The sequence below is a fragment of the Companilactobacillus huachuanensis genome, from assembly GCF_005404815.1.
Lineage (GTDB): Bacteria > Bacillota > Bacilli > Lactobacillales > Lactobacillaceae > Companilactobacillus > Companilactobacillus huachuanensis.
Genome location: NZ_BJDF01000019.1, coordinates 1 through 57,671, shown reverse-complemented (window position 1 = coordinate 57,671; position 57,671 = coordinate 1). Strand labels below are relative to the sequence as shown.

General features: G+C 37.3%; 51 protein-coding genes and 1 tRNA gene (1 of these 52 running past the window's edge). 47 read left to right on the top strand and 5 right to left on the bottom strand.

From position 1 onward, the window contains the following. Window positions 1-174: the end of a 3-phosphoserine/phosphohydroxythreonine transaminase gene (gene serC / locus FFM71_RS10730; RefSeq protein ID WP_137612172.1), read on the top strand. Its footprint begins 912 nt before the window's first position; the window shows 174 of its 1,086 coding nt (coding positions 913-1,086); its start codon lies off the left edge, out of view; its stop codon occupies window positions 172-174. Next, window positions 174-1,343 carry a phosphoglycerate dehydrogenase gene (locus tag FFM71_RS10725; RefSeq protein WP_137612171.1) on the top strand — a complete coding sequence of 390 codons (1,170 nt, stop codon included), beginning with the start codon at window positions 174-176 and terminating at the stop codon, window positions 1,341-1,343. Before serC ends, FFM71_RS10725 begins: the two co-directional genes overlap by 1 nt. Before the next feature lie 434 nt (window positions 1,344-1,777). On the opposite strand, the gene lexA is transcribed toward FFM71_RS10725, so the two are convergent. Then, complete coding sequence (gene lexA / locus FFM71_RS10720) at window positions 1,778-2,401, bottom strand: transcriptional repressor LexA (RefSeq protein WP_137612170.1); 624 nt, start codon at window positions 2,399-2,401, stop codon at window positions 1,778-1,780. A gap of 95 nt (window positions 2,402-2,496) precedes the next feature. Here lexA and FFM71_RS10715 point away from each other — a divergent pair, with 95 nt between their 5' ends. The 13 genes from FFM71_RS10715 to purD all read left to right on the top strand — a co-directional run bounded on the left by FFM71_RS10715 (window position 2,497) and on the right by purD (window position 14,537). Continuing rightward, complete coding sequence (locus FFM71_RS10715) at window positions 2,497-2,739, top strand: DUF896 domain-containing protein (protein ID WP_137612169.1); 243 nt, start codon at window positions 2,497-2,499, stop codon at window positions 2,737-2,739. Window positions 2,740-2,801: 62 nt separating this feature from the next. Further along, window positions 2,802-3,023 carry a YneF family protein gene (locus FFM71_RS10710; RefSeq protein ID WP_137612168.1) on the top strand — a complete coding sequence of 74 codons (222 nt, stop codon included), beginning with the start codon at window positions 2,802-2,804 and terminating at the stop codon, window positions 3,021-3,023. 239 nt (window positions 3,024-3,262) lie between these two features. Continuing rightward, complete coding sequence (purE, locus tag FFM71_RS10705; protein ID WP_137612167.1) at window positions 3,263-3,745, top strand: 5-(carboxyamino)imidazole ribonucleotide mutase; 483 nt, start codon at window positions 3,263-3,265, stop codon at window positions 3,743-3,745. Next, window positions 3,738-4,868, top strand: a complete 1,131-nt coding sequence (purK, locus tag FFM71_RS10700; RefSeq protein WP_137612166.1) for a 5-(carboxyamino)imidazole ribonucleotide synthase — start codon at window positions 3,738-3,740, stop codon at window positions 4,866-4,868. The genes purE and purK overlap by 8 nt, the downstream gene beginning before the upstream one ends. A 4-nt stretch (window positions 4,869-4,872) precedes the next feature. After that, on the top strand, window positions 4,873-5,580 hold the full coding sequence (purC, locus tag FFM71_RS10695; protein ID WP_137612165.1) for a phosphoribosylaminoimidazolesuccinocarboxamide synthase: 708 nt from the start codon (window positions 4,873-4,875) through the stop codon (window positions 5,578-5,580). A gap of 9 nt (window positions 5,581-5,589) precedes the next feature. Further along, on the top strand, window positions 5,590-5,838 hold the full coding sequence (gene purS / locus FFM71_RS10690; RefSeq protein ID WP_137612164.1) for a phosphoribosylformylglycinamidine synthase subunit PurS: 249 nt from the start codon (window positions 5,590-5,592) through the stop codon (window positions 5,836-5,838). After that, window positions 5,839-6,513 (top strand): phosphoribosylformylglycinamidine synthase subunit PurQ, encoded by a 675-nt coding sequence (gene purQ / locus FFM71_RS10685; RefSeq protein WP_137612163.1) that lies wholly within the window; start codon window positions 5,839-5,841, stop codon window positions 6,511-6,513. Further along, window positions 6,513-8,723 carry a phosphoribosylformylglycinamidine synthase subunit PurL gene (purL, locus tag FFM71_RS10680; RefSeq protein WP_137612162.1) on the top strand — a complete coding sequence of 737 codons (2,211 nt, stop codon included), beginning with the start codon at window positions 6,513-6,515 and terminating at the stop codon, window positions 8,721-8,723. The genes purQ and purL overlap by 1 nt, the downstream gene beginning before the upstream one ends. Beyond that, window positions 8,708-10,114, top strand: a complete 1,407-nt coding sequence (purF, locus tag FFM71_RS10675; RefSeq protein WP_137612161.1) for an amidophosphoribosyltransferase — start codon at window positions 8,708-8,710, stop codon at window positions 10,112-10,114. Before purL ends, purF begins: the two co-directional genes overlap by 16 nt. 11 nt (window positions 10,115-10,125) lie before the next feature. Further along, window positions 10,126-11,145 carry a phosphoribosylformylglycinamidine cyclo-ligase gene (gene purM / locus FFM71_RS10670; protein ID WP_137612160.1) on the top strand — a complete coding sequence of 340 codons (1,020 nt, stop codon included), beginning with the start codon at window positions 10,126-10,128 and terminating at the stop codon, window positions 11,143-11,145. Continuing rightward, the gene (gene purN / locus FFM71_RS10665) at window positions 11,142-11,726 is read left to right on the top strand and encodes a phosphoribosylglycinamide formyltransferase (RefSeq protein ID WP_137612159.1); all 585 of its coding nucleotides are present in this window, start codon (window positions 11,142-11,144) and stop codon (window positions 11,724-11,726) included. Before purM ends, purN begins: the two co-directional genes overlap by 4 nt. Continuing rightward, on the top strand, window positions 11,723-13,264 hold the full coding sequence (gene purH / locus FFM71_RS10660) for a bifunctional phosphoribosylaminoimidazolecarboxamide formyltransferase/IMP cyclohydrolase (protein WP_137612158.1): 1,542 nt from the start codon (window positions 11,723-11,725) through the stop codon (window positions 13,262-13,264). Before purN ends, purH begins: the two co-directional genes overlap by 4 nt. Window positions 13,265-13,280: 16 nt before the next feature. Then, on the top strand, window positions 13,281-14,537 hold the full coding sequence (gene purD, locus FFM71_RS10655; RefSeq protein WP_137612157.1) for a phosphoribosylamine--glycine ligase: 1,257 nt from the start codon (window positions 13,281-13,283) through the stop codon (window positions 14,535-14,537). Between the two features lie 172 nt (window positions 14,538-14,709). Here the strand turns inward: purD and FFM71_RS10650 are convergent, their stop codons facing one another. Further along, window positions 14,710-15,333 carry a lysophospholipid acyltransferase family protein gene (locus FFM71_RS10650; RefSeq protein ID WP_137612156.1) on the bottom strand — a complete coding sequence of 208 codons (624 nt, stop codon included), beginning with the start codon at window positions 15,331-15,333 and terminating at the stop codon, window positions 14,710-14,712. A 62-nt stretch (window positions 15,334-15,395) separates the two neighbouring features. On the opposite strand from FFM71_RS10650, the gene FFM71_RS10645 reads away from it, so the two are divergent. From FFM71_RS10645 to ribF, 19 genes are all read left to right on the top strand, one after another. Further along, window positions 15,396-16,124, top strand: coding sequence for a tRNA1(Val) (adenine(37)-N6)-methyltransferase (locus tag FFM71_RS10645; protein ID WP_137612155.1), 729 nt, complete (start codon window positions 15,396-15,398; stop codon window positions 16,122-16,124). Further along, complete coding sequence (locus FFM71_RS10640; RefSeq protein ID WP_137612154.1) at window positions 16,114-16,395, top strand: GIY-YIG nuclease family protein; 282 nt, start codon at window positions 16,114-16,116, stop codon at window positions 16,393-16,395. Before FFM71_RS10645 ends, FFM71_RS10640 begins: the two co-directional genes overlap by 11 nt. A 126-nt stretch (window positions 16,396-16,521) precedes the next feature. Next, window positions 16,522-17,322 carry a 30S ribosomal protein S2 gene (rpsB, locus tag FFM71_RS10635; RefSeq protein WP_137612153.1) on the top strand — a complete coding sequence of 267 codons (801 nt, stop codon included), beginning with the start codon at window positions 16,522-16,524 and terminating at the stop codon, window positions 17,320-17,322. Window positions 17,323-17,393: 71 nt separating this feature from the next. Next, on the top strand, window positions 17,394-18,272 hold the full coding sequence (gene tsf, locus FFM71_RS10630; RefSeq protein WP_137612152.1) for a translation elongation factor Ts: 879 nt from the start codon (window positions 17,394-17,396) through the stop codon (window positions 18,270-18,272). A gap of 173 nt (window positions 18,273-18,445) precedes the next feature. Next, window positions 18,446-19,180, top strand: a complete 735-nt coding sequence (pyrH, locus tag FFM71_RS10625) for a UMP kinase (RefSeq protein WP_137612151.1) — start codon at window positions 18,446-18,448, stop codon at window positions 19,178-19,180. Continuing rightward, window positions 19,170-19,727 (top strand): ribosome recycling factor, encoded by a 558-nt coding sequence (gene frr, locus FFM71_RS10620; RefSeq protein ID WP_137612181.1) that lies wholly within the window; start codon window positions 19,170-19,172, stop codon window positions 19,725-19,727. The genes pyrH and frr overlap by 11 nt, the downstream gene beginning before the upstream one ends. Further along, window positions 19,727-20,476: an undecaprenyl pyrophosphate synthase gene (uppS, locus tag FFM71_RS13665; protein WP_223876529.1), complete on the top strand. Its 750-nt coding sequence runs from the start codon at window positions 19,727-19,729 to the stop codon at window positions 20,474-20,476. Before frr ends, uppS begins: the two co-directional genes overlap by 1 nt. A gap of 18 nt (window positions 20,477-20,494) precedes the next feature. Continuing rightward, window positions 20,495-21,289 carry a phosphatidate cytidylyltransferase gene (locus tag FFM71_RS13660; protein ID WP_223876528.1) on the top strand — a complete coding sequence of 265 codons (795 nt, stop codon included), beginning with the start codon at window positions 20,495-20,497 and terminating at the stop codon, window positions 21,287-21,289. Window positions 21,290-21,311: 22 nt separating this feature from the next. Then, window positions 21,312-22,580 carry an RIP metalloprotease RseP gene (rseP, locus tag FFM71_RS10610; RefSeq protein WP_137612150.1) on the top strand — a complete coding sequence of 423 codons (1,269 nt, stop codon included), beginning with the start codon at window positions 21,312-21,314 and terminating at the stop codon, window positions 22,578-22,580. A 14-nt stretch (window positions 22,581-22,594) separates the two neighbouring features. Further along, on the top strand, window positions 22,595-24,301 hold the full coding sequence (locus FFM71_RS10605; protein ID WP_137612149.1) for a proline--tRNA ligase: 1,707 nt from the start codon (window positions 22,595-22,597) through the stop codon (window positions 24,299-24,301). A 38-nt stretch (window positions 24,302-24,339) separates the two neighbouring features. Then, window positions 24,340-28,641, top strand: coding sequence for a PolC-type DNA polymerase III (locus FFM71_RS10600; RefSeq protein ID WP_137612148.1), 4,302 nt, complete (start codon window positions 24,340-24,342; stop codon window positions 28,639-28,641). Window positions 28,642-28,760: 119 nt separating this feature from the next. Then, a complete protein-coding gene (gene rimP, locus FFM71_RS10595) occupies window positions 28,761-29,234 on the top strand; it encodes a ribosome maturation factor RimP (protein ID WP_171000548.1) in 474 nt (157 codons plus the stop codon). 10 nt (window positions 29,235-29,244) lie between these two features. Beyond that, complete coding sequence (nusA, locus tag FFM71_RS10590; RefSeq protein WP_137612146.1) at window positions 29,245-30,471, top strand: transcription termination factor NusA; 1,227 nt, start codon at window positions 29,245-29,247, stop codon at window positions 30,469-30,471. A 15-nt stretch (window positions 30,472-30,486) separates the two neighbouring features. Then, entirely contained in the window at window positions 30,487-30,795 is a 309-nt protein-coding gene (gene rnpM / locus FFM71_RS10585) for an RNase P modulator RnpM (protein ID WP_171000547.1), read from the top strand. After that, window positions 30,795-31,091, top strand: a complete 297-nt coding sequence (locus FFM71_RS10580) for a L7Ae/L30e/S12e/Gadd45 family ribosomal protein (protein ID WP_137612144.1) — start codon at window positions 30,795-30,797, stop codon at window positions 31,089-31,091. Before rnpM ends, FFM71_RS10580 begins: the two co-directional genes overlap by 1 nt. 13 nt (window positions 31,092-31,104) lie before the next feature. Then, window positions 31,105-34,053, top strand: coding sequence for a translation initiation factor IF-2 (gene infB / locus FFM71_RS10575; protein ID WP_137612143.1), 2,949 nt, complete (start codon window positions 31,105-31,107; stop codon window positions 34,051-34,053). Window positions 34,054-34,536: 483 nt separating this feature from the next. Further along, window positions 34,537-34,896 (top strand): 30S ribosome-binding factor RbfA, encoded by a 360-nt coding sequence (rbfA, locus tag FFM71_RS10570; RefSeq protein WP_137612142.1) that lies wholly within the window; start codon window positions 34,537-34,539, stop codon window positions 34,894-34,896. Between the two features lie 563 nt (window positions 34,897-35,459). Then, window positions 35,460-36,368, top strand: a complete 909-nt coding sequence (truB, locus tag FFM71_RS10565; RefSeq protein WP_137612141.1) for a tRNA pseudouridine(55) synthase TruB — start codon at window positions 35,460-35,462, stop codon at window positions 36,366-36,368. A gap of 65 nt (window positions 36,369-36,433) precedes the next feature. After that, window positions 36,434-37,372: a riboflavin biosynthesis protein RibF gene (gene ribF, locus FFM71_RS10560; RefSeq protein ID WP_137612140.1), complete on the top strand. Its 939-nt coding sequence runs from the start codon at window positions 36,434-36,436 to the stop codon at window positions 37,370-37,372. Between the two features lie 560 nt (window positions 37,373-37,932). Here the strand turns inward: ribF and FFM71_RS10555 are convergent. Continuing rightward, a complete protein-coding gene (locus FFM71_RS10555) occupies window positions 37,933-38,448 on the bottom strand; it encodes a hypothetical protein (protein WP_137612139.1) in 516 nt (171 codons plus the stop codon). Between the two features lie 177 nt (window positions 38,449-38,625). Between FFM71_RS10555 and hrcA the strand changes: the two genes are divergently transcribed. From hrcA to FFM71_RS10510, 9 genes are all read left to right on the top strand, one after another. After that, window positions 38,626-39,672 carry a heat-inducible transcriptional repressor HrcA gene (hrcA, locus tag FFM71_RS10550; protein WP_137612138.1) on the top strand — a complete coding sequence of 349 codons (1,047 nt, stop codon included), beginning with the start codon at window positions 38,626-38,628 and terminating at the stop codon, window positions 39,670-39,672. Between the two features lie 18 nt (window positions 39,673-39,690). After that, window positions 39,691-40,254 carry a nucleotide exchange factor GrpE gene (gene grpE / locus FFM71_RS10545; protein ID WP_137612137.1) on the top strand — a complete coding sequence of 188 codons (564 nt, stop codon included), beginning with the start codon at window positions 39,691-39,693 and terminating at the stop codon, window positions 40,252-40,254. A gap of 44 nt (window positions 40,255-40,298) precedes the next feature. Next, window positions 40,299-42,158, top strand: coding sequence for a molecular chaperone DnaK (gene dnaK, locus FFM71_RS10540; protein WP_137612136.1), 1,860 nt, complete (start codon window positions 40,299-40,301; stop codon window positions 42,156-42,158). A 124-nt stretch (window positions 42,159-42,282) separates the two neighbouring features. Further along, window positions 42,283-43,419 carry a molecular chaperone DnaJ gene (gene dnaJ, locus FFM71_RS10535; protein ID WP_137612135.1) on the top strand — a complete coding sequence of 379 codons (1,137 nt, stop codon included), beginning with the start codon at window positions 42,283-42,285 and terminating at the stop codon, window positions 43,417-43,419. Between the two features lie 188 nt (window positions 43,420-43,607). Beyond that, window positions 43,608-45,452, top strand: a complete 1,845-nt coding sequence (gene lepA, locus FFM71_RS10530) for a translation elongation factor 4 (protein ID WP_137612134.1) — start codon at window positions 43,608-43,610, stop codon at window positions 45,450-45,452. Window positions 45,453-45,547: 95 nt separating this feature from the next. Beyond that, a complete protein-coding gene (locus FFM71_RS10525; RefSeq protein WP_137612133.1) occupies window positions 45,548-46,858 on the top strand; it encodes a dihydrolipoyl dehydrogenase family protein in 1,311 nt (436 codons plus the stop codon). Window positions 46,859-47,265: 407 nt separating this feature from the next. Continuing rightward, the gene (locus FFM71_RS10520) at window positions 47,266-48,111 is read left to right on the top strand and encodes an AraC family transcriptional regulator (protein WP_137612132.1); all 846 of its coding nucleotides are present in this window, start codon (window positions 47,266-47,268) and stop codon (window positions 48,109-48,111) included. A 418-nt stretch (window positions 48,112-48,529) separates the two neighbouring features. Further along, window positions 48,530-49,720: an MFS transporter gene (locus tag FFM71_RS10515; RefSeq protein WP_171000546.1), complete on the top strand. Its 1,191-nt coding sequence runs from the start codon at window positions 48,530-48,532 to the stop codon at window positions 49,718-49,720. Further along, window positions 49,710-50,762 carry an alpha/beta hydrolase gene (locus FFM71_RS10510; RefSeq protein WP_137612130.1) on the top strand — a complete coding sequence of 351 codons (1,053 nt, stop codon included), beginning with the start codon at window positions 49,710-49,712 and terminating at the stop codon, window positions 50,760-50,762. Before FFM71_RS10515 ends, FFM71_RS10510 begins: the two co-directional genes overlap by 11 nt. Window positions 50,763-51,587: 825 nt before the next feature. Here the strand turns inward: FFM71_RS10510 and galE are convergent. After that, a complete protein-coding gene (gene galE / locus FFM71_RS10505; RefSeq protein WP_137612129.1) occupies window positions 51,588-52,580 on the bottom strand; it encodes a UDP-glucose 4-epimerase GalE in 993 nt (330 codons plus the stop codon). A gap of 402 nt (window positions 52,581-52,982) precedes the next feature. Here galE and FFM71_RS10500 point away from each other — a divergent pair, with 402 nt between their 5' ends. From FFM71_RS10500 to FFM71_RS10485, 4 genes are all read left to right on the top strand, one after another. Further along, window positions 52,983-53,642 (top strand): class A sortase, encoded by a 660-nt coding sequence (locus tag FFM71_RS10500; RefSeq protein WP_137612128.1) that lies wholly within the window; start codon window positions 52,983-52,985, stop codon window positions 53,640-53,642. 121 nt (window positions 53,643-53,763) lie between these two features. After that, window positions 53,764-56,073: a single-stranded-DNA-specific exonuclease RecJ gene (recJ, locus tag FFM71_RS10495; protein WP_137612127.1), complete on the top strand. Its 2,310-nt coding sequence runs from the start codon at window positions 53,764-53,766 to the stop codon at window positions 56,071-56,073. 22 nt (window positions 56,074-56,095) lie between these two features. Then, window positions 56,096-56,614, top strand: a complete 519-nt coding sequence (locus FFM71_RS10490) for an adenine phosphoribosyltransferase (protein ID WP_137612126.1) — start codon at window positions 56,096-56,098, stop codon at window positions 56,612-56,614. A gap of 38 nt (window positions 56,615-56,652) precedes the next feature. After that, window positions 56,653-56,742 (top strand) — tRNA-Ser (locus tag FFM71_RS10485). 197 nt (window positions 56,743-56,939) lie between these two features. On the opposite strand, the gene FFM71_RS10480 is transcribed toward FFM71_RS10485, so the two are convergent. Beyond that, on the bottom strand, window positions 56,940-57,254 hold the full coding sequence (locus FFM71_RS10480) for an Ltp family lipoprotein (RefSeq protein ID WP_137612125.1): 315 nt from the start codon (window positions 57,252-57,254) through the stop codon (window positions 56,940-56,942). Window positions 57,255-57,671: the final 417 nt, after the last annotated feature.

Below are 57,671 nucleotides of genomic sequence, written 5' to 3'. Positions count from 1 at the left end.
ATTGATCAACAGGTGGTAACAGATGCGGCAGATAATGGTTTAGTAAATATTAAGGGACATCGTTCTGTTGGCGGCATGCGCGCTAGTTTGTACAATGCAATGCCATATGAGGGAGTTGAGAAATTAGTCGACTTTCTAACTAAATTTGAAAATGATTATAGGGGGCTACACTAATGTATGAAGTAAAAACTTTTAATGCAATCACACAGGCAGGATTAGATACCTTTACTGATGATTTTGAAATCAATCAAACCGACCAACCAGATGCCTATCTGATTCGATCAGTCAATTTATTACAAGCAGAATTACCTGATAGTTTACAGACAATTGTGCGAGCAGGAGCTGGTGTCAATAATGTACCTTTGGGACGCGCAACTACTAAGGGCATTGCCGTTTTTAATACTCCTGGTAGCAACGCCAATGCCGTTAAAGAACTAGTAATTTCATTGATGATTGCGACTGCCAGAAATTTATTTGAAGCCCACAATTATTCAGATGAACACACTGAAGCTGACGTTTCACAGCGAACTGAAAAGGATAAGACCAAGTTCAATGGGACCGAATTAGCTGGTAAACGTTTAGCTGTTATTGGTTTAGGAAATGTCGGTTCATTGGTTGCGAATGCAGCTCTATCATTGGGCATGAAAGTTATCGGCTATGATCCATATTTGTCAGCCAATGCAGCTTGGAGAATCAATAATCGTGTGAAACGAGTAGACTCAATTAAAAATGCAGTTAAGAATGCTGATTTTGTTACCGTTCATGTGCCCAAGAATAACGAAACAATCGGTTTATTAAGTACGAAAGAAATTACTGAGATGAAAGATGGTGCAGTGTTATTTAACTATTCAAGAATCGGTATTGTTGATAATAAAGCAGCCGTTAAAGCTATCCGAAATCAAAAAATCAGTCACTATTGTACAGATTTTGGTGAACCAATTATTGCTGACCAAGAAAAAATTACTATCACACCCCATATCGGAGGCTCAACATTGGAAGCTGAAACAAACGGGGCGGTTCAAGGGGCTAATACAGTAATGAATTATCTTGAAGAAGGGGATACAACACACTGTGTCAATTTGCCAAATATGCAAGTTCCGTTTGAAACAGCGTATCGAGTCACAGTGATCCATCAAAATGTACCTAATATGGTCGGACAAATTAGTACACAAATAGCCAACAGAGGCATCAATATTGAAAATATGGCTAATGCGGCTAAGGAAAAAGTGGCATATACAATCATCGACGTAGATGACTTGCAGGAAAAGGACCAGAGTGCTTTAATAGCTGCGTTAGATGGAATCAAGGAAGTTTATCGAGTACGTGTCATTAAACATAGATAAGATGAAGTACGTGAGGTACATCCTGTCTATAGAGCTGAAAAATATTCAATAGTTTTTATATTCAGCTTGTTTCATCCTGTTTTGAATTCTGAAATGTAATTGATGCGAATATTTGTGATAAATTGTCAATTGGCAACATTAAATTGTATTTTTTTATTGATTGATTTAAGAATCAAAAATTTATCGCTAATTTATCTGCATATAAGAAAAGAAATGAGTCGGAAGAGCTGAGAGTATTAACCGGCTGTGGATGTGGCGTTACGGCTTCAGCCGTTACACCACCGGGCGAGTTTGGATACTTGCGGTTTGTGCAAGGATTCAAACCGAGGTCCGAGACCGCTCCCCAGGCTCGGACCGGTCCGCATAGCAGGTTAATACTCTCAGCTCTGGAGACGGCAAACAAAAAAACCACCCAAAATTCAGATGGTTTAATTCTAAAATATTTGTGAACGATATAGTCCAACAACTTTACCAATAATTTCAACTGTATCTAAAATAATTGGATCCATTGTATCGTTTTCAGGTTGCAGGCGGTAATGTCCGTTTTCTTGATAGAATCTCTTACATGTAGACTCAATATCTTCGGTCATGGCAATGATGATTTCACCATTATTAGCAAAGTTTTGCTCATGTACGATGACGTGGTCACCATCAAAGATTCCAGCATTGATCATACTTTCACCGTGAATTTCCAACATGAATAATTCACCAGAGTCACGAGTAAGATCAGGTGGAATTGGGAAATATCCATCAGGGTTTCTTTCGGCAGTAATAGGTTGACCAGCAGCAACGGCACCTAAAATAGGAATTTGTTTGGATTTGATACCAATTGAATTAAGACCTGCACCTGTAAGCTCAATGGCACGGGGCTTTGTGGGGTCACGTTGGATGAATCCTTTTTTCTCCAGACGAGATAGGTGACCATGAACCGTTGACGTTGAAGAGAGATCTACAGCTTCGCAAATTTCTCTAACAGTTGGCGGATATCCATGTTCATCTAAATAATCATAAATACATTGTAAAATTTGTGACTGTTTAGAGCCTTCAGCTTTTGACATTAGAACACCTCATTGTTAATATCTTAAATAGATTGTATCAAAATTTGAATACAACTTCAAACAAGTGTTCGATTGTATCGAGGGGAATTGAAATAATGAACGAACAAGACGAATTGCTCAAAAAAATTAATGCATTGGCTCACAAGGCTAAAGACGGTACCATCACTAAGGAAGAGGAAGATCAACAAGCACAATTGCGCAAAGAATACTTGAAGAACTTTCGGGCTGCTTTTAAGTCACAATTAGAGATGACACAGGTTTATGATAAAGAAGGAAAAGAAGTTACTCCCGAAAAAGTTCGCGAAATTCAGCGGAAAAAAGGATTACGTGACGATTAGACTTTCAATTGTCTAACTTTTTTTGTAATATTAGTAAGTGTATGGAAAGGGTGAGAACATAAATGGGAATTACAATAGTTGTTGGCGTTATAGCTTTACTAGTTGGCTTGGTCGGTGGTTTCTTCGCTGCCAGATGGTACATGAAGAAATACTTCCAGGACAATCCACCAATCAGTGCTGATATGATCAGACAAATGATGGCTCAAATGGGCCAAAAGCCTTCACAAAAGAAGCTTAATCAATTAATGAATACTATGAAGAATTCACAAAAGAATGACAAATAGTTAAGTCATTTAAGCGATATACATATTTTTATATGTATATCGCTTATTTTTTTGTCCTCAAAAATAAATTGATAGCTATATCCGAACTATTAATATTTTTATAAATATTAAAGACAATATGTAAACGGTAAATACGAACGATATACTCAAATAAATGAATAAAATGCGTATTTAGCATTGAAAGTATTTTCAATCCCTGATAAACTTTGGATACCAAAGCAAGAAAGGTGGAAAAAGTAATGCACAACGTAGCAATAGTTATGGGTTCAATTTCTGATTTGAAGATCATGCAGAATACAGTCGATGTTTTGAATGAACTGGGAGTTAGCTTTGAAACAAAAGTAATTTCGGCACATCGAATGCCACATGAGATGTTGGATTTTGCCAATCATGCTCATGAAAATTATCAGGTCATCATAGCTGGAGCTGGGGGTGCGGCCCATTTGCCGGGAATGATTGCAGCTTCAACAAGTTTGCCAGTAATTGGTGTTCCAGTTCCTTCAAAGTATCTTAAAGGAATGGATTCGCTACTATCAATTGTTCAAATGCCGGCTGGTGTTCCAGTTGCAACAGTTTCCATCGGTGAGGCTGGTGCAAAAAATGCCGCTATTCTTGCTACAAAGATTTGTGCATTAAATAACCCGACTTATCAAAATAATTTAGCAAGTTATGTTCAAGCAATGCACGATAAGTCAGTAGAAAGTGGGAAAGACATTGGATAATACATTACTGCCAGGGGCAACAATTGGCATTATCGGTGGTGGTCAATTAGGCCAGATGATGTCATTTTCAGCTAAAGAAATGGGCTATAAGGTTATCATTTTGGATCCACAGGAAAATTGTTCGGCGGCTCAAGTGTCGGATAGTCAAATAGTTGCTGAATATGACGATCTTGATAAATTGATCGAATTGGCAAAGCAATGTGATGTTTTAACATACGAGTTCGAAAATGTTGATGCTAATGCCATTAATGAAGTTAAAAAATATACTCAAGTTCCACAAGGTACGAAAGCTTTGAAAGAAACACAAAACCGGGTCTCTGAAAAGAATTTTATCGAAGCTAGTGGTTTTAAAGTTGTTCCTCACGTTGAAATTACCAATATTTTTGAATATCATCGCGGTGTTGAAAAATTGGGTGCTCCAGTAATCTTGAAGACCATTCGAGGCGGATATGACGGTAAAGGTCAAATATTAATTGAGGATCCTGAGCAGGCCTGTTATGCCGACATCGAGAAGCTGTTAATGGATGGCCCTTGTATGTTGGAAAAGAAAATTAACTTAAAAAAAGAAGTTTCGGTAATCGTATCAGCTAATAGTCAGGGCGAAACATCGATTTTTCCAGTTATTGAAAATATTCATCGTCACAATATTTTGCATCTCAGTACGTGTCCAGCAAATATTAGTGAAAAATCTGAACAACATATTTATCAAGTTGGTGAGACGTTAGCTAAAAAACTTGAGTTGGTCGGAACGATGTGTATTGAATTTTTCATTTCAGAGACGGATGAAGTTTTCGTCAACGAAATTGCTCCTCGTCCACATAACTCCGGACATTTAACAATTGAGGCATGTAATATTTCACAATTTGATGCTCATATCCGTGGTATTTGTAATCTGGCCATGCCAAAGATCGAGTTGCTGAAACCTGCTGCAATGGTTAATTTACTCGGACAACACTTAGAAAATGCCAAGAATGAATTATCTGGACATCCAGAATGGCATTTCCACGATTATGGCAAAGATAGTGTTAAGAATAATCGCAAAATGGGTCATATCACGATTTTGAGTGATGATTTACAAGATACAAAACAAGATATTGAAAATAATTCAATTTGGGATGTGTAAATTTATGACAGAAGATAATTTGCTCTATACAGGTAAGGCCAAGAATGTGTACCAAGCAGAGAATGACGATGAGGTTTTGATTGTTTACAAAGATCAAGCTACAGCATTGAATGGCAAGAAAAAGGAAATCTTACCGGGAAAAGGTGTTCTAGATTGTCAGATTTCACAAATTGTTTTTAATTATTTGATTGAAAATGGTATTAAAACTCACTTGGTCAAAAACCTTTCAGATCATGAACAATTGGTTAAGAAAACTCAAGTATTTCCATTAGAAGTTGTTTTAAGAAATATTACTTCTGGATCTTTGGTACGCAAGTTTCAAATCGAAGAAGGTCAAAGGCTGGTAGAACCAATCATCGAATTTTATTACAAGAGTGATGCTTTGGATGATCCTGTTATCAATGAATCCCAAATTCATGCTTTAGGAATTGCTGATAAAAATGATATTGAATATATCAAACAAGAGACCTTAAAAATCAATCAATTGTTAATTCCGTTTTTTGACAATGCCGGTTTTGACCTCGTAGATTTCAAATTGGAATTTGGTAAATACAACGGGAAAATTATTCTGGTTGATGAATTTTCACCGGATAATTGTCGAATTTGGAACAAGAATGATCATCATTCTATGGACAAAGATGTTTTTCGCAAGCACGAAGGCGACTTAGTAGAAACTTATCAAACAGTCTTACAACGACTACAAGACAAATAGGAGAAAATTATGAAATTAGTTAAAGTGTATGTCACTCTAAAAGATTCCGTATTAGACGCTCAAGGTGAAGCAATTAAATCGGCTATCCATTCTATGGGTTACAACAAAGTTGAAAATGTTGGCATGGGTAAATATTTTGAATTGCGTTTTGCCGATGATTATTCTGACTTTGAGAAAGACGTTGACGCTATCTGTGATGATCTTTTAGCCAATCCCAATATTGAAACTTATCGCTATGAAATTATGGAGGCCGAATAAATGAAATTTGCCGTCATCAATTTTCCCGGTTCTAATTGTGATATGGACCTGTATTATGCTGTTCGTGATGGTATCGAACAACAGGTCGAACTCGTTGACTATCGTGCTCAAAGTCTAGAGGGCTTTGATGGTGTGTTGATTCCTGGTGGCTTTTCTTACGGCGATTATTTGCGCAGTGGTGCGATTGCTGTTCACGCTCCAATTGTAAAAGAAATTATTCGGTTTGCTAACGAAGGCAAGATTGTCCTCGGCATTTGTAATGGATTCCAAATTTTGACTGAATTAGGCCTATTACCAGGGGCTTTGATTCAAAACGGACAGAGTCGCTTTATCTGTGAAACAGTGGCCTTAAGAGTTGTCAATAATGAAACAGCTTTTACTAATGGATATTCAAAAAATGAAATTATCAATATTCCAATTGCTCACGGAGAAGGTCGCTACTACTGTGATGACAAAACTTTATCTGAATTGGAAGCTAATAATCAAATAGTTTTCAAGTATCTTGAAAATGTTAACGGCAGTGTGGAACATATTGCCGGCGTAACTAATAAACAAAAGAATGTCCTAGGCATGATGCCCCATCCAGAGCGTGCGATTGAAAAAATTCTTGGATCTGATGATGGACTGAAACTATTTCAATCAATAATCAATTATCAAGTAAAGGTGAATAATTAATGACTGAACCTACGGCAAAACAAATCAAAGATGAAAAGCTTTATCAACAATGGGGTCTAACTGATTCCGAATATGAATTGATCAGTACAAAAATTCTTAAGCGTTTGCCTAACTACACTGAAACAGGGCTCTACTCAGTTATGTGGAGTGAACATTGTTCGTATAAGAACTCCAAAAAAGTTCTTCGGAAAATGCCCAATAAGAGCGAACGAGTGATCGCAGGTCCTGGTGAAGACGCCGGAATCTTGGATATCGGTGACAATCAAGCAGTTGTTTTCAAGGCAGAAAGTCATAATCATCCTTCAGCAGTTGAACCTTATCAAGGTGCAGCAACTGGTGTTGGTGGAATTATTAGAGATATTTTTTCTATGGGTGCTCAACCGATTGCACTTTTGAACAGTTTAAAATTTGGACCCTTAAAAGACGGACAAACCAAACATTTGGTTAATGAAGTTGTCGCTGGTATCGGTGGTTATGGTAACTGTATTGGTTTGCCGACTGTTGGTGGTGAAATTGCTTTTGAAGATTGTTATGAACATAATCCGCTCGTCAATGCAATGTGTGTTGGGTTATTGAATAATACTGATTTCAAACATGGTACTGCTAGTGGTGATAAGAATTTAATCGTCTACGTCGGTGCTAAAACTGGCCGTGACGGAATCCATGGGGCTACCTTTGCTTCTGATGAATTTACTGATAAGAAGAATAAACAACGTTCGGCGGTTCAAGTTGGTAATCCATTTATCGAAAAACTATTGATGGATGCTTGCGTAGAAATCATCGAGAAACACCCTGAATGGATTTTAGGTATTCAAGATATGGGAGCCGCAGGATTAGTATCATCAACCGCTGAGATGGCTTCTAAGGCTGGTTCGGGTCTGATCTTAAACTTAGATAAAGTTCCTCAACGTGAAACTGAGATGAATGCTTACGAGATGATGCTTTCAGAATCTCAAGAACGAATGGTTCTCTGTGTTAAACCAGAATTTGTGGATAATGTCTTGGAATTCTTCAAACATTTTGAACTTGATGCGGTTGTAATCGGCCAAGTGACAACTGATAAACAATATAAAATTTATCATCAATATCAGTTGGTAACCGATATTCCAGTCGACAGTTTAACTGAAGACGTTCCAGAGTATGACCGTGAAGAAATTCAACCACAGCGCATGATTGAAGATAAAGATTATCAGTTTGTTCCCGATATCGACTCTTTGGAAGAAACGTGGAATGAAATGTTACAGCGCCCTAACATTGCTAGCAAAAAACATTTTTACCAAACTTACGATTCACAAGTTAAAGCTAATACCTTAGTTCGTCCCGGAAGTGACAGTGGCGTAGTTAGAATCCGTGGAACAAAAAAAGCTATCGCAATGACAAATGATAGCAATTCAAAATATGTTTATTTAAATCCCTTTGTTGGTGGTCAGATTGCCGTTATGGAAGCAGCTCGTAATATTGTTGCCAGTGGTGGTGAACCAATTGGTGTCACAGATTGTTTAAATTATGGAAATCCTGAAAATCCTGAAGCTTTTTGGGAATTAGACAAGAGCGTTGAAGGAATTGCCAGTGCTTGTGAAAAAATCAATACGCCAGTAATTTCTGGTAATGTTTCACTCTACAACGAGTATAACGATGTCGCAATTTACCCTAGTCCAATGGTTGGAATGGTCGGTTTGATTTCTGATATCGATAATGTCACAACTAATGATTTTAAAGAATCTGAAGATTTGATCTATCTAGTTGGTCAGACTCAAGACGACTTTAATGGTTCAGAATTACAAATGGCTCAATTTGGAAAATTAAAAGGAAACTTGCGTAATTTAGATTTAGATCAAGAAAAATTACATCAGGATCTTATCCGTCAAGCAATCTCCCAAAAATTAATTAAAAGTTGTCACGATTTATCAGAAGGTGGTCTAGCAGTTGCGTTGTCAGAATCAACTTTTGAAAATGAACTCGGGTTTGAAATTAAAACTGGTTTAAGTTCAGCTCAAATGTTCTCAGAAACACAATCACGTTTCTTAGTTACCATTGCTCCAGAAAATAAATCAGCTTTTGAAAAATTAATGACTACTGATATTGAATACTTAGGAAAAGTTATCGCAACACCAGAATTCAAAGTTACTACAGCTAATGAGTCTGTCGAAATGAGTGGTTCAGTAGCGGCTAAAAACTGGAAGGAGGCCATTACGTGCCTAATGAAGTAAGAAGTTTAAATGAGGAATGTGGTGTCTTTGGTGTTTGGGGTGCTGAAAATGCTAATTATCTAACATATTTAGGACTCCACAGTTTGCAACATCGCGGTCAAGAGGGTGCAGGGATTGTTTCGAATGATGGCAAGAAACTTCGTGCATATCGTAATCTAGGGTTATTAACACAAGTTTTTTCTAAACCAGAATATTTAAATTCATTAGTCGGCGATTCCGCAATTGGTCACGTTCGTTATTCAACTGCAGGTGAAAATAAGATAGAGAATGTTCAGCCACTTTTATTTGATTTCACAGACAGTCAGATAGCACTAGCTCATAACGGGAATTTGACAAATGCCGTGACGTTGAAAAAAGAGCTAGAAGAAAAAGGTCATATCTTTAAGTCCAGTTCTGATTCTGAAGTTTTAGTTCATTTGATCAAGGTTTCAAATGCACCAACATTTCACGAAAAAATTGTTGAAGCACTGAACAAAATTCAAGGTGGTTTTGCGTATTTATTATTGACGAAGGATGCTATGATCGTCGCTTTAGATTCACATGGATTTCGGCCACTTTCAATTGGTCAATTAGATAATGGCGCCTATGTTGTTGCCAGCGAAACCTGTGCTTTAGACGCTGTTGGTGCCAAATTAATTCGCAACGTGCAACCAGGTGAATTAATTACAATCGATAATAATGGGATGAAGATTGATCAATGGACAACTAATACTAAGTTAGCCATTTGTTCAATGGAATTCATCTACTTTGCCCGTCCTGATTCTGATATTTTAGGTGTTAATGTTCATTCGGCTAGAAAACGCATGGGAGCTAATCTAGCTAAGGAATTTCCAGCAACCGGAGATATTGTCGTCGGTGTGCCCAATTCCTCGTTGTCTGCGGCCAGTGGGTATGCAGAATCCAGTGGCTTGCCATATGAGATGGGCTTGATCAAGAACCAGTACATGGGTCGCGAATTTATTCAACCAACTCAGGAATTGCGTGAAAAGAGTGTTCGTCAAAAGTTGGCCGCTGTTAAAGGCGTTGTTCAAGGCAAACGAGTTATTTTAGTTGATGATTCTATAGTTCGTGGAACAACTTGTGCTTATATCGTGCAATTGCTGAGAGATGCAGGCGCAACTGAGGTTCACTTACGTATTGCTTCGCCAAGGTTTATGCATCCGTGTTTTTATGGAATTGATATTCAAGAAAAGAGCGAGTTAATTGCAGCTCATAAATCAATTCCAGAAATGAATGAAATTTTTGGATCTGATTCGTTGAACTTTTTGAGTGAAGAAGGTCTAATTGATGCAATTGGTTTGAAGTCTGATGCACCATATTCAGGCTTAGATATGTCGTATTTCAATGGTGACTATCCAACTTATCTTTACGATTATGAATCTAGAAAATAAGGAGGCATTTAATGTCTAATCCCTATCAAGACGCAGGTGTCAACGTCGAATCAGGTTATAAAATTTCTAAATTTGTGAAACAGAATACACACAATGGCAATATTGGTAATTTCGGCGGTGTTTATGAGATTCCCGAAGGCTATAAGCACCCAGTTTTGGTATCAAGTGATGATGGTGTGGGCACTAAATTGCTTTTAACAACTGAAACTAAAAAATGGGATACCATCGGAATCGACTGTGTGGCTATGTGTGTCAACGATATTTTGGCACAAGGAGCAACACCACAATATTTCTTAGACTATATCTCAACTGGTAAAGTTGATAACAAAATTGAAGAAATTCTCAAGGGTGTTATTAGCGGCTGTAATCAAGCAAATGCCAACTTAATTGGGGGTGAGACAGCGGAAATGCCCGGTGTCTATGATGCAAAAGATTACGATATTGCTGGATTTTCAGTAGGTATTTGTGAAAAAGACGACTTATTGAAGAAAGAAAATATTCAAGCTGGTAATGTGTTGATTGGTTTGAAATCAAGTGGGATTCATTCTAATGGCTATTCACTAGTTCGAAAAATTTTCTTTCAGGATCATGAATTAACTGTTGAGAGTGTTTTACCTGAATGCCCGGATCAAACACTTGGTGAAATATTACTGACACCAACAAAGATTTATGTTCAAGATATTGTGCCCTTGTTGGATGAACGTTTGATCAAAGGAATTTCACACATTACTGGTGGTGGGTTCTATGAAAACATTCCGCGGATGTTGCCAGACAATCTGGCTGCTTCAATTAACGTTGATATTTGGCCCAAACTACCAATTTTTGAACTTTTGAAAAAGTATGGTCAATTAGAAATTGCTGATATGTATCACATCTTTAACATGGGTCTAGGAATGGTAATTGCTGTTGATGCTTCAAAAGAGTTGGAAGTTCTAGAACTATTGAATGAAAAAGAAACCATTGCTTATACGATTGGGGAAGTTATCCCTAAATCGGAAGAAAGTTTGATTTTGAAAGGGGATCAGCTATGAAAGTAGCAATTTTTGCCTCTGGAAACGGTAGTAATTTTGAAGCAATTGCTAAGTCGGATGAATTACGGAATGACGGTTTAGAGATTGAATTAGTTGTCTGTGATCAAAAGAACGCTCATGTGATTGAACGGGCTGAAAAATATAATATTCCAGTTTTCGTCAACCAACTGAGTGATTATCCCAATCGTGGCGCGTATGAACAAGCTATCATTGAGAAATTAGAGCCACTTCATATTGAATACATTTTGTTAGCAGGGTATATGCGTGTTGTTACACCAGTTTTATTAGCGGCGTATCCAAACCATATTATCAATATTCATCCATCCTTGTTGCCTAAATTTTCAGGCCTAGAAGCGATCGAACGGGCATTTGAAGCCGGGGATGCAGTGACTGGAGTAACGATTCACTATATTGATGAAGGCGTCGATACAGGTCCAATTATCAAGCAAGAAAAGGTTATCCGTTTGACTAATGATACAGAGGCCAGTTTAGAAGCGAGAATTCACCAAACTGAGCATCAGATGTATCGCCAAGTGATTCTTGATTTACTAAATAAAACAAATGGGGTAGATAAAAAATGAAAAGAGCTCTAATAAGTGTTTCCGATAAAACAGGTGTTGTGGAATTTGCTAAGGGTTTAATTGCCAATGACTTTGAGATTATCTCAACTGGTGGTACATACAAGAAATTACAAGAAAACGGCGTTAAAGTTACTGAAATTGACGAAGTTACTAAATTTCCTGAAATCCTTGATGGTCGTGTTAAAACATTGCATCCAGTAGTTCACGCTGGATTATTGGCTAAACGTGATAATCCTGAACATATGAAAACTTTGGAAAAACTCAATATTCAAACTATCGACCTTGTCTGTGTTAACTTATATCCATTTAAAGAAACAATTTCTAAAGATGGTGTAACACCAGCTGAAGCAATCGAGCAAATCGATATCGGTGGTCCATCAATGATCCGTTCTGCTTCAAAGAATTTCAAGAGCGTTTATGTTGTGATCGATGCGAGCGATTATGAAACTGTTTTGGAAAGTATCAAGTCAGATGAAGATGATACATTACTCAGACGTCGTTTAGCTGCGAAGGCTTTCCGCCATACGGCCGAATATGACAGTATCATTGCTCACTACTTGACAGACCTTAATGGGGATGAATTCCCTGATGTTGAAGTACTTGGTTACGATTATCATCAAGAATTACGTTACGGTGAAAATTCTCATCAAAAGGCTGCTTTCTATCAAAGTGCTATGCCTTCAGCCTATTCAATCGCTTCAGCAAAACAATTACATGGTAAGGAACTTTCATTCAACAATATCAAAGATGCCGATGCAGCCTTAAGAATCGTTTCTGATTTTAGCCAACCTTGTGTTGCTGCTTTGAAGCATATGAATCCATGTGGTGTCGGTGTTGATGACGATTCAATTTATCAAGCATGGCATAAAGCTTATACGGCTGATACAATGTCAGTTTTTGGTGGGATCGTTGCAGTAAATCGTGAAGTTACTAAAGAAATTGCTGAAGAAATGCACAAGATTTTCCTTGAAATAGTTATTGCTCCTAGTTTTACCGATGAGGCTTTGGAAATTTTGGAAGCCAAGAAGAATATTCGTCTGTTGACTCTCGATTTTTCACAAGCACAAGCAGCTGACAAACATGAATATGTTTCCGTTATGGGTGGATTATTAGTCCAAGAACGTGATACAACGGTTGATCAATTGGATGAATTCAAAGTTGTTACTAAAAAAGCTCCAACAGATGAAGAAATGAAGGCATTGTTGTTCGGCCAACAAGTTGTTAAACATGTTAAGAGTAATGCCATTGTTATTACAACAACTGACAAAACTTTGGGAATTGGTGCTGGTCAAATGAATCGTATTGGCTCAGTTAAAATTGCAATCGAACAAGAAGAAAAAGCTGATGCCCACACACCACTTATCATGGCATCTGATGCTTTCTTCCCAATGGACGATTGTGTTCAATATGCTGCTGAACACGGTATTACAGCTATCGTGCAACCAGGTGGCTCAATCAAGGATCAAGATTCAATTGATATGGCTGATAAATTTGGTATTGCAATGGTCTTCACTGGTAGAAGACATTTCAAACACTAAAAGAGGGGGTCTTTTGATGAAAATACTTGTGGTCGGTTCAGGCGCACGTGAAGATGCTATTTGTCAGTCACTACTTAAGAATCCACAAAACGTTGTCTTTTGTGCTCCGGGTAATGATGGGATGAAATTGAATGGTATCAAGACGATTTCGATTGATGAAGATGAATTTTCTCATCTAGCGAATTTTGTTGAAATTAATGAGATCAACTATACGATCGTGGGACCAGAAGATCCATTAGTAAATGGAATTGCCGATTTTTTCAAGAGTCGTAAATTATTGATTTTTGGACCAACTAAAAAGGCTGCACAGATTGAAGGATCGAAGTCGTTTACCAAAAAATTGATGGCAGATGCGGGTATTGCGACTGCAAACTATCAAGAGTTTACTGATTTACAAACTGCTACTGATTTTTTGAAAACAGAAGCTGAATTTCCAATTGTTATAAAAGCTGACGGGTTAGCAGCTGGCAAAGGCGTTTATATTTCTCCTGATCAGGCAGATGCACTCGAGAAAGTTTCGGAATTATTGGATGGCCATAAGTTCAACACTCGTAAAGTTGTAATTGAAGATTTTTTGGAAGGTGAAGAATTTTCACTAATGGCTTTTGTAGACCACAAGCGTTTTTACCCAATGCCATTAGCTCAAGATTACAAAAAAATCTTTGAAGATGACAAAGGACCAAACACTGGTGGAATGGGTGCCGTCTGTCCAGTAGCAAATATCTCTAAAGAAATCGAACAAACAGCTATTGAGACGGTTATTAAGCCATTTGTAAAAGAGCTTTATACTCAAGGTATCAAGTATACTGGTATAATTTATGCTGGTTTGATTTTAACTAAAAGTGGTATTAAGGTAATTGAGTTTAATGCTCGATTCGGTGATCCTGAGACCGAGGTAGTATTGCCTCGACTACAGTCTGATTTGTCAGAAATAATCGAACAAATTCTTCATCATAAAAAGATTAGCGAGATTAACTGGGAAAAGAATGGCTTAAATCTCGGGGTCTTCGCGGTCAGCCAAGGGTATCCAAACAAACAATTGTCAGGTGATCTTGGAAGTACCGATGACTTCAGAAATTGTCCACTGACAACTAATTTTGCCAGTGTTCGCAAAGAGAACCATCGTCTGATCAGTAATGGCGGTCGGTTGTATTTGGTACAAACACAAGCACAAACGCTGTCAGCGTGCCAAAATGTGATTTATCGTGAGTTAGATAAAATGGAACAAAATAATATTTTTTATCGACGTGATATTGGTAAAAACTCGCTTTAATCAAATAAAAAATTAATTTAATAAAAATAATAGCCTCAGAATCCATTAGGATTCTGAGGCTATTTTTGGTATATAATTACTTATTATTGTGTAGTGGTAATTAATAGCTGTTTCTATATGCTACTGCCATTAAAAAATACGCTCAGTTCTGGAAACAAAATGGCATATTTAACTACTTTTTCTTAGGCGGAATATATTCAAAACTTGGATCAATTTCATTGTCGATATCTTTCCAAGCCTGTTCCATATCCTCATTAACTTGTTTAGTTTGTTCGTCGTTTAATTTGGCCTTAAAATCGAAATCAATTTCAGGTCCAATGCCCACGGTGATTTGTTTATGCATCATCAAACCACCAAAAGTTAGAGGCCCCTGATAGACAAAGGGAACTAACGGAGCTTTAGAAAGTTTGGCAATCAATGAAGCACCGCCTTTTAGTTCTTCTGAATAACGTGTTCCAGAAGGGAACATAATTAGAACTCGACCTTCTTTCTTTAAGGCTTTAACTGGGGTTTTGATAGCTGAAGGTCCAGGATGAACTCGATCAACTGGAAAGGCATGTGCATGGACTAAAATGTATCGTAAAATCGGATTTTTAAAGAGTTCTTTTTTAGCCATAAAAGTTGCATCTCGTGGTGCAATGACGAGTGCAAAGAAGATTGGTTCCCACCAGGTACGATGCGGTGCAACCAAAATATAGGGCTTATCAGGTAAATTTTCTTTACCAACTACGTTGAAGTGCCCATTTAGTAAAAATACTAAACCTCTCACTAAAACACGGATAACTTTATAAAACATAAAAATATCATTCTCCCAAAAATAATTTTGACTTATTTAAAATACCATAAAGCAGGTGCAATATGTCGATTAATTCGCAAGATGTAATTTCTAATAGTGGAATTATCATCAATCAGGATAAAGAACTTTATTCATTTAACCTTGACACTATTTTACTCTATAATTTTGCTAAACCAGTAAAAAAAGGTCAAGTTGTTGACCTATGCGCCGGAAATGGGGCCATTGGATTGTCCTTGGCAGCTAAGACGCATGCTCAAATCTATCTAGTGGAAATACAAGAGGAACTCGCCAAATTGTCACAGCAGAGTATTTTGGATAATCACTTAGAAAAACAAGTTCATTCAATTAATGATGATCTAAAAAACGTACAGCAATATTTGGCTCACGATACAATTGACACAATTGTTTGCAATCCGCCTTACTTTAAAATTTCGGATCAGACTGTAATTAAGGATAATCCAGTTTTGGCAATTGCCCGTCATGAGTTAAAAACGGATCTTACCGATATTCTTTCTACTATTAAAATACTGTTAAAAGAAAATTCACATGCATTTGTCGTCTATCGTCCTGAACGTTTAAGTGAACTTTTCACCATTATGACGAAAGAAAAATTACAGCCCAAACGTGTGAGATTCATCAGATCCACTGCTACTAAAGACGCCAACTTAGTTTTATTAGATATTGTCAAAACGGTTAAAGCGGCATCTTTACGTGTTGAACCAGATTTAATTATATATGAAAAAAATCGTCAGTTGACTAAAGAGGCAAGTTTGATCATTAATGGAAAATAAAAAATATTACGTTTATATGTTGCTCTGCAATGACAAAACCTTTTATACTGGTACCAGCAATAACGTTGAAAAGCGTGTTGCGACTCACAATGCAGGCAAGGGTGCTAAATATACTAAAATCAGGCGTCCTGTTAAATTAATGTATTCCGAAGAACTGGCTGACAAATCAGCAGCCTTGAAGCGAGAAATCGCAATTAAGAAGCTAAGTCGTCAACAAAAAATCACTTTATTAAAAAGTAACGGAATAAATTGGCAAGACTACTTGATTTAATGATGATTTTCCCATATAATATTTACCTGTATTGAATACACACACTCAACGATTTGATTGATGGTGCGCGCAAGCGTTTCAGTCAGACATGACTTGAGTGGAGGTAAAAACCAGGAGGAACTATTTATGTCAGTTATTTCTATGAAACAATTGCTCGAAGCCGGTGTACATTTTGGCCACCAAACAAGACGCTGGAACCCTAAGATGAAGCCATTTATCTTTACACAAAGAAATGGTATTTACATCATTGATTTACAAAAGACTGTTCGCATGATTGACGATGCTTACAACTATATGAAGGCTGTTGCCGGTGATAACGGAATTTTCCTATTCGTTGGTACAAAGAAGCAAGCTCAAGACGCTGTTGCTGAAGAAGCTACACGTGCAGGTCAATATTACGTTAACCATCGTTGGTTAGGTGGTACTTTGACTAACTGGAACACAATCCAAAAACGTATCAAGAGATTAAAGGAAATCAAGGCTATGGCCACTGATGGTACTTTTGAACGTCTACCTAAGAAAGAAGTTGCTTTGCTTACAAAGCAACAAGCTAAGTTAGAGAAGTTCCTTGGTGGTATCGAAGATATGCCAAGAATCCCTGATGTTATGTTCATCGTTGACCCTCACAAGGAAAACATTGCTGTTAATGAAGCAAAGAAGCTTAATATTCCTATCGTAGCTATGGTTGATACAAATACAGATCCAGATCCTATTGATGTTATCATTCCTTCAAATGATGATGCTATCCGTGCCGTAAGATTGATTACTGCTAAGATGGCTGACGCTATCGTTGAAGGCAAGCAAGGTGAAGAAGCTGTTTCTGATGCTGACTTTGCTGACAAGAAAGATGACAACAAGACAGACGCTGCTGATGACAAGTCAATTGAAGATTTGGCAAACGCAACAAACAATAACGATAATAAATAATTAAAATAATATCCGTAAAATAGAGTCATCTGAGTAAGATGGCTTTATTTATACGACTGGAGGATTTACGAATGGCTAAAATTACTGCTGCTCAAGTTAAAGAATTACGTGATAAGACAAGCGTTGGTATGATGGATGCTAAAAAGGCATTGGTTTCTGCTGATGGAGACATGGACAAAGCTGTTGACTTGTTAAGAGAAAAAGGTATTGCTAAGGCTGCTAAGAAGAGTGGAAACATTGCTGCTGAAGGTTTAACACATATCGAAATCTCAGGTAACAAGGCTGCTATCATCGAAGTTAACTCAGAAACAGATTTTGTTTCATCAAATGATAAGTTTATCAATCTTGTTAACTCAGTTGGTAAAGCTATTGTTGAAAACGAACCAAAGACTATGGACGAAGCATTAGCTTTAAGTCTTGGTGAAGGTTCAGTTAACGACGCTATCACAGGCTTAACAGCTGTTATCGGTGAAAAAATCAGCTTGAGACGTTTCCAAGTTCTTGATAAGACTGATGCACAAGTATTTGGTTCATACCTACATAATGGTGGCCTAATTGGTGCTATTGTTACTCTTGAAGGTACAGACGAAGATGCTGCTAAGGATGTTGCTATGCACGTTGCTGCTATCAACCCTAAGTACATGAGTCGTGAACAAGTTCCTGCTGATGTTCTTGAACATGAAAAGGCTATCTTTACTGAAGAAACAAAAGCTGAAGGTAAACCTGAAAAAATCATTCCAAGAATCGTTGAAGGCCGTTTGAACAAATACTTGTCAGAAATTAGTTTGGCTGATCAAGAGTTTGTTAAGGATTCAGATATGACTGTTCAACAATTCGTTGATTCAAAGAACAGTAAATTAATTTCATACGTTCGTTACGAAGTCGGCGAAGGAATCGAAAAGAAACAAGAAGATTTCGCTGAAGAAGTAAAGAACCAAATGAACAACTAATAAATTTATTTATTTTTGAGAAAGGTCGCTTAATTCAATTTTTTGAATTAAACGACCTTTTCTTTGTATAAAGGGTTGTAACCGAGCGTTTTTTATTTAAAAATAGTGAATAGATAATTTTAGTGTAGCGAATATGTTAAAATATTTAGTAGCAAAATTAAAGGAGAGTACTTATGCCTGATATCAAGTATAAAAGAGTAATTTTAAAAGTTTCTGGAGAAGCATTAGCTGGAGAAAAGGGATTTGGTATTAACCCCCCAGTTATCAAAAAAATAGCTGAACAAATTAAGAGTGTTCACGACTTAGGTGTTCAAGTAGCTATCGTTTGTGGTGGTGGTAATATTTGGCGCGGAGAAACAGGTGCTGAAATGGGTATGGATCGTGCTCAAGCTGATTACATGGGTATGATGGCCACTGTTATGAATGGTTTGGCCCTACAAGATGGACTAGAGCATATTGGTGTCCCAACACGCGTTCAAACTTCTATTGAGATGCGTCAAGTTGCTGAACCATATATTAGAAGAAAGGCTATCAGACACCTTGAAAAAGGTCGTGTAGTTATCTTTGCTGGTGGTACTGGTAATCCTTACTTCTCAACTGATACAACTTCAGTCTTGCGTGCAGCTGAAATCGAAGCTGACGTTATTTTAATGGCTAAGAACAATGTTGATGGTGTATACTCAGCTGATCCTAAGAAAGATCCAAATGCTAAGAAGTATTCAGAATTGACACAACTTGATATTATTAATAAGAATCTCGGTGTTATGGATACAACAGCTTCATCATTGTCAATGGATAACAATATTCCATTGATCGTATTCAACTTGAATAAGCCTGAAAATATTAAAAAGGTTGTTCAAGGTGAAAATATCGGAACAATTATAAAGGGTGGTAATGATGACAAATAAAGCTATTTCCAAAGCTAAAGAAAACATGAAGAAGTCAACTGAGGTTTTAAACCGTGAATTGGCTAACATCCGTGCTGGTAAAGCTAACGCTTCAATTTTGAGTAATGTAATGGTTTCATACTATGGTAGTGATGTTCCTTTGAACCAAGTTGCCTCAATCAATATTCCTGAAGCACGTGTTCTTTTGATCACACCTTATGACAAATCATCACTAGATGACATTGAACATGCTATCAACTCATCAGACCTTGGTTTGAATCCAGCTAATGATGGTAGTGTTATTCGTTTGGTTATCCCACAACTTACTGGTGAACGCAGACAAGAAATTGCTAAGCAAGTTGGTAAAGAGGCCGAGGGTGGTCGTATTGCTGTTAGAAACGTTCGTCGTGAAGCTATGGACGATTTAAAGAAGCAACAAAAGGCTAGCGATATTACTGAAGATGAATTCCATACATTGGAAAAAGATGTTCAAAAAGTGACTGACGATGCAATTGCAGAAATTGACAAGTTGGCCGCAGCCAAAGAAAAAGAAATCACTGAAGGTTAATCTCGATGGCAGAGGATAATAAGAGACAATTGGATCCTGAAATATCTGTTCCTAAGCACATTGCAATTATTATGGACGGCAATGGTCGTTGGGCTAAAGAAAAAGGTCAACCACGTATTGCTGGACATAAAGAAGGCATGAATAATGTCAAAACGATTGCAACAGCAGCCAGTCATTTGGGAGTAAAGGTTTTGAGTCTCTATGCATTTTCAACGGAGAATTGGAGCCGACCAAGCAAAGAAGTCAACTTCTTGATGCGTTTGCCAGTAGATTTTTTTGGAACATTTATGCCCGATTTGATAAAAGAAAATATTAAAGTAATGGTAACTGGATTTACGGATCATTTACCAGACAGAACTAGAAAAGTTGTATTAAAGGCAGTTGAGGACACAAAGGATAATACTGGAATGATCCTCAACTTTGCCTTTAATTATGGTGGTCGTGCTGAAATTGTGCATGCTGCTAAAAGTTTGGCAATCGAGGCAGTTGATGGTTCAATTGATCCAGAGAAAATCGATGACTCGATGTTTGAAAATCATTTATTGACTGGTCAACTTGGAGATTTGGCTGACCCTGACCTTTTGATCAGAACAAGTGGCGAAGAAAGAATCTCTAACTTTATGTTGTGGCAATTAGCTTATTCAGAAATGATTTTTGATAAAGCATATTGGCCTAACTATACAGTTGATAATTTGATTGAGGATATTAAAGAATTTGACAGACGAGATCGTCGATACGGTTCTGTTTAGTTAGTTTGGGGGAAAATTATGAGACAACGTGTAATCACTGCTGTTATTGCTCTAGCAATCTTTATTCCCATATTGCTTGCTGGTGGAGTGTGGCTTGAAGTTGCTGCGGTAGCTTTAGCTGCAGTTGGTGTATTTGAAGTTTATATCATGCGTAAAAGAATCATCGTTTCAATGGACTTTTTGGTAACTATTTTAGGAACATTGGCCTTAGTTGTGCCTGATGCTTTTTACAATGGTTGGTTCCCAAAAAGTTTCACACGGTTAGATTTGTTTTATGTGTTCTCGATTATCCTATTGATCATTACAGTTTTAACTAAAAACAAATTTAACTTTGAGGATGCCGGTGTGTCAGCTGTATCGATGCTTTATATTGGTACTGGTTTCCATTACTTGGCAGCCGTTAGAAATTCAGCTCCTGGTCTAGGTCTTTTGATGTATGCCTTAATTGTTGTTTGGTCAACTGATATTTTTGCTTATACTTTTGGTAGAAAAATTGGTAAACACAAATTGTGGCCTTCAATTAGTCCTAACAAAACTTGGGAAGGTACCATTGCTGGAATTATCATGGCTTTGATTCTTTCCGGTGTCTACATGTATTTTGTTCCACAAGAGTATTCAATGACAACAATGTTGATGATTGCTTTTGTGCTCTCAATTATGGGACAAATGGGTGACTTGATTGAGTCTGCCTATAAGAGATTTTATAAAGTGAAAGATTCCGGAAATATCCTTCCAGGTCATGGTGGGATTTTGGATCGTTTCGATAGCATGTTGATCGTGCTACCTTTGTTACACATTTTTGGTTTAGTATAAACAACAGCTAGTGGAGGTTAAAATGACCGCGATAATTACATTTATAATCGTTTTTGGAATCTTAGTGGTCGTTCATGAATTTGGACACTATTATGCAGCAAAAAAATCCGGAATTTTAGTTCGGGAATTTTCTGTTGGAATGGGTCCTAAAATTGTGGCATACAGAAAAAATCATACGACATACACCTTGAGACTTTTGCCTTTGGGTGGTTATGTTCGAATGGCTGGTGCTCAGGAAGATGACTCTGAGATTCAACCCGGAACTATGTCATCTTTAGTATTGAATGATGACGACAAAGTAACAAAAATAATAACTTCAAGTAAAGTTTATGATGCAAACGCGGTTCCAGTTCAAATCTCAAAAGCTGACCTTGTCGATGATTTAATCATTGAAGGATACGAAAACGGCGACGAGTCTGTCACCAAAAAATATTCAGTTGATCATGATGCAACGATTGTTGAAGAGGACGGAACTGAGGTTCAAATCGCTCCTCGTGATGTACAATTGCAATCAGTTTCTGTTTGGAAACGAATGATCACCAACTTTGCTGGTCCATTCAATAACTTTATCTTGGCTATCGTAGCAGCCATTCTTGCGGCTTTTATGATGGGTTCAGTTGGTACTGGCACTAATCAACTAGGCGGAGTTCAAAATAACTCTGTGGCTCAAAAAGCTGGGTTAAAGGCGAATGATAAGATTCTTAGCGTTAACGGGAAGAAAACGAACTCTTGGGCTACTTTGACTGAGAGTATTCAAAATAATCCTGGTAAAAGAGTAACGTTAAATGTTCAAGATGGTAAAAAAACTGAACAAATTAAATTAACTCCCAAGACAGTAAAACAATCAGGTCAAAGTTATGGCATGATTGGAATTACCGCTAAATTAGATTCATCTGTCCTTGGTAAGATTAAATATGGATTTACGTATAGCTGGAGCACCTCATTAACAATTTTTCACGCCTTAGGCAAGATGGTTTCCGGTGGCTTTAATATTAATCAGTTGTCAGGTCCAGTTGGGATTTATTCAATGACTTCCAAAGTGGCCTCAACAGGATTGATCAATATTATTTTGTTCACATCAATGTTATCGATGAATTTGGGGATTGTTAACTTGATACCTATCCCAGCCTTAGATGGTGGAAAAATCTTATTAAATATCGTGGAAGCAATTAGAAGAAAGCCAATTCCTGAACAGTATGAAAATGTTATCACCTTGATAGGTGTCGGAATTTTGGTACTACTGATGGTTGCTGTAACATGGAATGATATCCAGCGTTTCTTTATAAAATAGGGGGATAAAAGAACTTGAAACAATCAAAATTATATATTCCAACACTAAAACAAACTCCTTCAGATGCTGAAGCAGTCAGTCACCAATTAATGTTGAGAGCGGGATACATCAGACAGGTTTCTGCCGGTGTATACGCTTACTTGCCATTAGCTTGGTCAGTAATTCGTAAACTTGAGGATTTAATGCGCAAAGAAATGGGCAAAATTGACGCTGTTGAAATGCAGATGCCAGCAATTTTGCCAGCTGATTTGTGGAAAGAAAGTGGTCGTTACGAAACATATGGCGACAATCTTTTCAAGATGAAGGATCGTCACGAAAGGGAATTTGTTTTAGGACCTACCCACGAAGAAACATTTACGAGTGTGGTTAAGGAAGGCTTGAACAGTTACAAGAAATTGCCACTTGTTTTATATCAAATGCAGATGAAGTATCGTGATGAAGATCGTCCTCGTTATGGATTGTTACGTGGTCGTGAATTCTTGATGAAGGATGCATATTCATTTACAGCTAATAAAGAACAACTGGATGTTGTTTTCAATCAAATGGAACAAGCTTACCGTAATATTTTTGATGCATGTGGCTTGAACTATCGTTCAATTATTGGTGATGCTGGAGCTATGGGCGGAACTGATTCGAAGGAATTTTCTGCTATTGCCCCTATCGGTGAAGATACGATTGCATATTCTGATGAATCAGATTATTCTGCTAATTTGGAAATGGCTGCAAGTAAGATGGATGAGAATCCTACTGAAGAAAAGAAATCTGTTGAAGAAGTAGACACGCCAAATGTTCACACAATTGATACATTAGCTGCACTTCTAAAAGTTGAACCCGCAAGAATCATGAAGGCCGTAGCTTACATGGCTGACGACGAACCAGTAATGGTTATGATTCGTGGCGATTACGAAGCTAATGATGTTAAAATTAAAAACTATTTAGGTGCAGACTTCCTACGAGAAGCTACTCCTGATGAAGTCAAAGATGTTTTCCACAGTGTGCCCGGATTTATCGGACCTAAGGGTATCGATGACAAGGTTAAGGTATTGTTTGACAGTTCACTTGTTGGTTTGACTAACTTCGTTGTTGGTCCTAACAAAGAAGACCGTCACTTTATCAATGCTAATTTTGAGGATATTACTGATGAAATGCCCGAATTTAGAGATTTCCGTGTTATCAAAGAGGGAGAAACTTCTCCGGATGGTCATGGTCATATCAAATTTACTCGTGGTATTGAAATTGGTCATATTTTCAAATTGGGTACTAAGTTCTCTAAAGCACTCGGTGCTAACTTCTTGGATGAAAATGGTAAATCAAATCCATTGATTATGGGGTGTTACGGAATTGGTATTTCAAGATTGCTCTCTGCAATTATTGAACAACACAGTGATGAAAATGGTATCATTTGGCCAGCACAATTGGCTCCTTACCAAATTCACGTTGTTCCAATCAAGTACAATGATGATGTTCAAGGAAAATTAAGTGACGAACTCGTAACATTGTTGCAAGATGAAGGTTATGATGTTTTACTTGATGATCGTAAAGAACGTCCCGGTGTTAAATTTGCAGACTCTGATTTAATGGGTATTCCTATTCGAATCACTGTTGGTAAAAAAGCCGCCGATAATATTGTGGAGCTTAAGATTAGAAGTACTGGCGAAACAATTGAAGTAAGTAAAGATGAATTAGTAAATTCAGTAAAAATATTGCTTAAGAATCAGTAATGAGGCTTAGGCCTTTTTTTATTTTTGAAGGGTAGAATATGTCAGATACAAAACAACTTTTTGAAATACTTGTTAAGCAAATTAAATTAGATAGTCTCTTAAATTCAACTGATTCCTTTGCTGACGGAAAATTGAGTAAGCTAGAGGTTCATAAGAGTAGTAAGCGTTGGACGTTCTTTTTTGAGTTCACAGACGTATTACCATTCGATGAATTTTTGACTTTTGTCAAAGCTCTGAAAGCTAGTTTTGATGGAATTGCTCAAATTAATTTTGAGATAACTACCACCAGAGCTGAGTTAAGGGAAAAAGATATTAAGGATTATTGGAATTATGTTTTAAATGATTGTGGTGTAAATTCACCAATGGTTATTAGCCGAATTAGTCAAACACCGCCTTATATGGATGATGGACACGTCTTTTTTGATGTCTCAAATGATTTTATGGCCGGAGTGATCGATGGTAATTTGTTGAATGGACTACAGGCCGAGTACAGCAGTCTTGGTTTCCCTGACTTTAAGATTCGAACTAATATCGACCAGAATAAGTCACAAGAAAAAGAAGCTGCTATGAAGGCCGCTGCGGCTGAGAAGGCTAAGGAGTTTCAAGCTAAAGCCAAGGAAGTCAGTGAGAAGAAGGCCGCCAAACCGGTTGGAAATGTTTCTAAAGTTGGACGCAAGATTCCTAATGATCAAGAAATAACCCAAATGGTTGATATTATTGAAGAAGATCGTGGCAAGGCTGTTGAGGGATACGTCTTTGATATTGACGTCCGTAAGCTTAAATCTGGTCGGTCACTGTTGATTTTGAAAGTAACTGATTACACATCATCGTTCAGTATCAAGAAGTTTTCAAATGGTGAAGATGATGAAGCTTTCTTTGATTCATTGGATACCGGTGCTTGGATCAGAGTTCGTGGTAGTGTGCAAGAGGATAATTTCTCACGTGAATTGGTTATTATGGCTCAGGATATTAACATCATTAAGCATGAATCGAGACAAGATACTGCTGAAGAGGGTAATAAACGAATCGAATTTCATGCACATACTAATATGAGTCAGATGGATGCTATTCCTAGTGCAACTGATTTGATCAAACGTGCTAGTGATTGGGGTCAAACAGGAATTGCTATTACCGACCATCGGGCTTTGCAGGCCTTCCCAGAAGCGTATAATGCCGGTAAAAAGTTCGGAGTTAAGATTGCCTATGGTGTTGAAATTGATTTAGTTGATGAAGGTAATCCAATTGCCTATAACTTACGAGATCAAAAACTCGAAGGGTCTGAATATGTGATCTTCGATACTGAAACAACAGGTTTATCGGCCGTTTATGATTCTATTATTGAAATTGGTGCTACCAAGATGAAGGATGGCGAAGTTATTGACCGATTTGATAAATTTATCAATCCAGGTCATCCGTTATCCGAAATCACTACCAATTTGACTAGTATCACAACTGAAATGGTTGAGAATGAGCCTGATGAAAATGTTATTGTTGGCGAATTTATGGACTTTATCGGTGATGATATTCTAGTTGGACACAATGTTACCTTTGATATGGGCTTTATGAATGCCGCTTTGACTCGTATGGGACGTGAACGTTTAGCAATGCCGGTTATCGATACTTTGGAAATGTCACGAACATTGCATTCCGAATACCGCAATCATAAGTTGGATTCATTAGCCAAACGCTACAATATTGTTTTGGAACATCACCATAGAGCTGATTCTGATGCTGAGACGACTGGTTATTTGATGTACAAGTTGTTCGCTGAATTAGAAGATAAATTTGGTAGCAACAATGTGGAACAATTAAACGATAATATTGGTGGAGAAGAAGCTTATAAACAAGCTCGTCCAACACATGCAGTCTTGATTGCTAAAACACAGGCTGGTTTGAAAAACATGTTTAAAATCGTGTCCTATTCAATGACACAATATTATTACCGGACAGCTCGTGTACCAAGACGTATGTTGAATAAATATCGTGAGGGTATTATCGTCGGGTCAGCTTGTGAGAATGGTGAAGTTTTTACGAGTATGATGCAAAAAGGTTATGACGATACACGTGAATTGGCACAATATTATGATTATTTGGAAGTCATGCCACGATCTTTATACCAACACTTGATTGATATTAAGATTATTAAAGACGAAAACGCTTTGAAAGAAATTTTAAAGAATATTGTCAAGTTGGGTAAGGAATTGAATAAGCCGGTTCTTGCAACAGGGGATGTTCATTATTTGGACGAACACGACAAAGTTTACCGTGACATCGTTATCAAGGCGGTTAAGAGTAACGCTTTAGGACGTCGTCCCGAATTGCCTGATGTTCAATTCAGAACAACCAATGAAATGTTTGATGAATTTGATTACATGGATGAAGCAACTGAACAAGAAATTATAGTTGATAATCCAAAGAAAATTATGGACTCTCTTGATGATATCTCCCCGGTTAAAGATAAGCTTTATACTCCAAAGATGGAGGGTGCCGAGGATGAAATTAAGAACTTGACCTTGAACAAAGCCCATGAACTCTATGGTGATCCACTACCTGAAATTGTTCAGGAACGGATGGATAAAGAACTGAAGAGTATTATCGGGAATGGTTTCTCGGTTATTTATTTGATTTCTCAACGTTTAGTTTATAAGTCCAACAAAGACGGATATTTGGTTGGTTCTCGTGGTTCCGTTGGTTCTAGTTTCGTTGCTACCATGACTGGAATTACTGAAGTTAATCCTTTGCCACCACATTATCGTTGTCCTAAATGTAAGTATTCTGAATTCTTTACTAAAGGTGAAGTTGGTTCAGGATATGATTTACCTGATAAAAATTGTCCTAAATGTGGGACTGAATTAGAAAAAGATGGTCAGGATATTCCGTTCGAAACTTTCCTTGGTTTTAAAGGTGATAAGGTCCCTGATATTGATTTGAACTTCTCAGGTGACTACCAACCAGTAGCGCATAATTATACGAAAGTATTGTTTGGTGAAGATCACGTGTTCCGTGCTGGTACTATCGGTACGATTGCCGATCGAACAGCATTTGGTTACGTGAAGAATTATCAAGAGCTAACTGGTAAAAATCTCCGTAATGCTGAAGTTGAACGTTTAGCTATTGGTTCCACTGGTGTTAAGCGAACGACAGGTCAACATCCGGCCGGAATCATTGTTGTTCCTGATTACATGGACATCTTTGATTTCACACCTATTCAGTTTCCAGCTGATGATCAGTCGGCTCTTTGGAAGACAACTCACTTTGATTTCCATTCAATCCATGATAATATTTTAAAACTTGATATTTTGGGACATGATGATCCTACGATGATTCGTATGTTACAAGATTTGTCAGGAATAGACCCTAAGACATTGCCCGTTAAAGATCCTGAAGTTATGGAGCTTTTCAGAAGCACTGATTCTCTGGGAGTTACGCCGGAACAAATCTTTTCAAAGACTGGTACATTAGGCGTTCCAGAATTCGGTACGCGTTTTGTTCGAGGCATGCTTGAAAAAACTCATCCAACAACATTTGCTGAATTGCTGCAAATCTCAGGACTTTCACATGGTACTGACGTGTGGTTAGGAAATGCAGAAGAGTTGATTGATAAAGGTATTGTTACTCTGAAGGAAGTTATCGGTTGTCGTGATAATATCATGATGGATTTGATCCACTATGGTATGGATTCACAGATGGCTTTCCAAATTATGGAGCATGTTCGTAAGGGACGTGGTATTCCTGATGACTGGAAGCAAGCCATGAAGGATGCTGAAGTTCCGGATTGGTACATTGATTCTTGTTTGAAAATCAAGTACATGTTCCCTCGAGCCCATGCAACGGCTTACATTATCATGGCACTTCGAATTGCTTACTTTAAAGTTCACTATCCACTTTATTATTACAGTGCTTACTTCACAGTTCGTGCTGATGATTTTGACCTTGTTTCGATGACAACTGGTAAAGACGCCGTCAAATCAGCGATGAAGGCTATCAATGATAAAGGGATGGACGCTTCAACAAAAGAAAAGAATTTGTTGACTGTATTAGAATTAGCTAATGAATGTTTAGAACGTGGCTTTAAAATCAAGATGGTAGATATCGAAAAATCCGATGCGTTTGAGTTCAAGATTATTGATGATAAAACACTTTTAGCACCATTCAATGCCATTCCTGGTCTGGGCGATAACGTTGCTAAACAAATCATTGCTGCTCGTGAAGAAAAACCGTTTTTATCTAAACAAGATTTGAGTACACGTGGTAAGGTTTCGAAGACAGTTATTGAATATATGACTGAAAATCATGCATTAGATGGGATGCCTGAAGAAAATCAACTATCATTATTCTAGTTATGGTTGTTATAAGTTGATTTAAATAGTAATATATGTTAAATTAACTACTAGTTAATTATTGATTAATGAGTGAGCAGAGATGCTCACTCTTTTTATTGCCGAATTACTTTGGAGGAATGTCCTTGGATACAAAAGTTGAAGAATTAAAAGCCATTTTACAGCCAATTTTAGATAAACATGATTTTTTCTTAGTTGATCTAGAATTCGTCCACGAACGTGGAGATTGGTATTTAAGAGTTTATGCTGATAAAAAAGGCGGCATCAACATTGATGACTGTGCGGTTATCAGTGAAGAATACGGAGAAAAATTGGACGAACTGAATCCAATTGATCCAGCATATTACCTAGAGGTCTCATCTCCAGGTGCCGAACGTCCATTGAAGAATGATGAAAGTCTTTCTGATTATGTGGATGATTATATTCATGCTTCTCTATATCAAAAACAAGATGGTCAAAAAGCTTTTGAAGGAACATTGAGTGAAGTAACAGATGACAAGATAAATTTGATTGTTAAAGTTAAGAATTTAAAGAAACAAGTAGAAATTAGCCGCGACAACATTGCTAAGCTTCGACTTGCAATCGAATTCTAAGGAGAAAATCATGAGTAAAGAAATGGTTGAGGCTCTCGACGCGCTTGAAAGCGAAAAGGGTATTAAAAAAGAATATGTGATTGAATCACTCGAAGCCGCTCTAGTAGCTGCTTATAAAAGAAATTACAACCAGGCCCAAAACGTTGATGTTGAATTTGACGCCAAAAAGGGTAATATACATGTTTATGCAGTTAAAGAAGTTGTTGAAGAAGTTGCTGATGATCGTTTAGAAATTAGCCTTGAAGATGCACAAAAAAAGAGTAGGGGTTATGAAATCGGCGATCATATCAAAGAAGAAGTGACGCCTAAAGATTTTGGACGGATTGCTGCCCAAACTGCTAAACAAGTTATCATGCAAAGAGTTCGTGAAGCTGAACGTGATATCATCTATAATGAATATAGCCAATATGAACATGAAATTATTCAGGGTACGGTTGAGCGAAGTGACAGTAGATATGTCTATATAACTTATGGTCGTATTGAAACAGTTATGCCAAAGTCTGACCAAATGCCAGGAGAAACGTACAATTCTCGTGATAGAATTCGTGTTTACGTTACTAAAGTTGAGAATGCTACAAAGGGTCCTCAAGTCTTTGTTTCTAGAACTGATCCAGGTTTGGTAAAGCGTTTGTTTGAACAACAAGTTCCTGAAATTTATGACGGAACAGTTGAAATTGTTTCAATCGCTCGTGAAGCTGGAGACAGAACTAAGATTGCTGTTAAATCGGACAATCCTGATGTTGATCCAGTTGGTACATGTGTTGGACCAAAGGGTGCCCGTGTTCAAGCAGTTGTTGATGAATTAAACGGTGAAAACATTGACGTTGTACCTTATGTTGATGATCCAGTTGACTTCATTGCTAACGCTTTGAATCCTGCCGAAGTTATCGCTGTTCAATTTGATGATGACGACAAGAAACAATGTATCGTTATCGTTCCTGACTATCATTTGTCTTTAGCAATTGGTAAAAAGGGTCAAAATGCGCGTTTGGCTGCTAAGTTAACTGGCTACAAGATCGATATCAAACCCGAATCACAAGTTGAATTTGTGGATGACAATGATCAAGATGTAAGTCTTGCTGATGTTGAGAGTGGTAAAATCGATATTGAAAAGACACGTGAAAATGCGGCGAATGCGGATGATGCAAAGAATCCAGCAGCCGAAGATTCAAATGACGATTCAGACGATGATGCAACTGACACAGATACAACTGATTCAACTGACTCAGAAAAGTAAAAAGGGGTGATGGACTTGGCAACTCGTAAGATACCAATGCGTAAAGATATTTTGACAAACAAGATGTATCCTAAAAGAGAAATGGTAAGAATTGTCAAAGATAAAGAAGGCAACGTTTCAATTGATCCTACCGGAAAAAAGCCCGGTCGCGGTGCTTATGTTGGCCTGGATCCCGAAGCCATTAAAAATGCAAAGTCAAAAAAATCTTTAGAAAAAGTCTTCTCACATGCAGTACCAGAAACTTTTTATGATGAATTATTCGACTTTGTCGATCATCAGAAAGCTAGAATGGATCTTTTCGGAGATTTAGGTAAGAAACATTAATGAAATCTTTCTTGAATTTTTTAGGTATTGCTGTCAGAGCACGCAAAGTTATTAGTGGAACTGAATTAACAATTAATGGCATTCGTAATGGTGAAGTTAAATTGGTGATTATAGCTTCGGATTGTAGTCCACGGACAAAAAAAGATTTGCACAACAAGGCAAGTTATTATAATGTACCTGTGGTAGATACAATAAATAGTAGCAATATAAAAACAGCTATTGGAAAAGACAGAAAAGTTATGGGAATAACAGATCTTGGATTTGCTAAAAGGTTAAAAGAATTTATGGACAATTAAGGAGAGTGATAGGATGGTCAAAAAAAGAATTTATACTATTGCAAAAGAAAATAGTGTTGATAACCAAGTAGTACTAGATGCCGCCAGTAAATTGGGCATTGATGTTAAGAACCATATGTCATCAGTAGATGAAGGCGCAGAAAAGAAGATTGTAAGTGATTTAAAGGGTGGTAAACCAGCTCCTGCAAAGGCCCCAGTTAAGTCTGTAACAAAACCAGCAGCTAAGCCTGTTTCACATCAACAAGCTACGCAATCAAAACCTGCACAACCTGCAAAAGCCGGTGAAAAACATGAAGGTAGTAATCGTAACTCTGGTGATCATAAAACTAAGATCAAGATTACTGCTGTAAGAAGAGATGCTAATAAGGGTAACGGTCACTTTGACCATCGCAACAACAATCACACATCCAATGGTAATCGTCCAGGCAGCAATAATAATACGAATACTAACCATCGTAATAACAACACTACTGCTAATGCTAATAGTAATAACAATAGAACAGATAACCGCAACACCCCATCACGTGATAACCGTAGTAACGATAATCGCAACAATCCAAATAATCGTAACAACAACAATAACCGCAATTCACAATCACGTGATAATCGCAACCGTAACAACAATAACCGACGTGATCGTTCTAACAATACTCAAGCACAAGCACCACGTCCAACACAAAGTGCGGGTAATAAGTATCTAGAACAATTTAAGACAAATATTGCTGATGCAAGTCGTATTCCTAGTCATCCAACTAGAAGTAACAATAGCCGTCCTAATAATAATCGCAACAATAATAGTAGCGATAATGCTCATAGAAATAATCAGAACAATCACCGTCCTAATACAAGCAATGGTGAAAACCAAAGCCGCTTTAACAGAAACAATAATAACAACCATAACAATACCAATAGCAATAACCGTAACAACAATAGCCAAAATAATAATCAAAACAGAAGACCAAACAATAACAACAATGCAGCTGCAAAGGCTAAGGAGACTCCAAAGTCAACTGTAGCTCATGTTGAAGTTCCAAAACCAGAATACAAGAAGCAAAAACCAACTAACAATAACCGTGACTTTGGCCATAAGACGAACCTTGCCAATCCATTTGGTAGTCGTCGTAAGAAGAAGGAACGCAAGCGTCAACAACGTCAACGTACCGAACCTAGAAAGCCAATGCCACAAAGAAAAGAACGTCCATTGCCAGAAACACTTGTTTACTCAGTTGGTATGAACGCTCAAGATATTGGTAAGTTACTTCACAGAGAACCTGCTGAATTAGTTAAGAAGCTATTCATGCTTGGTATTATGATCAACCAAAACAAGTCATTAGATAAAGATACTATTGAATTGTTAGCTGAAGATTATGGTATTAAGGCTGAAGAAAAGGTTCAAGAAGATGTTGCCGATATTGACAAGTACTTCGATGCTGAAGCTAACAATGCTGAAAACCTTGTTACACGTCCACCCGTTGTTACTATCATGGGTCACGTTGATCATGGTAAGACTACTTTGCTTGATCATTTGAGACATACACATGTTACTGCTGGTGAAGCTGGTGGTATCACTCAACATATTGGTGCTTATCAAGTACGTCTTAAGGACAGATTGATTACATTCTTGGATACTCCAGGACATGCTGCCTTTACAAATATGCGTGCTCGTGGTGCTGATATTACTGATATCGTTATCCTAGTTGTTGCAGCTGACGATGGTGTTATGCCACAGACTATTGAAGCTATCAACCATGCTAAGGCTGCAAATGACCCTATCATCGTAGCTATCAATAAGATCGATAAGCCGGGTGCTAATCCACAACACGTTACTGAAGAACTTATGAAATATGACCTTGTTCCAGAAAGTTATGGTGGGGATACAATTTTTGTTAACATTTCTGCCAAAATGGGAACAAACATCGATGAACTGCTGGAAATGATCTTGCTTGAATCTGATGTTTTGGAATTGAAAGCTAACCCTGAACAAAAGGCTATCGGTACTGTTATCGAAGCTAAGTTGGATAAGGGCCGTGGACCTGTTGCTACATTGCTTGTACAACAAGGTACATTACATGTTGGAGATCCAATCGTTGTTGGTAATACCTTCGGTCGTGTTAGAACTATGACTAACTACAATGGTAAAGACATTGAAGCTGCTAAGCCTTCAGAACCAGTCGAAGTTACTGGTTTAAATGATGTGCCAGAATCAGCTGATAAGTTTGTTGTCTTTGATGATGAAAAGACTGCTCGTGCAGCTGGTGAGGAACGTGCTAGTCGTGCCCTTCAAAAGGAACGTCAAAACACAAATCCTGTTACACTTGACAACTTATTCGAAACAATGAAAGAAGGAGAACTTAAACAAGTCGACGTTATTATTAAAGCCGATGTACAAGGTTCTGCTGAAGCCATTGCCGGAAGTTTGAAGAAGATCGAAGTTAAGGGCGTTCGTGTCAATATTATCCATTCTGCCGTTGGTGCTATTACTGAAAGTGATGTTAACCTTGCTTCTGCAAGTAATGCTATCATCATTGGATTTAATGTTCGTCCAACAGCTCAAGCTAAAGTTCAAGCTAAGGATGAAAATGTTGATATTCGTCTACACAGAGTTATTTACAAGGCTATCGATGAGATTGAAGCAGCCATGAAGGGTATGCTTGAACCTGTCTATGAAGAAAAGATTATTGGTAATCTTACAGTCCGTGAAACATACAATGTTTCTAAGATTGGTACAATTGCCGGTTGTTTCGTTGATAGTGGTAAGATTCAACGTGAAAGTGGTGTCAGACTTGTTCGTGATGGCGTTGTCGTCTACGAAGGCAAGCTTGCTTCACTTAAACGTTTCAAGGACGACGTCAAAGAAGTTGGTTCAGGATTCGAATGTGGAGTCACAATCGAAAACTACAACGATATTAAGATTGGCGACGAAATTGAAGCTTACGTAATGGAAGAAGTTCCTGTAAAATAAACTCGTAATTTAAATGATAATTAAAATAAAGTCACGATGTTTAATAAACATTCTGACTTTATTTTTTTGAAATCATGATGTGATATAATCAAGCAGTGATGAATAATGAATTAATTACTGGCTTAAGTAATGAGTAGTTCTGTTAAATATACCGTCTCCAGAGCTGAGAAATATTCACTGGCTGTGCGGACCGGTCCGAGCCTGAGAAACGGTCTCGAACCTCGGTTTGAAGCCTTACCACAAACCGGTAAGTCTCCAAACACGCCCGGTGGTGTAATGGCTAAAGCCATTACACCACTTCCACTGCCCACAAATATTTCTCAGCTCTTCCGACTAAGTGTTCTTTGGTAAATTGATTATAAAATTGCTCAAGGTCCTAAAAAAAATATTTATTTTGGGATGTAATTGAAAAAATTGTCTAAAGAATGATATGAAGTAGCACAATTCGTTAAATAGGTTTTTAAATAATGTAGGAGGTACGATATGGTTAAACATCGTATTGGTCGCGTGGAACAAGAGATTCAAAAAGAAGTAAACGACATTCTTTTAAAACGTGTTCGTGATCCAAGAGTTCAAGGTGTTACAGTTACTGGTGTTGAAATGACTGGTGACTTGCAACAAGCAACTATCTATTACAGCATCCTTTCTGAAAAAGCTAGTGATGTTGAGAAGACACAAGATGGTTTGGACAAAGCTAAGGGCTTGATCAGACGTGAACTTGGCCAAAAGTTGACTCTGTATAAAGTTCCAGAATTGGAATTTAAGCAAGATCAATCAATTCGCTACGGTGAAAAGATTGATAAGTTGATTGCTAAGTTACATCAAGACGAGGCTAATCGTTAATATATTGAATTAATGTTTTTAGTCTGGAATAAAAAAATCAGGTTTCTCTGGATAGATAAATATCTAGGGTGCCTGATTTTTTTGTATCCAACTTTTGTATTTAACTAAGGGTTGAAAGTTTAGTTAAGTATGCCGTATGCCGCTTCCAGAGCTGAGAGTATTCAATTGCTGCGCGGAACGGCCCGAGCCAAAGTGCGGTCTCGAACCTCGGTTGAAACCTCGCAAAAACCGCGAGTTTTCAACACGCCCGGTGGTGTAATTGCTAAAGCAATAACGCCACTTTCGCTGCAAAATGAATACTCTCAGCTCTTCCAACTAGTTTATTGATTTAATAGCGGAACAGTAAAATAAAGAGAATAAAGCAAAGATTTTTGAGCTGTTTAAATAAATTAGCTCTAAGCCTGTAATAATAATGGCTAGATTAATTTTCCAACCTTCAGGAATTTAACTAGCACAATGAGTTAGCTCTAGAGACTACAGAAGCTAAATAACATTATTCTCTACCTTTTTTATCCAAATACTAGTAAGATTATTGATGATATTACACAGATACGGAGATTATTATGGACGGAGTAATTCCATTAAATAAAGAAATCGGACAAACTAGTTCCGATTATGTTTATAAACTAAGAAAAATACTACATACAAGAAAGATTGGCCATACAGGGACACTAGATCCACTAGTCAATGGAGTTTTACCAATTTGTGTGGGACAAGCTACCAAACTTGTAAATGCGCTTACAGGCTCTCCTAAAGAGTATGAGGGTGAGATTACCCTAGGCAAGTCGACGACTACTGAGGATCGTGAAGGGGAGACTGTCGATGAGCAAAAGTTAGTCAAACCTTTTACAATTGATGAACTAAATCCAATTTTTGAAAAAATGACGGGTGATTTGACACAGATTCCGCCAATGTTCTCAGCGGTTCGAGTAAATGGTAAAAAACTTTATGAGTATGCTCGAGCTGGAATTGAAGTTGATCGTCCAGAAAGACATATTCATATTTACGACTTTCATGTTATGGGTGAACCGGTTTTTGACGAAACTACCGGTTATCAGACTATTAGATTTCATGTTAAGTGTTCAAAAGGAACTTACGTCAGAACATTAGCTGTTGAGTTTGGACATATGCTTGGTTTACCAGCGTTCATGTCCCAATTAACACGCGTTAAGAGTGCCGGTTTTCCAATTGAAGAGACTTTCACTCTCGGTCAAATTTCGGATATGATGGACAACGAAGATTATAGTTTTTTGAGATCCATTGATGATGTCCTAGCAGATTTACCTAGTTATGAATTAAACGATGAAGAGTGGGAAGTCCGTGTATTGCATGGTGGTTTCTTGGAGTCTATTGATTCGGATAAATCTAAGCAACTGCGGGTTCAAAGAGGTGGCGTTACGAAAGCCCTTTACAAGTATGATAAAGTAAGAGATATGTGGATTCCTGATTTAATGTTATTGAAAAATAATTAGTTTTAGGATACAGAGCCGTAGGTTTCATACCTCGAAGGCGGCAATATAAATAAAAGAGATAAAAAATGCAGATTATAAACGTTAAACATCCGTTATTAGAGCAACAACGCCCAGCAAGTGACACTGTCTTGATAATGGGATTCTTTGATGGTGTGCACTTAGGACATCAGAAGGTCATTAAAACTGGTGTCGAATTAGCTCAGAAGCATCATCTTAAAGCTGTTTTAATGACATTCGACTGTTCTCCAAGAACGATTTATCAACATGAGACAGGTTTTAAATATTTATCAACTATGCAACGTAAAGCTGAATTAGTGGAACAATTGGGGGTTGATTATCTCTACTTTGTTCATTTTACTGATGAATTTGCTCACTTAAAGCCACAAGATTTTGTTGATCAATATATGGTTGGACTCAACGCTAGCTTTGTAGTGGCGGGTTTTGATTATACTTATGGCAAAAAAGATATTGCTAACATGCAAAATTTACCTAATTATGCGAAAGAACGTTTCGAAACAGTGACTGTTCCTGAACAATTGATTGATGGTCAAAAAATTGGATCAAGTGCCATTAAACAATTTATTTTGCAGGGACATATCGGAACTGCTAATGAATTTCTTGGTTATACTTATCAAAATCAAGGAACCGTAATTCATGGTTTACAAAGAGGACGGAAATTAGGTTATCCAACAGCCAACCTGGCAGTCGATGGTTCTGAAGTGATTCCAGCCATTGGAGTTTACGCTACACGTATGAAAATTGATGGAGTTTGGTATAACGGAATGACATCAGTTGGTTATAACGTAACATTTAAAGAGAATACTGGTGTAACAATCGAAACTAATATTTTTGATTTCAATCAAGATATTTATGGTAAACACGTTGCAATCGAATGGGTTCGCTATTTACGTGGTGAAGTTAAATTTGATGATGCTGAAGGTTTAGTTAAGCAATTGGAATTGGATAAAGAAAATTCTATTAAGGCTTTAAAAAATAAATGTTGAGCAAAACATGAGATACTTTCAAGCATTAAATCACTAAAGGTCGAAAGTTTAGTTAAGTATGTCATTTCCAGAGCTGAGAGTATTCATTTGCAGCGAAAGTGGCGTTATTGCTTCAGCAATTACACCACCGGACGTGTTGAAGACTCGCGGTTTTTGCGAGGCTTCAACCGAGGAACGAGTTCGCTCTTTGGCTCGAGCCGTTCCGCGCAGCAATTGAATACTCTCAGCTCTTCCAACTAGTTTATTTTTTTAATAGCCGGAACAATAAAATGAAGATGTCTGAGTATTTAAATAAATTAGCTCTAGACCTGTAATAGTAATCGTTAGATTAATTTTTCATCTTTCAACCTTCAGTTAAATCAAACAAGTTTAATTAAGATTTATAAAAAGAAGTCATTTTTTACTTAAAAATTTTTCAAGTAAAAAATGACTTCTTTTCTTATTGCTAATTATATAAAATATTCATTGAATCAGTTTTTTAAGAAATTAAAGGTTGGAAGTTTAGTTAAGTATGCCGTTTCCAGAGCTGAGAGCATATTTAACTTAACATGACGAGTTATTTAGAACAAATGAGAATCAATGGCTCGAGTAATTTGAGTTTTTGGCAGTGCGCGATGTTTATCTAAAATTTTGTCTTGCTTATGCAATTCATTTAAGAGAGCAGCAATTGTCGGATTAGTTTTTGACATCTTTTTAATTTGCTCCATTCTTACTGCTTGATCATAAGCTTTGTTTAACTGTTTAAAAATAAGCTCGCGATTGATTAGCTCTTTGTGAACCCCATATGCTTGTCCCTCACGTTGAATAATTTGTTCTTTGGTAATAACTGCCAATATTGGACGAGTAGCGCGGTCGGAGTTTTCATTGATATCTACCTCGGTTATAATGGCAGGTACGACTGCAGTGTCATTATAGCCAGAGTTTGGAACGATAACTAAATCGCCAATTGCAACCTTTAAATCACGACTAACATAACTGTATTGGTTTCCAGATATTAAACTTTCCCATGGCTTTTCGAGAAGTTCATCATATGATCTGGCAGTCAAAAATTTCACACCGATAATTTGATTCAGCATAATTTACCTCGAATTAAATTGATTTTTCCTAAATTTTACCATAGAGTGCTATTTTTAAAATAATCACTGAAAAAATAGAAAAAATGAGCGTGCATACTTGACACTAATAGGATAGATTGTTATATTTTACATTGTTAGCACTCAGGTATGAATAGTGCTAAAAAGGAGGACGGTATAATGCTATCACAACGTCAAGATGCAATCTTGAGAGAAGTCGTGCGCATATTTACAGATACCGGCCAGCCGGTTGGTTCGAAGACATTGATGAATGAATTACCTTTCCATGTAAGTTCTGCGACAATCAGAAACGAAATGGCAATGCTAGAAGAAGTTGGTTATCTCGAGAAAACTCATCTTTCTTCTGGTAGAATTCCTTCAGCGATGGGATACCGCTATTATCTTGATCATTTAGTACAGCCTACGAGCGTACCTCAAGATATCGCGCAGAGAATTGACGATGATTTTGGCAAAACATATCACCAAATTGATGATATTATTGAACAATCTGCCAAGATCCTATCTCATCTGACCAGTTACACAGCTATTACTTTGGGTCCAGAGAGCAGTTCGATCCTTTTAACGGGTTTTAGAATTGTTCCCTTGAATCCACATCAACTTATGGCAATCATTGTTACAAGCGATAATAATGTTGAGAATAATATTTATACAATTGATGATGATTTTGATACTTCTTTAATTGAAAAAATTGTTAACATCGTGAACGACAAGTTAGTCGGGCAACCGCTACCAAGGGTTATTCAAATGTTACATACCGATGTGCCAGCAATTCTTTCAGAGTACATGTACTCATCCGACGGTTTGTTGGATATGATGGATCAGCTTTTCAAAAAGGCTGGTGCCGAGAAGTATTATGTTGATGGACAATTGAATCTTTTGAATTATGCAAACAATGAGGATTTATCGCAAGTTCAATCGTTATTCTCAATCATGAATCAAAGTACTGATTTAAGAAAACTACTCGATCCAAGTATTGCTGACGACGGCATTCGTGTTCGTCTAGGTAGTGAACTTGGGAGTGATGCATTGAAAAATTACAGTATCATAACTGCTAATTATGATGTTGGACATCATGGTAAAGGCGTTATTGCTTTGCTAGGTCCACAAACAATGCATTATTCACAATTGATTGGTTTACTTGGAGAATTTAGAGTTGAATTAGCCAAAAGACTAATTGATTATTATTCAAGGTATGATGATTCTTGAAATTTTTAGGAGGAAGTAATGGCAGATAAAGAAACAGACCAGGATTTGAAGACTTCTAAAAAGGAAGCAGCTCCAAAGACTGATGCAAAGTCAACTAAAACTGAACAGGCTAAGAAAATCGATCCGAAAGATAAAGAAATTGCGGATTTGAAGAAAAAGAATTCTGACTTAGAGGATAATCTTCTAAGAAGCCAAGCAGAAATGCAAAACATGAATAAGCGTCACAGTAAGGAAGTTGCTGACATCCTTAAATATGACGGTCAAAAATTGGCGACAGAGATTCTACCTGTTTTGGATAATCTTGAACGTGCCTTGGGTGTTAAAGCTGACGATGATGCCAGCAAACAACTGAAAAAAGGTATTGAAATGGTTCAACAACACATGGTTAAAGCATTTGAAAATAATCATGTGACAGTTATCGACAATGTTGGTGAGAAATTTGATCCAATCTTTAGTCAAGCTGTTCAAACCGTTCCAGCCGATGATAAGCATGCTAAAGATACTGTGGTACAGGTTCTTCAAAAAGGTTATAAACTTGAAGATCGTGTGCTTCGTCCAGCAATGGTTGTCGTTGCACAATAAAAGATAATTAATAAATATAAAAAAAATAAAAGAGGTTTAGGTTTATGTCTAAAGTTATTGGTATTGATTTGGGTACTACAAACTCTGCTGTAGCTGTTCTAGAAGGTGGCTCTCCAAAGATTATTACTAATCCAGAAGGCGCAAGAACAACTCCTTCAGTTGTTGCTTTCAAAGATGGTGAAATTCAAGTTGGTGAAGTTGCAAAGAGACAAGCAATCACTAACCCTGATACAGTTTCATCAATCAAGCGTCACATGGGTGAAGCAGGTTACAAAGTTGATGTTGCCGGCAAGTCATACACACCACAAGAAATTTCAGCATTCATTTTGCAACATATCAAGAAGTTCTCAGAAGATTACTTAGGTGAAGATGTTACAGATGCTGTTATTACAGTTCCTGCATACTTCAACGATTCACAAAGACAAGCTACTAAAGATGCTGGTAAAATTGCTGGTTTGAACGTTCAACGTATCGTTAACGAACCAACAGCTTCAGCACTTGCTTATGGTCTTGATAACGATAAGGGTGATGAAAAAATCCTTGTTTATGACCTTGGTGGTGGTACCTTTGATGTTTCTGTACTTCAATTAGGCGATGGTGTCTTCGAAGTACTTTCAACAAATGGTGATACACGTCTTGGTGGTGATGATTTTGATCAAAAGATCATCGACTGGTTAGTTGAACAATTCAAGGCTAAGAATGGCGTTGATTTGGGACAAGACAAGATGGCCTTACAACGTTTGAAGGATGCCGCTGAAAAAGCTAAAAAAGACTTATCAGGTGTTGCACAAACATCAATCAGTCTTCCATTTATCTCATCAGGTGCCAATGGACCACTTCACTTGGAAGAAACTTTGACACGTGCTAAGTTCGATGAATTGACAGCTGATCTTGTTGAAAGAACAAAGGTTCCAGTTGACAATGCTTTGAAGGATGCCAATTTGACAAATGCTGATATTGACAAAGTTATCCTAAATGGTGGTTCAACACGTATTCCTGCCGTTCAAGATGCTGTTGCTAAATGGACTGGCAAAGCCCCAGATCACTCAATCAACCCTGACGAAGCAGTTGCTTTAGGTGCTGCTATTCAAGGTGGTGTTATCTCTGGTGATGTTAAGGATGTTGTTTTACTTGATGTTACACCATTGTCACTTGGTATCGAAACAATGGGTGGCGTCTTCACTAAGTTGATCGATAGAAATACAACTATCCCAACAAGTAAGTCACAAGTATTTTCAACTGCTGCTGATAATCAAAATGCTGTTGATATCCATGTTCTACAAGGTGAACGTTCAATGGCTGGCGATAACAAGACCTTAGGTCGTTTCCAATTGACAGATATTCCTGCTGCACCTCGTGGCGTACCTCAGATCCAAGTTACATTCGATATCGATAAGAATGGTATTGTTAATGTTTCTGCCAAAGATATGGGTACAAACAAGGAACAAAAGATTACTATCAAGAGTTCATCAGGCTTGAGCGATGAAGAAATCGACAAGATGATGAAAGAAGCCAAGGAACACGAAGAAGAAGATAACAAACGTAAGGAAGAAGTCGATGTTAAGAATGACGTTGAACAAACATTATTCGCTACTGACAAGACTCTAAAAGACGTTAAGGGTAAAGTTTCTGACGATGAAATCAAGAAAGCTCAAGATGCTCGTGATGCTTTGAAGAAAGCTCAAGACTCTGGTGACCTTGAAGACATGAAGAAGAAACGTGACGATTTGAATAAGATCGTTCAAGACCTATCTGTTAAACTTTATCAAAAGGCCCAAGAAGAACAACAAGCTAAAGGTGCTGCTGAAGGCGCAACTGGTGCAACTGATGACAAGAAGTCAAAAGATGACAACACCGTTGATGGCGACTTTTCAGAAGTAGATCCTGATAAAGATAAGAAATAATATTTGTGATAAAGGGCAGTGGTTTAATTACTAAAACCAATTATGGTATAGTAAAAATAATAACTGCTCTTTTGAGCGTTAAAAAGGAATAAGACATTTAGTCCTATTACATAAAGGTGATTTAATGGCAGATAAAAATCCATATGACGTACTCGGCGTTGATAAGAACGCTTCTGATGACGATATAAGAAAGGCATTCCGAAAACTTTCTAAGAAGTATCATCCTGACTTGAATAAGGCGTCTGATGCTGAAGATAAGTTTAAAGAAGTTAATGCAGCCTACGAAATATTAAAAGACCCGCAAAAACGTGCTCAATATGATCAATATGGTTCTGCTGGTATGAATGGTGGTCAAGGTGGATTTGGCGGCTTCAATGGCGGAGCTGGCGGTGATCAATTTGGTGGTTTTGAAGATATTTTCAGCCAATTCTTTGGTGGCGGCGGTGCTGCTCGTCAAAATCCTAATGCCCCAAGACAAGGTTCCGACTTACAATATCGCATGGATTTAACCTTTGAAGAGGGAGTTTTCGGTAAGAAGACTAACATTTCCTACAATCGTGAAGAAGAATGTTCAACTTGTGATGGTTCTGGTGCAAAGCCGGGCACACATCCTGAAACATGTTCGAAGTGTCATGGTTCTGGTTTTGTTGAAGTCGATCGTCAAACTCCACTTGGCCGTATGCGTACAAGAGTTGTTTGTGATGTCTGCAATGGTACTGGTAAAGAAATCAAAGAAAAGTGCAACATTTGCCATGGTTCAGGTAAGGTAAACGAGAAGCACGAACTTAAGGTTACTGTTCCAGCTGGTGTTGAAGATGGACAACAAATGCATCTTGATGGTCAAGGTGAAGCCGGAACTAACGGTGGACCTTATGGTGACTTATACATCGTCTTTCACGTTGCTCCAAGTAAGGAGTTTAGACGTGATGGATCTACAATTTACGCTTCAGTAAATATCAGTTTCCCACAAGCTACATTAGGTGATGATATCAAGGTCAACACAGTTCATGGACCTGTTCAATTGAATATCCCAAGTGGTACTCAAACAGGTACGACATTCAGACTTCGTGGTAAAGGTGCTCCGGTTCTAAACAGCAAGAGTATCGGTGACGAAAAAGTTACAGTTAATATCGTTACACCTCGTAAGTTGTCAGGTGAACAACGTAGTGCTTTGAAGCAATTCGCTGAAGCTGGTGGCGATAAAGTTAAAGAAAAAGATAGTAATTTCTTTAATAAGATAAAAGATGCTTTTAATGGCTAACATTAAGGCAAACAGACACTGTGATCCGATTTGGGATTACAGTGTCTGTTTGGTTTAAGCGGAAAAGTTATGTTTCATTTTTAGTGACAATAATTGTAATGAGCCAGATTTTTTGGTGTCTAGAACATCGGTGTACAATAGTGTAAAATAGATAAAATGAGAAAATTTCTGATAGAAGGGAACAATTTATGGATTTAGACCTCAATAAGTTAAAAGAAAGACAAAAAAGAATTCGTAATTTTTCTATCGTAGCGCATATCGATCATGGTAAATCAACGATTGCTGATCGAATTTTGGAAAGAACCAAAACAATATCAAAGCGTGATATGAAAGCCCAGATTTTGGACGATATGGACTTGGAGCGCGAACGTGGTATTACAATCAAATTGAATGCGGTAGAACTTGAATATGAAGCAAAAGATGGACAGAGCTATATCTTTCATCTAATTGACACTCCAGGCCACGTGGATTTTTCATATGAGGTTTCACGGTCGTTGGCTGCCTGTGAGGGTGCATTGTTAGTTGTCGATGCTGCTCAAGGTGTTGAAGCCCAAACATTAGCTAACGCTTATTTAGCTATTGATAATGATTTGGAAATCGTGCCAGTGATCAATAAAATCGATTTGCCTTCTGCTGAACCAGATAAGGTTAAAGAAGAAATTGAAGAGATGATCGGTATTGAAGCTGATACGTCAATTTTAATGAGTGCAAAAACTGGTATTGGTGTTGATGAATTGCTGGAACGAATCGTTTCTGATGTGCCGGCCCCAGAAGGGGATCTTGATAAACCTCTTAAAGCATTGATCTTTGATTCTGTGTATGACAGTTATCGTGGCGTTGTCCTAGATGTCCGTGTTCGTGAGGGCGTTGTAAAGGTCGGAGACACGATTGAATTGATGAGTAATAAGAAGACCTTTGAAGTAACAGAAGTCGGTGTGATGTCTCCTAAGGCCGTTAAACGTGATTATTTGATGGCTGGGGATGTTGGCTATATTACTGCTAGTATCAAGACTGTTAAAGATACTCAAGTTGGTGACACGGTTACGTTAGCTGACAATCCAACAGATGAACCATTGACTGGTTATCGCAAGAGCACGCCAATGGTTTATGCTGGATTGTATCCGGTCGATAATTCAAAGTATGAAGATTTACATGAAGCTTTGGACAAATTGCAATTGAATGATGCTGCTTTGGAGTATGAGCCTGAAACATCACAAGCCTTAGGATTTGGTTTCCGTGTCGGATTTCTAGGTTTGTTGCATATGGATGTGGTTCAAGAGCGTTTGGAACGAGACTTTGATCTCGAATTGATCACGACATCACCATCAGTTGATTATCACGTTACAACTACTGATGGCAGTGAAGTTGTTGTTGATAATCCAGCTGAATTACCAGACGCTTCTGAAATTAAAGAAATCCGTGAACCTTTCGTTAGAGCTGAAATTATGGTGCCTGAGGACTTTGTTGGTCCTGTAATGGAACTTTGCCAACACAAACGTGGTGAGTTTGTAACAATGGATTATTTGGATAAATATCGAGTTAATGTCGTGTACAAGTTGCCACTACTCGAAATTATCTTTGATTTTTTCGATGATTTGAAATCGAATACTAAGGGTTATGCTTCCTTGGATTATGACGTTGAAGATTATGAGGCCAGTGAATTGGTCAAAATGGATATCTTGCTTAATGGTGAACCAATTGATGCCTTGAGTTTTATCGTCCATAAGGATTTTGCTCAAAAACGTGGTCGTGATATCGTTGCCAAATTAAAGGAAGTTATTCCTCGACAAATGTTTGAAATTCCAATTCAAGCAGCTGTCGGTAACAAGGTTGTGGCACGTTCCAACGTTAAGGCTTATCGTAAGGATGTTACTGCTAAACTTTATGGTGGTGATAGAACTCGTCGTGATAAGTTGCTTAACAAACAAAAAGAGGGTAAGAAGCGGATGAAGGAAATTGGGAAAGTTTCCGTTCCACAAGAAGCCTTTATGGCTGTCTTGAACCTTAATCGTGGGACTGAAGACGGTAAATAGGTTTCAAGCATAACTTTAAAAAAATAAATCAATAGCGCTTATAATGTAACTAACTGTTACGTTATAAGCGCTATTTTTTATTGGAGGAATTTGTTATGGATAAATTTGATACGATTATTATTGGGGCTGGGCCAGCAGGATTGGCTGCCGCACATAACTTGAAGGGTAATGGTCAAAATGTAGCTATTGTTGAGAATAACCTTTGGGGTGGAACTTGTCCTAATCGGGGCTGTGATCCCAAAAAGGTCCTTTTGAGTGGAGTTGAAGCTCGTGATCGTGTGGCTCAATTGCAAGGTAAGGGTTTTGATGAGGTGCCATATGTTAACTGGAAGGAATTGGAAACTTTTAAAGAAACTTTTACTGATCCAGTTTCTAAGGGGAGTCGAGATGGTATTGTCAAAGCTGGTATTAAAGCGATTGATGGTCAACCAAAATTTATTTCTAGAAATGAAATTGTCGTAAATGGACAAGATCATTATCAAGCCGATAAGTTTATCATTGCGACGGGTCAACGTCCTAGCTACTTGAATATTCCCGGTAAGGAGCACTTACTTTCCAGTACAGATTTCTTATCTCTTAAAAAAATGCCCGAGGATATCACAATTATCGGTGCCGGTTATATTGCTTTTGAATTGGCGACGATTGCTAATGCGACCGGTGCCAAAGTTCACATCATTCACCACAATGACCACCCGTTAAAAGAATTTAATAAGGATTATGCATTAGAGTTAGTCGATCAACTAAAAAATAAGGGTGTTGATTTTAATTTCAATGTTGATACACAAGAGATTTTGCAACAGGCTGATGGTCAATATGTCATTAAAGCAGCCGATTTTGAATTAACAACGGATTTGATTATTGGCGCAACTGGACGAATTGCTAATACTGACTTCTTAGATTTGGAAAAAGCCGGCGTTAAATATACTCGTCACGGTGTTAAAGTTAATTCAAGATTACAGTCAACAAATGAGAATATTTATGCGATTGGAGATGTCGTTGATACTAATCAACCCAAATTAACGCCTGTTGGTGGATTTGAGGCTGATTATGTCAGTGATATTTTGACTGGCAAGACTGATGTTGACTTAGCATTACCATTAATTCCAACGGTGGTTTATGGTAGTCCAAAATTGGCTAAGGTTGGCGTTCAGGACAGTGATAATGTGATTGATCAAGATGTTACTAGCTGGTTTACATATAGTCACACGAATGATTCGAAGGCTAAGATTAGAATCGTCTTGAATGAAAAGTCAGAAATTATTGGCGCCACTTTATTGAGCAATAATGCTGACAGTTTGATTAACTTGTTGACGATGGCAATTAAGCGTCAAATGACGCATGAAGATGTTGTCAAAGAGATTATGGCTTACCCAACTGCTGCCAGTGACTTGGAGTATTTATTTTAGCTTTCTAAAGGTTGACAGTTTAGTTAGGTATGCCGTTTCCAGAGCTGAGAGTATTCAATTGCTGCGCGGAACGGCCCGAGCCTGGGAAGCGGTCTCGAGCCTCGGTTGAAGCCTCGCAAAACCCGCGAGTCTCCAACGCGCCCGGTGGTGTAAGGACTAAAGTCCTAACGCCACTTTCGCTGCAAATGAATACTCTCAGCTCTTCCAACTAGTTTGTTTTTTAATAGCTGGAACAATAAAATGGAGATTTATGAGTATTTAAATAAGTTAGCTCTAGGCCTGTAATGGCAATGTCTATATCACTTTTTCAACTTTCAACCTTCAGTTAGCTTTGTTAACCTTGAATATTGATTTAAAATGGACTGTAATGAATTAAATCATTGCAGTCCATTTTTTGAGGTGAAAATATGTATCGTCATGAGCAGGTATCAACGACAACATTGCCAGTTAAATTGGTAGTACATACAGAATATTTGGAAAGTCAAAACGTTTTGCGTCATTGGCATCAAGCGTTAGAAGTAGATTATATTATTCGTGGTGATGCTGAATTTGTGATCAGTGGACAAAGAATCACTGCAAGTTCAGGTGATGTTATAGTTATAAATCCTAATGAGATTCATTCCGTGAAACCTTTAAAAGCAGTTGATAATCATACGTTGTCGTTAACGTTTTTGTTTCCGTATGAATTTTTACATCGGGAATGTGAAACAATTGATAAAAGTTGGTTCAAACTTTCAGATGATTCTTCGCAAATAAACCTATTGAAGCAAACATTATTTGATTATTATAAAAATTCACAGACCAAATCAACGGAACAAAAATTTTTATTAATGAGTGAGATATATTTGATGCTGTTTTATTTATTTCATTATTTTCTAGAGAGTAAATCTAATTCAGTTAATTTACCAACAGTTCCAACACTGCATAAGTTATCAAGTGTTATTGATTTTATTAATGAACACAGTGCTGATGATCTTTCATTGCCACAAATCGCCGGAACAGTGCACTTGAGTGAGGGGTATCTATCTAGAACTTTTAAAGAACAAATGGGTGAAGGAGTAATGGAATATGTAAATTTAGTCCGACTCCGAAATGCTTTTGAAATTTTAACTAATACTGAAAAAGATATCGAAACTATTTCAGATTTGGCAGGTTTTGCGAATGTTAAGTCATTTAGAAGATTATTTGCAAAAGTGTATCAAACAACGCCGGGAAAATATCGAATTAACTTGAAAGGTCATAAAACGACCTAAAATAGGCTTTTATAAAGCGCTTACAGCAAACGATTTCATAATATTATTAACTTGTCATCTAAAGGTTGAAAGGTGAAAAACAAATATAACCATTGTTGTTACTGGCCTATAGTTAATTTATTTAAATAATCAGGAGTTTTGTTTTATTATTCCTTTTATTAAAAAAAACAACAAGTTGGAAGAGCTGAGAGTATTCATTTGCAGCGAAAGTGGCGTTATTGCTTCAGCAATTACACCACCGGGCGCGTTGGAGACTCGCGGGTTTTGCGAGGCTTCAACCGAGGTTCGAGACCGCTTCCCAGGCTCGGACCGTTCCGCGCAGCAATTGAATACTCTCAGCTCTGGAAACGGCATACTTAATTAAACTTTCAACCTTTAGCTTGTCATCAAGATGAACAAGTTAAAGGAGCTACATATTATGTTGAAGGAAAAATCAAAATCATTTGTTTTTAAAATAGCGTTGTTATCAATCTCGATGTTATTAATGGCAGCACCAAATATTGCGGCAGCTATCCCGCTGATGAGTAAGACTTTTACTGGGCAATCCGCTTCAGCTATTGAAACAATCTCGACAATTCCCAATTTAGGAATTATCGCCGGAATTTTTATCAGCAGTTTTTTAACAAATTTTATGGGTCAAAAGAGGACGGTAATGACCGGATTGGTGGTAGCTTTAATTTTTGGGATTACACCAGTTTTTTCCAGCAATTATTATATTGTTTTAATATCTCGTCTGCTGTTGGGCTTTGGTATTGGACTCTTTAATTCATTAGCAATTAGTATGATTTCTGACTTTTATGAGGGTGATCAACTTTCAACAATGATGGGTTTTCAAAACGCTGTCAATTCTTTGGGGAGTTCGGTTTTGTCATTTCTTGTTGGTTATCTAATTACTTTTGGATGGCATGCAACATTTTGGATTTATGCAATTGCCTTACCAATACTAATTTTGTTTGGAACCGTGATACCAAATGTTAGAACGGATATAAAGCAAAAAACAAAGGTTTCTAAGCACCAGAGTATTAATTTACCAATTGTGTTAATTTCTATTTTGACATTTTTCATATATGTATTTTTTATGGTAGTTACTGTTAAATTAGCGGACCTCTTAACTTATAAAAATATTGGTACTGCCAGCCAAGCCGCCACAATATTAGGCGGTTTTACATTAGTTTCAATGTTAGTAGGTTTAGTTTATGGAATAATTCATAAATTCTTGAAAAATTTAACTTTACCATTAGGATTTTTGGTTATGATGGTCGGTTTCTTCATATTATCAAGTGCTGATACATTGTCACTAGTCACTTCAGGTGTAATCATTGTTGGATTAGGCTTTGCAGTTGTGATTCCATATATTTACACTATGATAAATATTGTAGCTCCAGCAGGTTCCAAGAATCTTGCATCTTCAATTATGTTGATTTTTACTAATATTGGCGTGTTCTTGTCACCGGTGTTGATCAATTACTTGTCAGGATTTCTTGGCAATAGTCGACCTGATACAAACATGAAGGTTTGTTCGTTTGGATTTGCAATTCTATTTGTAATTTCAACGGTTGTATTAATTTACGAAAGAATTATTCAAGGAGGAAAAGCAATTGCTAAATAATTTAATGAAAAAAGTTAATGTTAAAAATACAGATTATCAAATGAAGTTAGTGCCTGGACTTTCAGATGAAGGATTGCTTGATCCAGAAGCTAAAAAAGAATTAGAAGACTCAATACAACAAACTGATACGGGGGACTTTGGTAGCGAAGTCTCTGATGATGTTAATGTTGAGGATATTCGCGCCTCAATGGGTTGGAAAAAGGCTAACCATCAAAATCAAAATGTTCTTAAGATTGAGAATACTGAATTTAATAATGTCAAAGTTCGGACTTATGTCCAAGAAAAATTAATTGATACAGAATTACCAGTAATTTTATTTATTCACGGTGTAGGATTTTTTGGTGGCAGTTTAGATAATGTTGAATTTCCATGTCGAACTCTTGCTGATTTGGGACAAGTAAGAGTGATTTCAATTGATTATGGATTGGCACCGGAAAATCCTTATCCACAAGATTTAATTGATTGTTATCAGGTTCTAAATTACATTGGTCAACACAAAGAACAGTTACATGTTGAATCCATAACAGCAATGGGTGATTCCGCGGGTGGAAATTTAACTTATACTTTGTCGCTCTTGGATCGTCAGTTGGGTACGAATTATGTTGATAAGGCGGTGTCTTTGTATCCTGTAACTTATCAAGGCAATAATCAAAAACTTAGAGGGATATTTGATGATCCAACGCAGATTATAGCCAAAGAAAATCCAACTGAAATTAAGACATATATTAATAATTTTAACGGAAGTAATGGGCTGATCAGTAATTGGTATATCAAGGATAGCAATTCTGATAGTATGTACATTTCGCCTTTAAATGCTCCAGAAGAGTTACTCAAAAAATTACCAAAGACATTGTTCATGGTTGGAGAATTTGATCCATTACGACTTCAAGGTGAAGCCTTTTATAATAAAGCAAAATTAGCCGGATGTGATATTACTTATCTGCGTTATAATGGGATGATTCACGCTTTTATGGATAAGGTCGGAGACTTTCCACAAGCTGACGACGCATTAAAGGAAGCAATTAATTTTATCTGTGAATAATAATCCTGAGGTAATGATAAATGAAGTATATTATTTTGGGCCGTCTCCAGGACTGAGAATATTCACCTGCTATGCGGACCGGTCCGAGCCTGAGAAGCGGTCTCGGGCCTCGGTTTGAAGCCTTTCCAAAGAACGGAAAGTCTCCAAACTCGCCCGGTGGTGTAACGGCTAAAGCCGTAACGCCACACCCACAGCGGGTAAATATTCTCAGTCCTTCCGACTAATTTGTCTGTGCTAATTTTAATAATTTCATAGGAAATTAAATTTTTAGTTATATGAAAAATGAGCTGTACTAAACTTGATCAAGGGTTCTTTCTCAAGCTTGGTTATAAAAGGATCCATATGCGTATTTAATTTAGAAATTTGTCAAAAAGAGACTGTTTTCCACTTGAAATAATTCCAAGTGAGAAACAGCCTCTTTTTTTTCATAACCAAAGTTGAGAAAGAGCCGATTTAAAGTGATACAGCTCATTTCTATTTATTCAGCTGAAGGTTGAAAGTTGAAAAATTAATCTAACTATTGTTAGTACAGCCATATAGCTAATTTGTTAAATAACTCAAAAGTCTTCAATTTATTGCTACTGCCATTAAAAAATAAACTAGTTGGAAGAACTGAGAGTATTCATTTGCAGCAAAAGTGGCGTTATTGCTTCAGCAATTACACCACCGGGCGCGTTGAAGACTCGCGGTTTTTGCGAGGCTTCAACCGAGGTCCGAGACCGCACTCTGGCTCGGGCCGTTCCGTGCAGCAATTGAATACTCTCAGTTCTGGAAACGGCACGGCATACTTACCTAAACTTTCGACTTTTATTTATTCAGATTAATCTAATCTTCTTCATAACCATTTAAATGTTTGGATTTGAAATTCCAAGCATCACTAATGACTTTTTCAACGTCATCATACTTAGGTTGCCATTTAAGGATCGTACGAGCCTTAGTTGAATCCGCAATCAAAGTACTTGGATCTCCTGGGCGTCGAGGACCAATTTTAGCAGGAATTTCTTTACCAGTGGCTTTTCTAGCAGCTTCTAGAATTTCTTTGTTTGAAAAACCATTTGAAGAACCAAGGTTGAAGACATTACTGTCATTGTCGGCACGTAAATATTCCATTGCCAAACGGTGAGCCTCAGCCAAATCTTCGACATGGACATAATCACGAACATTAGTACCATCTTTAGTATCGTAATCGTCACCAAAGATTGTCAATTCGTCTCGTTGACCAGCAGCGACTTGAAGTACAACTGGAATTAGGTGAGTTTCAGGATTATGATCTTCACCAATTGAACCATCAGGCTTAGCGCCACCAACGTTGAAGTATCTCAAGGCAACGAATTTAATTCCATAAGCAACGTCACACCAATGCATGATTTTTTCCATAGCTAATTTACTTTCGCCGTATGGATTCGTTGGAACAGTTGGGTCAGTTTCCTTAATTGGAATCTGTTTAGGTTCACCATAAGTAGCTGCAGTTGAGGAGAAGACGATATGTTTAACGTCAAAGTTGTGCATCACCTGAAGGAGTGTGATCATGCCGTATGTATTGTTATCAAAGTATTTGAGCGGATCCTTCATTGACTCAGGAACAATTGAGAATGCTGCAAAATGAATTACATCAGTGATTTTTTCATTTTGGAATAACTTGATCAAAAACTCTTTATCACGAACATCACCTTCATAAAACTTAGCTTTTTCGTTAATAGCTTGAACGTGACCCGTTGATAGATTATCTGCTACAATGACGTCATAGCCGAGTTCACAAAGATGATCGACAGTGTGTGAACCGATATAACCGGCACCACCTAATACAAGAATGCTCATAAAATTACCTCCAGATTCTTTTTTGTTTCTAAATATATAAGTCTATTATAGCGTATCTTTGGAATATTCAATTTAGTAAACTTGGTAAACATTAAAATAAATTAAATGTGGTGTAATTGCTAAAGAAATAACACTACTTTTGTTGCATATGAATACTCTCAGTTCTTTTGACTAATTAATCGTTATTAATATCAAATGAACTAGGGAATATAAGAGTCGGAGGTCACCAGCAATATAGTCAGCTATGGAGGTGCGAGACCGATCCTTGGCTCGCATCGGTCCTCATAGCAGACTATATTGCTGGTGACCGGAGACGGTTCCAGAATTTAAGATTTAACTTTTTACCACGAATGTTCTAAAATATAAATTATATTGTAAATTCATTGAAATGGAATGAAAACTATGAAGAAATTCTTTTCAATTTTTGGAACCATTGTTTTATTATTAGTGGCCTTAGCCTTGATTTTTAATCAACCGATCAAGGAGTATGCAGTCAAACGAATTTCTAATCAAAATTTGACGACATTAACAGCTAAGAAAGCTAACGAAAACTCGAAGAAAAAAGGTCAATTTGATTTTAATAAAGTTAAACCTATTTCCGCCAGTCAAGTTGCCAAAGCTTCTGTCAGTAACGATGCAGCAGTTATTGGCAAGATGGCAGTTCCTTCAGTTAACTTGCGTCTACCAATTGTGGTTGGTTTGAGTGATAATGCTCTGTCAACTGGTGGTGGAACGATGAAGGAAAATGAAAAAATGGGTAAATCCAATTATGCTTTGGCTGGTCACTATATGACTAACAAAGGCGCATTGTTCTCTCCGTTGGAAAATGCCCAAATCGGTGATTTAGCATATATCACCGATATGAAACGTGTCTATACTTATAAGATTTATTTTAAGAAAATCGTACCACCAACAGCTGTTTATTTGTTGGACGATGTGGAAAATCAAAGTATCTTGACACTGATTACTTGTGCCGATGGTGGTACTAACCGTTGGGCTCTACAAGGATCATTAGTCAGCAGTCAACCAGCCAATAAGGGTACTTTAGCAGTCTTTTCTTAATGATTCCTTAAAGGAGTTTTGGAACGTCTCGTTTACGAAATTAAATTGTAAATGATATTTCAAGGCTTTTTTTTTCTGATTGAAAATTGATATAATTAACTTATTGTTAGTAGGTGATGGATTGACTTTAATAAATTGGGAAAAGCGTAAGAATCCCACAAAAGAAGAAATAACCAAATTTGCAGCGGAAAAACATGTTGATAACGTAGTGGCAGAATTATTACTTGAACGTGATATTACTGATACCGCCGATATTGAAACGTTTTTACATAGTGACTCGAAAGAATTACAAGATCCATTTGGATTGCATGATATGGATAAAGCTCTCGAAATAATTGATGAGGCAGTGCAATCTGAGGCTAAAATCGCTATTTATGGTGATTACGATGCTGATGGAGTGACGAGCACGTCAATAATGAAGTTAACTTTACAAAAACTAGGTAATAAACCAATTTTCTATATTCCTGATCGTTTTAAGGATGGATATGGTCCAAATTTGGATCGTTATAAATTTTTAGCTGACCAAGGTATCGATTTACTAATTACCGTCGATAATGGTGTCAGTGGTAAAGAGCAAATTAAATATATGAAAGATCGTGGTATCAAAGTTATTGTGACTGATCACCATGATTTGCCTGCGGAATTGCCCGAAGCTGATGCAATTGTTCACCCATCGATTCCCGGGTCTGAATATGTCTGTCCTTATTTGTCAGGTGCTGGAGTGGCATTCAAAATTGCGGACGCATTATTAGGTGAGGATGCAATGGATTTGATTGACTTAGCTGCTATTGGGACTGTGGCTGACTCTGTGGCCTTAAAAGGTGAGAATCGTGTCATTGTAACTGAAGGCTTGAAACAGATGAAGAAGAACCACCACGTCGGTTTAACAGCATTGCTCAAGAAATGTAAAATTAAAATGTCGGACATCGGTGAAGAAGATATCGGGTTCAAAATTGCTCCCCGTATTAATGCCTTGGGGCGTTTGGAAAATGCTTCATCCGGAGTTGAATTATTGACTACCGGTGATGAATCTTTTGCCAAAGAAATCGTCGATGAAACTGAAGATATTAATTCAAGACGTCAGGAATTAGTACAATCAGCCTTTGCCGATGCTCAGAGTCAAATTGCAGCTCAAAAGGATAATGGCGTGCTAGTTCTAAAGGGTAATGATTGGCACCAAGGAGTGTTAGGAATTGTTGCAAGTCGGGCAATGGATCAGGAAAATAAACCCGTTTTAGCAACGCAATTTGATGAGAACAGTGGTGTGATGAAAGGTTCAGGTCGAAGCCCTGAGGGATTCAATCTTTTTACCGCTTTGAATAAGCATAATGATTTGTTTACTGCCTTTGGAGGTCACGCTCAAGCATGTGGTTTCTCAATTGAAGAGGCTCAACTCGATAAATTAACAGAATTGTTGCAAGCAGAACCTAAAGAACAGGATTTTGACCCTCAAGCGCCAGTTATAAAAGATTACGATTTAAATTTAAATCTTGAAGATCTAAGTCTTGATTTAGTTAAGCAGATTCAACAATTGGCGCCATTTGGGATGGGTAATCCTAAGCCCATCATCAAGTTGAGTAATGTTTCTTTGAGCCAAGCAAAATCGATTGGTAAAGATGGGACGCATCTTAAGGTAAATGTGACGGATAATAGTCGCCAAGTGGCTGCAATCGGATTTGGAATGTTTGCTCAGGAACAAGCAATGGCTACTGATATTTGCGATGTCTATGGAGAAATTGGAATCAACGAGTGGGCAGGACGTAAAAATTTACAGTTGATGCTTGATGACTTTCAAGTTTCACCAGAGGCAAAAAAGATTGCTGGATTGAAAGAAGTCTATTTGGATTATCGAAACAAACGATTATCAACCTCAATCATGGATCATTTTGATAATATTGTCTTCTTTAATGAAATTTACTATGAAGCAGCAAAGCGTTCGAATGTTAAAGCCAAACTGATCAAATATGATGAGAAGTGTGATGGCAAGAATATTTTGATCTATGATCGACCACATAACTTGGATTTATTCAAAAACTTTATAAAAGAAAATAATACGCAACATACAGCATTATTTTTCCATACTGATTTGACACAAAGATACTTAAAGCCTGATATGATTAAGATGAAAACGCTTTTGAAGTATTTATATACACATCAAAATATTACGGTGGACGGTATGGATCTAGTTGCCAAATACTTGAATTTGCAAAAAATTGACGTAGATTTTTATTTAAAAGTGTTTTTTGAGTTAAATTTTGTTAAAATAGTTAATGGCTTTGTTGAAAAAGCTGATGCTTCACAACAACGCGAATTGATTGAATCTTCGACTTATTTGAAGAGATTACAACGCAATGATGTTGAAAAAATATTAATTGAATCCAACTTTGACGATCTCTTGTCCTGGATGAGTGATTACGATTGCCATTGTTAGGTTGAATGGGGAATTTATAAAAATGGATATTGATTTTAAGAAATATGTTGCTAATGTTCAAGATTTTCCAGAACCTGGTGTACTATTTCGAGATATTTCACCATTAATGGCTGATGGTAAAGCATATGCTGCGGCAACCGATAAGATTGTTGAATATGCCAAAAGCCGTGGTGCAGAAATGATTGCTGGACCCGAAGCACGTGGTTTCATCGTAGGATGTCCAGTAGCATACAAGATGGGCATCGGTTTTGCTCCTGCTCGTAAAAAGGGTAAGTTGCCTCGTAAAACGGTTTCGGTTTCGTATGACCTTGAATATGGTCAAGCATCACTATATATGCAAATGGATGCTATTAAACCAGGTCAAAAGGTACTAGTAGTGGATGACTTGATGGCAACCGGTGGTACATTGGCTGCCACAATTAAGTTGATTGAAAAATTAGGTGGTATCGTAGTTGGTACGGCATTCTTGATTGAATTGACTGAATTACACGGTCGCGACAAAATAAAAGGGTATGACATGTTTACTCTGATGCAATATTAATTTAAAATAGGTCTGTAGAGGTTCTACAGATCTTTCATGGAGAGTTGGCAGAGTGGTAATGCACCGGACTCGAAATCCGGCGAACCTGTTTTATAGCAGGCGCGCAGGTTCAAATCCTGTACTCTCCTTAAATAGACAGAATAATGTGTAAAGTAAAAAAGAAGAAAGGCTGTTAAATCAGCTTTTCTTCTTTTTTTTTTATGATTGAAATTCATCTTTTAAATAAAGATGAGTAGAAGTTGTATTGGGCAGTGTCTTAACCAATAAATAATCAGGACAAGGATATATAATGTCACAATAAGATGTTATTCAAAAATTTATCTGATTATTGTAAATGAGTTATGGCGTAGTTTGCTTCTTCAGCTGTAAATTTTCCGCCATGGTCAGAAGTTAATTGATCTCTAATTCTTTCAGGGGACATGCTCATGTGTTTCTGATATGTTTTAGCGCTTGATAATGCCGAGATGTATTCTGTAGGTACTTTTGGTTTTTCTGGAGTTTTTTTCTTGGTACTTTTTGAAGAGCTGGGATTTGATTTATTCTCTGATACATGTTTAACACTTTTATTTGAATTGGTCGTTGATTTCTTTGCAACTGTTGAATGCTTTTCATGATTAATGGAATTAGTTGGATTATTCATACTATTGATTCCGGTAATAATTATTAGGGCAGCAAAAATTCCAATTCATATTTTTTTCTTTTTTAACCATTTTTCCTGATATCTTTTATGTTGATTTCTCATTATATCAATCTCCTCTTTGGTATTTAACTAAAGGTTGAAAGGTGAAAAACAAATATAACTATTGTTGTTACTGGCCTATAGTTAATTTATTTAAATAATCAGGAGTTTTGTTTTATTATTCCTTTCATTAAAAAAAACAACAAGTTGGAAGAACTGAGAGTATTCATTCGCAGCGAAAGTGGCGTTATTGCTTCAGCAATTACACCACCGGGCGCGTGATCTGAACCCCGAAGTTTGGACACTTTTTTATGCAGCTTTTAATTCTGTTGATTCTCGATATTGAACAGGCGACATTCCACCTAAATCTGTTTTGAT

What these genes read in the sequence shown, in the direction of transcription:
- FFM71_RS10725 (WP_137612171.1), top strand. Translation starts at nt 174, where the DNA reads ATGTATGAAGTAAAAACTTTTAATGCAATCACACAGGCAGGATTAGAT.
- lexA (WP_137612170.1), bottom strand. Translation starts at nt 2,401, where the DNA reads ATGTCAAAAGCTGAAGGCTCTAAACAGTCACAAATTTTACAATGTATT.
- FFM71_RS10715 (WP_137612169.1), top strand. Translation starts at nt 2,497, where the DNA reads ATGAACGAACAAGACGAATTGCTCAAAAAAATTAATGCATTGGCTCAC.
- FFM71_RS10710 (WP_137612168.1), top strand. Translation starts at nt 2,802, where the DNA reads ATGGGAATTACAATAGTTGTTGGCGTTATAGCTTTACTAGTTGGCTTG.
- purE (WP_137612167.1), top strand. Translation starts at nt 3,263, where the DNA reads ATGCACAACGTAGCAATAGTTATGGGTTCAATTTCTGATTTGAAGATC.
- purC (WP_137612165.1), top strand. Translation starts at nt 4,873, where the DNA reads ATGACAGAAGATAATTTGCTCTATACAGGTAAGGCCAAGAATGTGTAC.
- purS (WP_137612164.1), top strand. Translation starts at nt 5,590, where the DNA reads ATGAAATTAGTTAAAGTGTATGTCACTCTAAAAGATTCCGTATTAGAC.
- purQ (WP_137612163.1), top strand. Translation starts at nt 5,839, where the DNA reads ATGAAATTTGCCGTCATCAATTTTCCCGGTTCTAATTGTGATATGGAC.
- purL (WP_137612162.1), top strand. Translation starts at nt 6,513, where the DNA reads ATGACTGAACCTACGGCAAAACAAATCAAAGATGAAAAGCTTTATCAA.
- purM (WP_137612160.1), top strand. Translation starts at nt 10,126, where the DNA reads ATGTCTAATCCCTATCAAGACGCAGGTGTCAACGTCGAATCAGGTTAT.
- purN (WP_137612159.1), top strand. Translation starts at nt 11,142, where the DNA reads ATGAAAGTAGCAATTTTTGCCTCTGGAAACGGTAGTAATTTTGAAGCA.
- purH (WP_137612158.1), top strand. Translation starts at nt 11,723, where the DNA reads ATGAAAAGAGCTCTAATAAGTGTTTCCGATAAAACAGGTGTTGTGGAA.
- purD (WP_137612157.1), top strand. Translation starts at nt 13,281, where the DNA reads ATGAAAATACTTGTGGTCGGTTCAGGCGCACGTGAAGATGCTATTTGT.
- FFM71_RS10650 (WP_137612156.1), bottom strand. Translation starts at nt 15,333, where the DNA reads ATGTTTTATAAAGTTATCCGTGTTTTAGTGAGAGGTTTAGTATTTTTA.
- FFM71_RS10645 (WP_137612155.1), top strand. Translation starts at nt 15,396, where the DNA reads ATGTCGATTAATTCGCAAGATGTAATTTCTAATAGTGGAATTATCATC.
- FFM71_RS10640 (WP_137612154.1), top strand. Translation starts at nt 16,114, where the DNA reads ATGGAAAATAAAAAATATTACGTTTATATGTTGCTCTGCAATGACAAA.
- rpsB (WP_137612153.1), top strand. Translation starts at nt 16,522, where the DNA reads ATGTCAGTTATTTCTATGAAACAATTGCTCGAAGCCGGTGTACATTTT.
- tsf (WP_137612152.1), top strand. Translation starts at nt 17,394, where the DNA reads ATGGCTAAAATTACTGCTGCTCAAGTTAAAGAATTACGTGATAAGACA.
- pyrH (WP_137612151.1), top strand. Translation starts at nt 18,446, where the DNA reads ATGCCTGATATCAAGTATAAAAGAGTAATTTTAAAAGTTTCTGGAGAA.
- frr (WP_137612181.1), top strand. Translation starts at nt 19,170, where the DNA reads ATGACAAATAAAGCTATTTCCAAAGCTAAAGAAAACATGAAGAAGTCA.
- FFM71_RS13660 (WP_223876528.1), top strand. Translation starts at nt 20,495, where the DNA reads ATGAGACAACGTGTAATCACTGCTGTTATTGCTCTAGCAATCTTTATT.
- rseP (WP_137612150.1), top strand. Translation starts at nt 21,312, where the DNA reads ATGACCGCGATAATTACATTTATAATCGTTTTTGGAATCTTAGTGGTC.
- FFM71_RS10600 (WP_137612148.1), top strand. Translation starts at nt 24,340, where the DNA reads ATGTCAGATACAAAACAACTTTTTGAAATACTTGTTAAGCAAATTAAA.
- rimP (WP_171000548.1), top strand. Translation starts at nt 28,761, where the DNA reads ATGTCCTTGGATACAAAAGTTGAAGAATTAAAAGCCATTTTACAGCCA.
- nusA (WP_137612146.1), top strand. Translation starts at nt 29,245, where the DNA reads ATGAGTAAAGAAATGGTTGAGGCTCTCGACGCGCTTGAAAGCGAAAAG.
- FFM71_RS10580 (WP_137612144.1), top strand. Translation starts at nt 30,795, where the DNA reads ATGAAATCTTTCTTGAATTTTTTAGGTATTGCTGTCAGAGCACGCAAA.
- infB (WP_137612143.1), top strand. Translation starts at nt 31,105, where the DNA reads ATGGTCAAAAAAAGAATTTATACTATTGCAAAAGAAAATAGTGTTGAT.
- rbfA (WP_137612142.1), top strand. Translation starts at nt 34,537, where the DNA reads ATGGTTAAACATCGTATTGGTCGCGTGGAACAAGAGATTCAAAAAGAA.
- truB (WP_137612141.1), top strand. Translation starts at nt 35,460, where the DNA reads ATGGACGGAGTAATTCCATTAAATAAAGAAATCGGACAAACTAGTTCC.
- ribF (WP_137612140.1), top strand. Translation starts at nt 36,434, where the DNA reads ATGCAGATTATAAACGTTAAACATCCGTTATTAGAGCAACAACGCCCA.
- FFM71_RS10555 (WP_137612139.1), bottom strand. Translation starts at nt 38,448, where the DNA reads ATGCTGAATCAAATTATCGGTGTGAAATTTTTGACTGCCAGATCATAT.
- hrcA (WP_137612138.1), top strand. Translation starts at nt 38,626, where the DNA reads ATGCTATCACAACGTCAAGATGCAATCTTGAGAGAAGTCGTGCGCATA.
- grpE (WP_137612137.1), top strand. Translation starts at nt 39,691, where the DNA reads ATGGCAGATAAAGAAACAGACCAGGATTTGAAGACTTCTAAAAAGGAA.
- dnaK (WP_137612136.1), top strand. Translation starts at nt 40,299, where the DNA reads ATGTCTAAAGTTATTGGTATTGATTTGGGTACTACAAACTCTGCTGTA.
- dnaJ (WP_137612135.1), top strand. Translation starts at nt 42,283, where the DNA reads ATGGCAGATAAAAATCCATATGACGTACTCGGCGTTGATAAGAACGCT.
- lepA (WP_137612134.1), top strand. Translation starts at nt 43,608, where the DNA reads ATGGATTTAGACCTCAATAAGTTAAAAGAAAGACAAAAAAGAATTCGT.
- FFM71_RS10525 (WP_137612133.1), top strand. Translation starts at nt 45,548, where the DNA reads ATGGATAAATTTGATACGATTATTATTGGGGCTGGGCCAGCAGGATTG.
- FFM71_RS10520 (WP_137612132.1), top strand. Translation starts at nt 47,266, where the DNA reads ATGTATCGTCATGAGCAGGTATCAACGACAACATTGCCAGTTAAATTG.
- FFM71_RS10515 (WP_171000546.1), top strand. Translation starts at nt 48,530, where the DNA reads ATGTTGAAGGAAAAATCAAAATCATTTGTTTTTAAAATAGCGTTGTTA.
- galE (WP_137612129.1), bottom strand. Translation starts at nt 52,580, where the DNA reads ATGAGCATTCTTGTATTAGGTGGTGCCGGTTATATCGGTTCACACACT.
- FFM71_RS10500 (WP_137612128.1), top strand. Translation starts at nt 52,983, where the DNA reads ATGAAGAAATTCTTTTCAATTTTTGGAACCATTGTTTTATTATTAGTG.
- FFM71_RS10490 (WP_137612126.1), top strand. Translation starts at nt 56,096, where the DNA reads ATGGATATTGATTTTAAGAAATATGTTGCTAATGTTCAAGATTTTCCA.
- FFM71_RS10480 (WP_137612125.1), bottom strand. Translation starts at nt 57,254, where the DNA reads ATGAATAATCCAACTAATTCCATTAATCATGAAAAGCATTCAACAGTT.